Consider the following 57,671-nt stretch of genomic DNA (forward strand, 5'->3'; position numbering starts at 1 on the left):
AGCCCGCAGGTCTACCAGTTCTATTTCCACCGGGATCGCGGCCTCAACCGGGCGATGATGCAGCGGGCGAAAGCGGTTGGCGTCGAAGTGATGATGCTGACCGTCGACAGCATCACCGGAGGCAACCGCGAGCGCGACAAGCGCACCGGCTTTGCCATCCCCTTCAAGCTCAACCTTGCCGGCATGCTGCAGTTCGCGCTGAAGCCGGGCTGGGCGATCAACTATTTCACCCATGAGGGGTTCAAGCTGCCGCAGCTCGACGAGCATGTCGACATGGGCGGCGGCACGATGTCGATCAGCCGCTACTTCACCGAGATGCTCGATCCGTCGATGACTTGGGACGATGTTGCCGAGATGGTCAGACTGTGGGGAGGTCCGTTCTGTCTCAAGGGCGTCATGTCGGTGGAGGATGCCAAGCGCGCCGTCGAGATCGGCTGCAGCGGCATTGTGCTGTCCAACCATGGCGGCCGGCAGCTGGACGGCTCGCGGGCGGCGTTCGACCAACTGGCCGAGATCGTCGATGCCGTCGGCGACAGAATAGACGTCATCATGGATGGCGGCGTGCAGCGCGGCACCCATGTGCTGAAGGCGCTGTCGCTCGGCGCCAAGGCTGTTGGCGTCGGCCGCTATTATCTGTTCCCCCTGGCGGCGGCCGGCCAGCCGGGCGTAGAGCGGGCGCTGGAGCAGATGCGGGTCGAGATCGAGCGCGGCATGAAGCTGATGGGCTGCAGTTCGATCGAACAATTGTCGCGCAACAACCTCCGTTTCAGGTAATCTCGACCCATGAAATCCTCGCTCGAAGACACGCTGCTCGCCGCGATCCGCACCATTCCGGACTACCCCAAGCCCGGCATCCTGTTTCGCGACATCACCACTTTGCTCGGCAATGCGCGCGCCTTCCGCCGCGCCATCGACGAGCTGGTGCATCCCTATGCCGGCCAGAAGATCGACAAGATCGCCGGCATCGAGGCACGCGGCTTCATCCTCGGCGGTGCGGTCGCGCACCAGCTTTCGGCCGGTTTCGTGCCGATCCGGAAGAAGGGCAAGCTGCCTTACGAGACGGTACGCGTCGCCTACAGCCTGGAATACGGGCTGGACGAGATGGAGATGCACAAGGACGGCGTTGCGCCGGGCGAGAAGGTGATCCTGGTTGACGACCTGATCGCGACCGGCGGCACGGCGGAGGCGGCGGTCAAGCTGCTAAGGCAGATCGGTGCCGATATTCTTGCCGCGTGCTTCGTCATCGACCTGCCGGATCTCGGCGGACGGGCGAAGCTCGAAGCGCTGGGCGTGCCGGTGCGGACGTTGATCGGGTTTGAGGGGCATTAGGGAGTAGTTAATAGTTAATAGTGAATAGTGAATAGTGAATAGTGAATAGTGAATAGTGAATAGTGAATGTCAGCGTTCAATGACAGGCGCTAGGCTTACTCACACACTCTGATATTGAATACTCACTACTCACCATTCACTACCCAGCCTTCACCAGCACCGCGCTGTCGAACTCCAGCACCTTGTCGCCCGTAGAATCGAATCCTTCCGAGCGCAGCGCGAGCAGCCGCCAGCCGGGGCGATTGGCGAGCGGGCGGTGGGACAGGGCCGTGCGCATGAAGGTGACGGTTTCTCCGGCATAGACCGGCTTTGGCCATTTCAGGTTCCTGAAGCCGGGGGAGGGGCCGAATTCTGGTACCGGGCCGGGTCCGGTCCATTGAGAAGCGTCCATAGGATTTTTGAGATTGAGCTTCATCCAGGTGGCCGCGGTGTGCCAGCCTGAGGCGCAGAGGCGGCCGAACACGCTTTTCTTCGCCGCCTCCTCGTCGACATGAAAGACCTGTGGATCGTATTTGCAGGCGAACGCCTTGATCGCCTCGGCTTCGAATGTGTGCGAACCGAGGTTGATGGTATCGCCGATGCGGAAGAACGCGTCGAGGCTCATGCGCCGGCCTCGCGGGTCAAGAACATGACAGTGTTCTCAAGTTCGAAGACGCTTTCACCGCGCTGGTTGAACAGTTCGCTGCGCAAGGTGACGAGGCCGAGCTGAGGCCTGGATTTCGACAGGCGCCTGGCAAGCACGCTGGTGCTGCCGGCCAGTGTGTCGCCGGCCAGCACCGGCTTCTTCCATTTGACCTGGTCGATGCCGGGCGCGCCTTGCGCGGTCGAGTCGAGCAGGAAGGCGTCGCACAGCATGCGCATGAAGATCGCGCAGGTGTGCCAGCCGGAGGCGGCCAAGCCGCCAAGGATGCTGGCCTTGCCGGCGGCTTCGTCGAGATGCATCGGCTGCGGGTCGAATTCGGTGGCGAATTCGATGATTTCGGCCGCACTCACCTGCTTGGCGCCGAGGTCGATCGATGCGCCGTCGGTGAAATCCTCGTAGGCCCAGCTTTTTGCGGTCATGATCCCAATCCGGTTGTACGATCACCGGGCATCCGGATGCCGTCCGGGCGGCGTTTGGTCAAGCGAATTCTATTGGGCCTACAACCAGCCGCGGCGGCGGAAATACCAGAACGGCAGGATCGCCGACAGGATCATCAGGCCGATGGCGAAGGGATAGCCGAGCTCCCATTTCAGCTCCGGGATGACGTCGAAATTCATGCCGTAGATCGAAGCTACCAGCGTCGGCGGCAGGAAGATGACGGCGGCGACCGAGAAGATCTTGATGATGGCGTTCTGCTCGATCGAGATCATGCCGAGCGTCGCGTCGAGCAGGAACGAGATCTTCTGCGACAGGAAGGTGGCATGGTCGGCGAGCGACAGCACGTCGCGCGATACTGTCTTGATGCGGGCGCGGACGTCCTTGCTCATCTTGATCTGGGTCGCGACGTGGGCAAGGAAGCCGGTGAGGCGCTGCAGCGAGATCAGGCTGTCGCGGATCGAGGAGGCAATGTCTTCCTTGCGGCCTATGGCCTTGAGCAGTTCCTGGAAATCGCGATTGCGCTTGTTCACCTTGGTCGACCGCGCTTCGAAGATATCGCGCGAGATCGTCTCGATGTCACGGCCGGCGCGTTCGAGAATATCGGCTAGGCGATCGACGATCGCCTCCAGCAGGCCGATCAGGATGGTGTTGCCGGTGGTGCAGCCTGTCGCCACCTTCTCGGCGCGCAGGGGAAAGGTCTTGAACGCCTTCGGCTCATGATAGCGGATGGTGACCAGTCTCGGGCCGGCAAGCACAAAGGTAACCGGTGACATCAAGGGATCATCGATTTCGGTCTGCGCCGGCAAGGTGGCGGTCATGAAGTAGGCGCCGTCCTCGATGTAGAGGCGGCTCGAAATCTCGATCTCCTCCATCTCCTCGCGCGTCGGGATGGCAACACCGAGCCAAGTCTCGATCGTCGTTTCTTCTTCCTTGGTCGGGTTGAGAAGGTCGGCCCAGACGACCTGATCGCCATTGGCCACGAGATCGTCGGCGAGGCGCAGGCGATCATTGTCGACGACGAAGGCCTTGATCATCGCCGGTCTCCGTTGGTTGAGCCCAAGGTTTCGTTTAATAGCGATGGGTCTTGCACGCGCCGCCGTTCCCACGGGGACGGCCAAGTCGCATGCAAACGGCCATAGACCCGGTGCCAAGGGCAGTCAAGCGAAGCGGCATGCCGGCTCCTCCACTTGACGCAGCCGTGATCGGTCGCCGTCAGCGCGCCAGCCGCGGCGCCTCAGGTGTTGAACTTGAACAGCAGGACATCGCCATCCTGGACGACATATTCCTTGCCTTCGTCGCGCGCCTTGCCGGCTTCCTTGGCCGCCACTTCGCCGCCCAGTGTGACGTAGTCGTTGTAGGCGATGGTCTGGGCGCGGATGAAGCCGCGCTCGAAATCGGTGTGGATGACGCCGGCCGCCTGCGGGGCCTTGTCGCCCTTGTGGATCGTCCAGGCGCGCGTCTCCTTCGGCCCGGCGGTGAAATAGGTGATGAGATGCAACAGATCGTAGCCGGCGCGGATGACCTTGTTGAGGCCAGGTTCGTCGAGGCCGAGCGAGGACAGGAACTCCATCTCTTCCTCGTCGGAGAGCTGGGCGACTTCGGCTTCGATCGCGGCCGAGATCACCACGGTGCCGGCGCCCTGCGCGGTCGCCATCCTTTCCACGGCCCTGGTGTGCTCGTTGCCGGTGGCGGCGTCGGCTTCGGCGACGTTGCACACATAGAGCACGGGGTGCGAGGTCAAGAGGTTCAGTCCCTGCAGGATGCGCAGGTCTTCCGCTGAAATGCCGTTGAGCAGGATGCGGGTCGGCTTGCCGGCCTGGAGGAGCTCGAGTGCGGCCTCCATCATCGGCAGCACGGTGGTTGCTTCCTTGTCCTTGCTGCCGGCGCGCTTGCGGATCTGCACGATGCGGCGCTCGAGGCTGTCGAGGTCGGCGAGCATCAGCTCGGTCTCGACCGTATCGGCGTCGGCGACAGGGTCGATCTTGCCCTCGACATGGGTGATGTCGTCATCCTCGAAACAGCGCAGCACATGCACGATGGCGTCGACCTCACGGATGTTGGCGAGGAACTGGTTGCCCAGCCCTTCGCCCTTGGAGGCGCCGCGCACCAGGCCGGCGATGTCGACGAAGGAGATGCGGGTCGGGATGATCTCCTTAGACTTGGCGATTGCGGCGATCTTCTGCAGCCGCGGATCAGGCACCGCCACCTCGCCGGTGTTCGGTTCGATGGTGCAGAACGGATAGTTGGCGGCCTGCGCCGCCGCCGTCCTGGTCAATGCGTTGAAAAGCGTCGACTTGCCGACGTTGGGCAAGCCAACGATGCCGCATTTGAAACCCATGTGTCCGGTCCTATCGGGAAACTAGAAATTTGATGAGGGCTATGGGCGATAGGGGTGAGCAACGTCAAGCCCCGCGGTCCCGATCCTATCGACGCTCAGTCCTTCTTGCCGAACAGTTTCTTCAGCATGGCGGCCATCGGGCCGCTTTCCGGCAGCTTGGCCGGCGCCTGCTGTGGCCGTGCCTGGCGGATGTGGCTTTGAGCTTTCGGGCCCTCAGCCTTCGGCGCCTTTGGCGGCGGACGGTCGTCGTCGCCGGTTGGCGTTAGTTTGTCGCGCAAGGCCAGCGTCACCCGGTTCATGAAAGAACTGTCGTCGCCCTTGGCCAGCAGCCCGGCATCGTCGGCGATGGTGTTGAGCAGCACGTCCAGCCATTCGCGGTCGGCCTTGGCGAAGTCGCCGAGCACATGGCCATGCACCATTTCCCGGACGCCGGGATGGCCGACGCCGATGCGCACGCGGCGAAAGTTCTTGCCGACATGCTGGTCGAGCGAGCGGATGCCGTTGTGGCCGCCGGCGCCACCGCCGACCTTGACCCGCAATTTGCCGGCCGGCAGGTCAATCTCGTCGTAGAAGACGGTCAGCGCCTCGGGGCCGAGCTTGTAGAAGCGCAGGGCTTCGCCGACCGGCTGTCCCGACAGGTTCATGAAGGTCTGCGGCTTGATCAGGAGAATCTTTTCGCCGGCAATCGTGCCTTCGGCGATCAGGCCCTGGAACTTCTTCGACCAGGGCGAAAACGAATGGCGGCGGGCAATTGCGTCCGCCGCCATGAAGCCGACATTGTGCCGGTTATCAGCGTATTTCGCGCCCGGATTGCCGAGGCCTGCAAAGACAAGCATCGTGAACTCCAGGCCCGAAAATTACTTCTCTTCGGCAGCAGGAGCCGCCGCTTCGGGGGCTGCCGCTTCCGCCGTCTCTTCCGTCTCCGGCTTCATCGCCGAGGAGCCGGCAATGGTCGCGATGGTGAAGTCGCGATCGGAGATCACCGGCTTGACGCCGGCCGGCAAGGTAACCGCCGAGATGTGGATCGAATCGCCAATGTCGGCGCCGGTGAGATCGACGGTGATGAATTCCGGGATCGCATTGGCCGGGCAGTGGAACTCGACTTCGTGACGCACGATGTTGAGCACGCCGCCGCGCTTGATGCCGGGCGACTTGTCTTCATTGATGAAGTGGACAGGCACGTCGACGTTGACCTCGGTGTCCTTGCCGATGCGCAGGAAGTCGACATGGACCGGGAAATCCTTGACGGGGTCGAGCTGGAAATCCTTGGGCAGAACCTGGATTTTCTTGCCGTCGACATCGATCGTGGCGATCGTGGTCAAAAACCCGCCGCCATGGATTTTGTAGAAGACGTCCTTATAGTTCAGCGCAATCGCCAGGGGAGGCTGTCTGTCGCCGTAGATAACTGCAGGCACTTTACCGTTGCGGCGAACTGCACGGGCGGACCCCTTACCGACCTGTTCGCGCGCTTCGGCCTTGAGCTCGTAAGTATCGTGGCTCATGGCATTTCCTTTCGCGTTTTATGGAGCGTTTGCGGTGGCAGTGTGCCTGGACCGTAAACGTCGAAAGCCGCCAGGCCTGGATGTCCGAATGCCAGAAACCGCATACGCGGAGCTTTGTTCGGGATCACAAGGGAAGGCAGCCTTCCGCCGCGTTGCCTCCAAGGGTGTCTACGCGGGTGGCGGCTCTATAGCGGAAGGCGGGCAGGCGTGCAAGCCATGGCGGGCAAGGGCGGCCGATGCCTGCGTTGGGCGCGCCGCATTGCGCTCAGGCCGGCAGGTCGGTGGGCGGATTTGATCCGTTTCCCTTGGCGCCACCGAGCGTGGACAGAGCGCTCAGCAGTTTCGTCCGGTCCTTGCCGATCATGAGCACGCCGCTGTCGGGCGCCAGCAGCGCCGAGAACGGAAGCATGGCAGCGCCGATCGAGGAGGCCTCAGGGCCGAATTGCCCCGACACGATCTCCGGCGCGACGATGCCGATTGCGCTGGCCTGGTTGAACTGGGCCTGCACCCTTGCCAGCAGTTCGAGATGGATCGGCCTGGGCAGGATCGAGTCGAGAACGATGGCCTCGATGTCGATGATGGAGGTGATGGCGATGATCGCCTCGACCAGCGCGCTCGCACAATCGTCGATCCATTCGAACAGCGGCACGCGCGCTTCGGCTGGCAACGGATCGAGTTCCCGCACACGATTGATCACCACGCCGCGCGACCTCAGGTGATTGACCAGCACATAGATCGAGGCGCGATGCAGTAGGCTCTGGTAGCGCGCAGGCTTCGCCGCCACCGAATCGAGGCTTGAGGGCGAGACGGGCAAGGGTCCGAGGGCAGCGCTGTTGCCATGCGGCCCGGTGTGGACCCTGCCGCCTTGCACCAGGCCGCCGCCGACAAAAGTGTCGATCGAGATGTGCATGAAATCGCGGAAGCGGGCGCCGGCGCCCTGGACAAGTTCGGCCAGCGCCGCCGACGTGGCGTCGTTTTCCACGAACACCGGCGTCTTCGCCGGCGTGGCAAAGCAAGTCGTCAGGTCGATCGCTTCCCAGCGGCTGCCGAGATCGTCGGGAAAGCCGAGTTCCTCGCTCCAGCCGCCGAGGAAATAGGGTGAGGCAATGCCGACGCCGACGATGCTGGCATCGCCAAGCCCATCCACCAGCTTTTCGAAGGTGGCCAGCGCCATGTTGCCGGCCTTCAGCACCAGATCAGGATCGGGGAAGCGGTATTCGTGCGACTCTCTTGCTCGGATTTCACCGGCGAAGTCGACCAGAACGGCTTCCAGCGCACGCCGGCCGATCTTGATGCCGACGCTGTAGATGCGTTCCGGTGTCAGCCGGTACAGCGTGGAGGGCGATCCGCGTTGTCCGAACCTTTTTCCCACTTGCTTTACGAAACCGGAGGATTCCAGGCCGTCGACGATCGCAGCGACCGCCGCCGGCGTCAGGCTTGCTGCGCGCGCCAGATCGGACTTGGAGGCTTCCTTGAGGCGACGGATGGCGTCGAGCACGAAACGCTCGTTGTAGTGGCGAACTTTGACAGAATTGCTGCCTTTCCCTGACAAAACCCACGTCTCCTCAAATGTCGCCGTCTTACCGCAAGAGGCCGAAACCACCTTCGGCCGAAGCATCCTGCGATGCCTGTGCGAGAGGCGACAGTGCGCGTCGGAACCATGGAAGTCAATTTTGCCGTTGCGCCTTTGCGCTATTTAATATAGCAAATTGAAAAAATAACTAGTCAGGGAGGAGACGTGCTGCACTCGGGCACACAAAGCGAAGCCGACGCTGCGGTGGTGCGGGCTGTTCCTGTTGCCCTGGTTCAGGCGACGAAGGCTTTCGGCGGCACGATTGCGCTCAAGGACGCCTCCTTCGAATTGCGCTCCGGCGAGGTGCTGGCGCTGCTTGGCGAAAACGGCGCCGGCAAGAGCACCTGCGTGAAGCTTCTGGCCGGTGTGCATTCTCCCACCAGCGGTCATGTCGAGGTTGACGGCAAATCAGCCGTCTTCCATTCGCCGCATGACGCGCAGGCGGCCGGCATTGCGGTCATGCACCAGCATCCTGGCCTGTTTCCCGATCTGTCGGTGGCGGAGAACATCTATCTCGGCCACATGCCGCGCGACCGCTTTGGCGGCATCGACAATGCCGCCATGCTGGCCGGCGCCCGCAAGGTGCTGGCCACCGTCGGGCTCGATGTGCCGGCGGCAACGCGGCTGGGAACACTGCGTACCTCTGAACAACAACTGGTCGAGATCGCCCGCGCGCTGTCGCTGGATGCCCGCGTGCTGATCATGGACGAACCCACGGCCGCATTGTCGCAACGCGAGGTCGAGCGGCTGTTTTCCGTCGTTGCCGATCTCAGGCTGCACGGCGTGGCGATGATGTTCGTCGGCCACCGCATGGATGAAATCTTCCGCATCGCCGACCGCATCGCGGTGCTGCGTGACGGGCGCCTGATCGGCGTCAAGCCGAAAGCCGAGCTTGGCCGCGCTGCCGCCATCAGCATGATGGTCGGCCGCGAAGTCACCGACCTCTATCCCGAACGGCGCCATGCCTCAGGCGCGCTGGTGCTGGAGGGGAAGGGACTTTCGCGCGCCGGCGGCTTTACCGGCATCGACCTCAAGCTTCACGCAGGTGAGGTGCTCGGCCTTGGCGGTCTGGTCGGCAGCGGACGCACCGAGATTGCGCGCGTGCTGTTCGGTATCGACCGGCCCGAGGCCGGCGAAATCCTGATCGACCGCAAGCCCGTGCAGTTCGCCTCGGCGCGCGACGCCATGGATGCGCGCATCGCCTATGTGTCGGAAGATCGCATGGGCCAGAGCCTGGTGATGGATTTCTCCATCCTCGACAATGCGGTGCTACCTGTTCTCGACAAGGCCGCACAACGCGGTCTCTACGGCACCGACCGCGCCATCGGTCTGGTGGCGGACTGGCTGAAGCGCATGAAGCTGCGCTTTTCCGGCTACGGGCAGCCGGTGAAAGAGTTATCCGGCGGCAACCAGCAGAAGGTGGTGCTGGCCAAATGGCTGCGCACCGAGCCGCGCGTGCTCATCCTCGACGAGCCGACGCAAGGCATCGATGTCGGCACCAAGGCGGAAGTGCATGCAATGATCGCTGACCTTGCCGCGCAAGGCATGGCGATCGTGCTGATCTCGTCAGAGATGCCCGAGCTGATCGGCATGTGCGACCGCATTATCGTGCTGCGCGAAGGCCGCCAGACTGCTGAGTTTTCGCGCGGACAAGCCACGCAGGAAAAGGTACTGGAAGCGGCGACCAGGACCGATGAACGCGCCGGCCAGGCAGCGCAGATAGAACGCGCCGCCGAGGAGGAAAAGGCAAAAGGACCGTTCGATTTTCTGAAGCGGCGGGAATTCGGCCTGCTTGCGGCGATGCTCGCCGTCGCCATTCCGGTCACCATCATCAACCCGCGCATGGTGAGCGCGGCGAACCTCACCGCTGTGTCGATGGACGCGGCCTTGCTGATTGTCGCCGCACTGGCGCAGATGCTGGTGCTGATCACCCGCAACATCGACCTGTCGATCGCAGCTGTGATCGGCCTCTCCGCCTATATGGCGGCCAGCATGGTTCAGGCCTATCCCGGATTGGACATCGGCATCGGCCTGATCACCGCCTGCGCGGTCGGCGGCTTTGCCGGACTGCTCAACGGCCTTGTCGTTACCAGGGGAAAGATCCCGGCCATCGTCGTTACGCTGGCTTCGATGTCGATCTTCCGCGGTTTCAACTCGATCTGGGCGGCGGGCGACCAGGTCAGCGCCGACGAAGTCACGCAAGCCTGGCTCGACATGACCGGGCTGAAGATCGCAGGCGTGCCGCTGATCGTCATCATCGCTATTGTCATCCTGTGCGCCGGCTATGTGCTGCTCTATCGCACCGCAACCGGGCGCGAGCTGTTTGCCACCGGTTCCAACCCGGACGGCGCAAGGCTGATCGGCATTCCGGTCGACCGGCGCATCCTGCTGGCCTTCGGCATGGCCGGCCTGCTAGGCGGCCTGTGCGGCGCCCTGTGGGCTTCGCGCTACGCCACCATCGATGCCCGCGTCGCGCTCGGCTTCGAACTCACGGTGATCGCCTCTGCGGTGGTCGGCGGCGTCGCCATCCGCGGCGGCTCGGGCACGCTGCTCGGCATCATCCTTGGCGCGCTCACGCTCTTGGTCATCAAGAACGGGCTGACGCTGGTGCGCGTCGATCCGCTCTGGCTGCAGGGCGTCTATGGCCTGGTGATCCTGGTTGCCATCGGCATCGACACCTTCATCGTGCGGCGCGCCGAACAGGCGAGACAGGCGAGGGCGAGATGAGAAAGTTTATCCGCTCGATCGACTTCTGGGATCTGCTGCTGGCGACCGCCTGCCTCGCCGTCTTTATCTATGCGGCGGTCTTCGTGCCGAATTTCGTCTCCGGCTTCAACCTCTCGCAATTGGCCGCAAGCGCCTCGGAAAAGGCGTTGCTGATCCTGCCGATGACGCTGCTCATCATCACCCGCGAGATCGACCTGTCGATCGCCTCGGTGCTGGCGCTGACATCCGTGGTGTTTGGCCTGCTCGTCCAGGGCGGCGTGCCGACGCTGGCGGCCATTCCGCTGACGCTGGTCTTCGGCGGCCTGCTCGGCGCCTTCAATGGCTATCTGGTTTCAGGGCTGGGGCTGCAGTCGCTGGTGGTGACGCTCGGCACCATGGCGCTCTATCGGGGCATTGGCTACATCCTGCTCGGCACCGGTTCGGTCAACATATTGCCGCCGGCGGTCGTCGATTTCGGCATCAGCAATCTGCCGGGCACACAAATCCCGTGGACCATCGTGCCGTTCCTGCTGCTGGCGCCGATCTTCGCGGTGGTGCTGCAGAAGACGCCGACCGGCAAGCGCATCTATGCGCTCGGCGGCAGCCCCGAAGTGGCGCGTTATTCCGGCATCGATACGCGCAAAATGGTGCTGAAGCTGTTCGTCGTTTCGGGCATGGTCGCAGCCATCGCCGGCATCGTCTATACCGCGCGCCTCTCCAACGCCCGCGCCAACAATGCGCTCGGCATGGAGCTCGATGTCATCACCATCGTGCTGCTCGGCGGCGTCAGCGTCTTCGGTGGTAAGGGGCGGCTCACGGGGGTCATGCTGGCGCTGCTGTTGATCGCCATCATCCGAAATGTGCTGGCGCTCAACCAGATCGGCGGCGACGCTCAAGGCATGATCATCGGCCTGCTTCTGATCGGCTCGCTGCTGGTCGGCAATTACTGGCGCTCCCTGGAGGAGCGGCTGTCAAGATCGCGCGTCCTGCGCGAAACCAAGGGGTGATCTCGGGCCCCTTTCTTCAAGCCCGAATTCTGACGGAGGAGACACAATGAAAGCGTTTAGAATAGCCCTGCTCGCATCCGCGGTTCTGCTTGCGCCGGCCTCGCTGGCCTACAGCCAGGAATGCGCCAAGGAACCGGTGACCGTCGGCTTCCTGCCCAAGCTCGACACCGATCCCTACTTCAAGGTGGCTTTCGGCGGCGCCGAGGAGGCTGCGAAGGAAATTGGCGGCACCGCCACCCAGGTTGCCCCGTCGCAAGCGACGGCCGAGGCACAGATCGAATTCATCAACAGCCTTGTGTCGCAGAAGGTCGGGGTCATCGCTATCGCCGGCAACGACGCCAATGCGGTTGCGCCTGCGCTGAAGCGCGCCGTTCAGCAAGGCGTCCGGGTGATCTCGTACGATTCCGACGTCGCGGCCGATGCGCGCGCGGTGTTCGTGAACCAGGTGAAGGGCGACAGTCTGGCCGAAATGATGCTGGAAAGCGCATTCAACCTCAGCGGCGGCGAAGGCGAGTTCGCCATCCTGTCGTCGACGCCGACGGCGACCAACCAGAACGCCTGGATCGACTTCATGAAGGCGAAGATGGCGGCAGAGCCGAAATACGCCAAGATGAAACTGGTGCAGGTCGCCTATGGCGAGGAGAGCGAGCAGGTCAACCAGCAGCAGGCCTTGGCGCTGGTGCAGGCGTTTCCGGATCTCAAGGTGATCATCGTGCCGGCAGGCATTGGCCTTCCGGCGGCCGCGCGCGCACTCGAGGAAGCCGGCATGATCGGCAAGGTCAAGCTGACCGGCCTTGCGCCGGCCACTTTGATTTCGAAATACATCAAGGATGGCTCTGCCCAGGATATCTGGTGGAATGTCACCGATCTCGGCTACCTGACCTATCAGGCGGCCCAGGCGCTGGCGCAGTGCAAGATCACCGGCAAGGAAGGTGAGAAGTTCACGGCGGGCAGGCTCGGCGAATACACGATCGGGGCCAGCGGCGAACTGATCCTTGGCCCGGCCAAGATCGTGACGCCGGAAAACCTGGCCGAGTTTAAGTTCTAAGCCTCCCAAGGCCCGGCGGGCGCCGGTTCAAGCCGGCGCCCGCTCGTTCAATTGTCAGTCGAAAAGCGTGAGGGCGACGATGAAACTCTTGCTGGCAGGCGAGACCTTCGCGGCGACGACCTCGGTTGCCGCCGGCGGCGATGTGCTGACGAGTGCGACGTGGGTAAACGGCGCGACGGCCTTCAATGCCGCACTTGCCGCAGAGGGCATAGCGGTGACGCAGATCGGTGGCGATCGCTGCGCGGCCGAATTTCCGTATGACCTCGACGCGCTGGCCGAATACCAGGCGGTGGTGATCTCCGATGTCGGCGCGCTGACCTTGCTGGTCACGCCGGAGGCCCGCGCCGGGCGCATCGGCGCCAACCGCCTCGACGTCCTCAAGGCCTATGTCGAAGGCGGTGGCGGGCTGATGCTGGCCGGCGGCTATATGGGGTTCCAGGGCATGTTCGGCACGGCGCGTTTCCACGACACCCCGGTCGAGGACATCCTGCCCGTGCGCTGCCTGCCATTCTCGGACGGGCTGGAAGTGCCGCAAGGCCTGCAGCCGTCGATCCTTCAGGCGTCGCATCCAATCCTTGCCGGTGTCGCGGGCCCGTTGCCGCCGATCCTCGGCATGAACAAACTCGATTTCAGGCGCGATGGCTCGTCCCAGCTGCTGGCGACCTGCCATTATCGTGGCACGGACTGGCCGCTGCTTGCTGCTCGCAGCGTTGGCCACGGCCGCACCGTCGCGTGGGCGACCGACATCGGCCCACACTGGCTGTCGCAGGACTTTTTGGGATGGCCGCTCTACGGCAAGCTGATGGGCAACGTCGTGCGCTGGCTGGCCGGCAAGGATTAAGCCTGGCGTGTTTGTAGGGCAGCTAGTCCGGCTTGCTGCTCAACGCTTCGCGCAGCGCCTGGATCCGCCGATTCAAGGCATCGAGATCAGCCATCGTCATGCCCGAGCGTTCGATCAGGGTTTCGTTGAGGCAGTTGCACTGGACGAGCAGCGCGCGGCCGGCAGGCGTCAGGTCGACCTGCACTTGGCGCTCGTCCGTCTGGCTGCGCTGGCGGGTGACGAGACCGGCCTGTTCCATGCGCTTCACCAGCGGCGTGATGGTGCTCGATTCCAAAGCGAGTCTGTGCGCAATCGAGCCGACCGACATCCCGCCGGCTTCGGCAAGTGCGTTCAGCACGAGATATTGCGGATAGGTGATGCCCATCTCGTCCAGCATGGGCTTGTAGGTGCGGTTGATTGCCATGCTGGTGGCGTAAAGCGAAAAACAGATCTGGTTGTCCAACGGGAGAGGCACGAGGCATTCCTTTGCCGACTGAGCACATCAATATGTACCACGAAAAATGATATCGCGATATATATTTTCTGAAAACAAGGATTTGGACCTGCGCTAGTCATATAGTTATCGCGATATTGATTATCGCGGAAGCAATCAATGGAGAGCGAGATGACCAAGGCCGGCAGCAGCACGATCACCACCAAGGACGGCACCGAAATTTTCTACAAGGATTGGGGAACGGGACAACCCATCGTCTTCCATCACGGCTGGCCGCTGAGCAGCGACGACTGGGACGCCCAGATGCTGTTCTTCCTGTCCAAGGGGTACCGCGTCATTGCCCATGACCGGCGCGGCCATGGCCGCTCGACCCAGACCGATACCGGCAACGAGATGGATACTTATGCCGCCGATGTCGCGGAACTTGCGGCGCATCTCGACCTCAAGGACGCTATCCATGTCGGTCATTCTACCGGTGGCGGCGAAGTGGCCCGCTATGTCGCGAAGTACGGCTCCGGCGGCCGTGTCGCCAAGGCCGCATTGCTCGGCGCGGTGCCGCCGATCATGCTGAAGACGGCGGCCAATCCCGGCGGCCTGCCGATCGAGGTTTTCGACGGTTTGCGCTCCGCCCAGGCAGCCAACCGCGCCCAGTTTTTCCACGATGTCGCGGCCGGCCCGTTCTACGGCTTCAACCGCCCCGGCGCCCAGGTGTCGCAGGCTGTCGTCGAGAATTGGTGGCGCCAGGGCATGATGGGCGGCACCAAGGCGCTTTACGATTGCATCAAGGCGTTCTCGGAAACCGACTTCACCGACGATCTGAAGGCCATCGACGTGCCGGTGCTGGTGATGCATGGCGACGACGACCAGATCGTTCCGATCGCCGACTCCGCGCTGCTGGCTGTCAAGCTGCTCAAAAAGGGCGAGCTCAAGGTCTACAAGGGCTTCCCGCACGGCATGGCGACGACCCATGCCGATGTCATCAATGCCGACCTCCTGGCCTTCTTCAAGGCGTAGAACCGTTCAGTTGAATAGACATCGTCCAGTCGGATAAGCAAGGCACCCGCCGCCGGGCGGGTGCCTTTGCTTTCATCGAAATGTCAGCGAGACGGTGCCTATTTATCGAGAAAACCAGTGATCAGTTTGACGGTGTCGTCGGGGTTTTCCTCCATGATCCAGTGTCCGGAAGCGGGCACGATGCCGCCCGTGACATCGGTCGCAACAACCCGCAGGACATCGGCCTGCGTAGTGCCAGCGGATTTTTCACCGCCGACAGCCAGCACCGGCATGGTCAGTTTGCCGCCGGCGGCAAGCATCGCCTGGTTGTCGATCGCGTCCTGGTCAAACGCCTTGAACTGCTCGAAAGCGTCATGCATCGCATGCGGGCGGGCATAGAGTTTGGCGTAGTGCCTGCGCGTCGCCTCGTCGATCTTCTTGGGGTCAGCCGACAGCTCGTTGTAGAAGCGGTCGAGATAGATGCGCTCGCGCCCCGCGACCAGCCGCTCCATATCAGGGCCGCGGAAGTTGAAGTGCCAAAGCAGCGGGCTTTGCTTGATCTTTTCCCAGTCGCCTATGCCGGGCAGCGGCGCGTCGATGATAACCCATTTGGTGATGCGCTTGGGATACTGAGCGGCGAGCGCATAGCCGACCATGTTGCCGATGTCGTGGGTGACGAGATCTGCCTTGTCGATCTTCAGGGCATCCAACACGCCGGCGATGTCGACGGCCTGGTTCTTCTTGGCGTAGCCCGCTTCCGGGTGGGCCGACAGACCCATGCCGCGCAGGTCCGGCACGATGACGGTGTGGTCCTTTGCGAGGGCGATGGCCGCGGCGCCCCACATGTCTCCGGTATCGGCAAAGCCGTGCAGCAGCACGACGGCGGGACCCTTGCCGCCAACGCGCACATAGAGTTTGGTGCCGTTGGTTTCGACGGACTGCGTCTTGAAACCCGGCGGAAAGGGAACGATGCGTGCCGTCGCCGGCAAGGTAACAAGAAGCACACCCAATACGGCTAATACGATCTTGCGCATGTCATCCCCCAGAGACGTCGAAGGCCCCAAGCCTTCGTTGATGACTATCTCTAGCAGGCTTTTCAACCAGCGCATGGTGAAAGAATCACAGAGGGCGCAGCAATGCCGCGCCCTGCGTCAAATCCGCAAAATCGACCGGTTTTATCTGGCCGCCGCTTGCGCCTTCCTGGCTTCCTTCATGTTGGGCAGGAACACCGTCAGCAGGCCGAGCAGCGGCAGATACGAGCAGATCTGGAAGACGAAATCGATGCCCTTCATGTCGGCGACGACGCCGAGCACGGCGGCTGCAATGCCGCCCATGCCGAAGGCGAAGCCGAAGAAGATCCCGGCGATGGTGCCGACACGTCCCGGCACCAACTCCTGCGCAAACACGACGATGTTGGAGAAGGCCGAGGACAGGATCAGGCCGATCAGCACCGTCAGCACCATCGTCCATTCGAAATTGGCGTAGGGCAGCGCCAGCGTGAACGGCAGCACGCCGACGATCGAGAACCAGATCATCGCCTTCTGGCCGTAGCGGTCGCCGAACGGTCCGCCGAGCAGGATGCCCAGCGCCGAGGCGCCGAGGAACAGGAACAGCATGACCTGGCTCATCTGCACCGACACGCCGAACTTATGGATGGAATAAAAGGTGTAGTAGCTGGAGAGAGAGGCGATGTAGGCGTTCTTGGTCAGCACCAGCAGCGTCAGCACCGCCAGCGCTCCCATCACCTTCTTGCGCGGGAAGGGGGAGACGAAGCTTGCCGCCTTGCGATTGCCCTGCGCGGCGCGCATCCGGCTGTACCAGCCGCCGACCCGCGACAAAACGATGATGCCGATCAGAGACCCGACGGCGAACCATGAAATGCTGGTCTGGCCGAAGGGCACAACGATGAAGGCAGCGAGCAGCGGCCCCATCGACTGGCCGAAATTGCCGCCGACCTGGAACAAAGATTGCGCCAGGCCAAAGCGGCCGCCGGAGGCAAAGCGGGCAATGCGCGAGGATTCCGGATGGAAGATCGCCGAGCCGATGCCGATCAGCGAGGCGCCGACCAGAAGCAGCGCATAGTGGCCGGCATAGGCCAGAACGATCAGGCCAAGCAGCGAGGACGCCATGCCGTAGGGCAGTGAATAGGGCATTGGCCGCTTGTCGGTGATCATGCCGATGACCGGCTGCAGCAGCGACGCCGTGACCTGGAAGGTGAAGGTCAAAAGACCGATCTGCCAGAAATCGAGACCGTAATTCTCTTTCAGTAGCGGATAGATCGCCGGCAGCAGCGATTGCATGATGTCGTTGATGCCGTGGCAAAAGCTCACCGCCAGAATGACGGTGAAGGCGGTCGCCTGGGCTGAAGGGAGGCTGGCGCTTGGCTGCGGTGCAATGCTGGTGGCTGTCGTATCGGTCAAGGCAGGCTCCGAGGTCTTTTTGGCGGGTGTTTGCCCGCGGGCAGGCTTGGCGGCCGCTCCCGCGGACCGCCTTAAGGACGCTCGTCTGAAGCGCTTGGGCGACGCCCCTGCGGAGCGCCTTGGGGATGGCTGCCTTATAAGCCGCTTGCGAGGCGACTTCTTTCGTGGTTTGGTCCAATAGTTTCGCAAGTGGGCCATAGCCGATGCCACATGGCAGGGACATCTTCCGCGCCGGCAATGCCGATCTCGGCCGATTGCACGAAAGCCGCTGGCAGTGGCTGGAGGAGGTTTCCGGGCCAGCGGTGGCTTTGCCGACCGAATATCCGGACGGTTACCTCGTGCCGCAACACCGCCACAGCCGCAGCCAGCTGCTGCATGCGCTGGTCGGTGTCGTGCTGGTGACGACCAGGTACGGGCGCTGGATGGTGCCGCCCGACCACGCAATGTGGATACCGGCCGGCACCGAGCATTCTGTCGAAATGCTGGGCGACGTCTCGATGCGCTCGGTCTATGTCATGCCGGGCGCTATCCCCGGCCTGCCGGAAGGCTTGCGTGTCGTCGGCGTCACCGAGCTGATGCACAGCCTGATCGTAGAATCGGAAAAGCTGCCGCAAGGTGGCGAACTGGAAGGCCGCGGCGGGCTGATCATGAACCTGTTGCTGCACGAGATCCCGACCTTGCCGGAACGGCCGCTCGGGCTGCCGTTCCCGTCCGACCCGAAGCTGGCGGCGCTCTGCCGACGCTTTGTCGCGGCACCTTCGCCGCACGCCACGATCGACGAGTGGGCGGATGCCGCAGGCATGAGCCGCCGTTCGTTCACCCGCGCCTTCCAGCGCCAGACCGGATTGTCCTTGTCGACTTGGCGCCAGCAGGCCTGCCTGTTTGCGGCACTTCCCAGGCTCGCCGATGGCGAGCCGATCACCAGGGTGGCGCTCGACCTCGGTTATGACAGCGTGCCGGCATTCATAACCATGTTCAAGCGCATGCTCGGGGCCTCGCCGCGCGGCTATATGCGCGGCGCCCGCGACGAAGGCATGCGGCGGGCTCAGCCTCGACTTGAGGCCCCGGCGCCGTAGCGCCAGGAAAAGCCCGCAGCACTTTGTCGTAGGCCCTAGTCCAGCTGAACGCCGCTGGCCTTGACGATCGGTTCCCATTTGGCGAGTTCGGCCTTCACATGCGCTCCAAGCTCTTCCGGGGTGGAGGCCACGATCGAGGCGCTGAACTGGGCCATGCGGGCGATCACATCAGGGTCTTTCAGGGCTTCAACTGCCGCCTTCTCAAGAACGGCGACGACCTCCGGCGGCGTGCCTGCGGGCGCGAACAGAGCGTTCCAGCTGTAGGTTTCATAGCGGGGAATGGTTTCGGCAATGGCCGGTATGTCGGGGAAGGAGGGAACGCGCTCCTTGGTGGTGACGCCAAGCGCTCTCAGCGTCCCGCTCTTGATATGGCCCGATGAAGAGGGGAGGTTGTCGAACATCATCGGCACCTGATTGCCGATAACGTCGTTCAAGGCCGGTCCGGCGCCCTTGTAGGGAATGTGCTGCATACTGACGCCGGCCATCGTCTTGAAAAGCTCGCCGGAGAGATGCAGCGGGGTGCCATTGCCTGATGAGGCGTAGGCATATTTGTCCGGATCCTTCTTCAGCATCTCGATCAGTTCCTTGACGTTCTTGGCAGGGAATTCAGGGTTCACAACCAGGACGTTTGGCACCAGCACGAGCAACGATATCGGCGCAAAATCCTTCTCCGCATCGTAGGGCTTTGTCTTCAGGATCAGCGGGTTGAGCGCGTGGGTTGCGACCGTGCCCATCAGGATCGTGTAGCCGTCCGGTTCGGCTCGGGCGACCTGGGCAGCGCCGATGCTGCCCCCGGCGCCGCCGACATTTTCGACGACAATCTGCTGGCCCAGCTTTTCGGACATCTTGTTGGCGACCAGGCGCGCGACCAGATCCGTCGAGCCACCGGCAGAAAAGGGGACAACCATGGTGATGGTCCGGTCCGGAAAATCGGCGGCCCAGGCCGCCGGTGCTGAAAGGGTGGCTGCGATGGAAACCGCGAGCCCGAGCAAAGTCCTACGCCGCATCTGCTACTCCTCCGTTGATTGGAGGGGCAGTATGGCCATGGTGAACTCCTCGCACAATGCAACCATGGACTGACTGCCCGCCTCAGGAGATCGGGCTTGACACCGATGCTTCGGTTGGCGTGCGCGAGAACGCCTCACCCCTCAGTTCAATCAGCCTTGGTCCAGCTGAAAACAAGCCATTTGTATCGTGACGTCTCTTCAGGCTCGGCCGTGTAGGTCATCTGCATGTCGCCGCCCTCGGCGTAGATGTCGAGCCTGGGCGCCGTGTCCAGTTCGAGCCACAGGGAATCGTTCTTGAACGACCATGTCCCGCACCAGACGCAAGGCCCCGATGCCGGGTCACCCGGTTGGTGAAAATTGTAGCGGCCGTCCGCCGTGATCTCCAGATAGTCGAAGGCGCCATAAAAGGCGGTCACAGTCTGCTGAAATTCGGTCGCAGCCGCTTCCTGGTCGGGCTTCGCCGGCTCTTTCAGATCACGCGGTGGCCGGATTGCGGACCCTGCGATGCTCCATTTGCCGATGAAATCCTTTTCGGTGGGAAGATATTCCGTTTGCGCCTGCGCGGTCGAAACCGGAGCGATTGTCGGCGCATAGGCCGCGCTGGCGATGCCGATTGCGAGAAGCGTTCCTGCGATGCCTGCAGCCTTGATTCGATTGCGCATCAGCTGGCTCCTTTCACGACGGTTTGGGGCAGATTCCAAAAAGGAGATTACCCCCGAGCCAGGCCCGTGGGCACGCTTTTGGGCAACATGGATTAATCGAACAGGCTCGACACGGACTCTTCGGTCGCTGTGCGCGAAATCGCCTCGCCCATCAGGTCGGCGATGGAGATGACGCGGATATTCGGGGCGTCGAGCACGCCTTGCGTCGGCTGGATGGAATCGGTGATCACCAGTTCCTGCAGCTTCGAGCCGCTGATCCGGGCGACCGCACCGCCCGACAGCACGCCGTGGGTGATATAGGCGGTGACGCTGGTAGCGCCGTTGGCGAGCAGCGCATCGGCGGCGTTGCACAGCGTGCCGCCGGAATCGACGATGTCGTCGATCAGCAGGCAATCCTTGCCGGCGACCGCGCCGATGATGTTCATCACTTCGGATTCACCGGGACGTTCGCGGCGCTTGTCGACGATGGCCAGTTGTGCGTCGAAGCGTTTGGCGAGCGCGCGGGCGCGCACCACGCCGCCAATATCGGGCGAGACGACGACGACATTGGCAAGCTGTTTGTATTTTGCCTTCACGTCGCGGGCCATCACCGGCACCGAGAACAGATTGTCGGTCGGAATGTCGAAAAAACCCTGGATCTGGCCGGCATGGAGGTCGAGCGTCAAAACGCGGTCGACGCCAGCGCGGGTGATCATGTTGGCGACCAGCTTGGCCGAGATCGGTGTGCGGCCCGAGGCCCGGCGATCCTGCCTGGCGTAACCGAAATAGGGGATGACCGCGGTGATGCGCTTGGCCGAGGAGCGCATGAAGGCATCGATCATGATGAGCAGTTCCATCAGATGATCGTTGGTCGGGAACGAGGTCGACTGCAGGATGAAGACATCCTCGCCGCGCACGTTTTCCTGGATTTCGACGAAGATTTCCTGATCGGCGAAGCGTCTGACGCTGGCCTTGCCCAGCGGGACATTGAGATAGCGGGCGACCGCTTCGGCCAGCACCCGGTTGGAATTGCCCGCGAAAAGCTTCATGCACCGTTCCTGGCGAAGGATGGGGAGGTCCTCTTAATCGGGCTTGTAGCGAGCCGTGCCGGTATTGCAAGCCTCGTTGACGGGAATCCGCCGGCTAATCTCAAAAACGTCAACAGTGAACGGAAGCCGGTAACAGGCGGATCAGCCGGCGCTGCCGCCGAGCCAGGCCGCGAACTGGTCGATCGTCTGGTCGGCGATCGCCTGCATGGTAGCGGGTGCAACCGCGGGCCAGCCTTCGGCGGCATTGACCGAGGGCGCCTTCTGCTGGCCATTGATGCGGTGTAGCCGGTTGCCAGCGGGGTCATAGACGTCCCAGACATAGATAACGGTGGTATCCTTGCCTTCCGTCATGGTCGAGAAGTAGCCCTTCAGCACATGGGTGGCGGCCTGGTCGGCGCTGCCGGCAAGGGTGATGCCGCGCTGCTTGGCGCGTGTCTGCAGTTCGGCCGTCAGCGGCGTTGCCGCTTCCACGGAGGCGCCGACGATCGGCGCGATCTGCAGCCGGGTCTTCGACAAAGCGGCGGCGCTCTGCGCGGGGTTGGCGGGTGTCGTGGCGCCGACGGCCGGCGCTGGTGTGGCGGCGGGCGCGATGCCCGGGGCAGCCAAGGGCTGAGCCGGTTGGGCCGAGGCTGCCGGCGGCGTGATGGCGGACGGCTCAAGGACGTCCTTGGCATTGGTGCAAGCGGCCAGCACAAGCGCTGCGAGCAATGACACGGTCGTCACATGCGATCGTCTCATCTGCCCGAAAACTCCTTAGTCGCGAACGCCCCCGCGTGGACCAACCATTATGGATTCACTGTACGATCAAGTCGAGATCATGGCGTGAAAGCGGCTTCGGCTGGGATTCGGTGGTCAGGTAGGTGCGGCCAAGCGTCATCGCCGTCTCGGTTTCGGAGTCCATGATGATCATGTGCGCGAACAATGTCATGTTGGGCGCGATCGGCTCGGGATTGCCCTGGTAGAACATCGGCATATCCATCCAGGACGGGGTGAAGCGGGCGCCGACGGAATAGCCGCAGGCGTTCAACCGATGCTTGGTCAGGCTGTGCGCCTCCAGCGTGCGGGCATGCGCGTCGAAGACGTCGCCGAAGGTGTTGCCGGGCGTCATCGCCTTCTCGACCGCCAGAAGAGCCGCGCGGGCGGCGTCGAACAGCTCCTGATGGCGCTTCGACGCCTTGCCGGTCAGCACGGTGCGCATCATCGGCGCGTGATAGTGATGGAACACGCCGGCCCATTCGAGCGTCAGCTGATCGTTCTTGGTCAGCTTGCGGCGCCCGGCCTTGTAGCGGCAGAGCAGCGCGTCGATGCCCGAGCCGATGATGAATTCATTGGCCGGATAGTCGCCGCCGCCGGCAAACACCGCGCCCTGCATGGCGGCAAGGATCAGCGCTTCGTCGCCGCCCTGCTTGATCAGCGGCAGGGCCGCGTCGAGCGCGTCGTCGGAAAGGTTGGCGGCCTTTTCGGCCTTGGCGATTTCAGCCGGGCTCTTGAACAGGCGCAGACGGCCGACAATACCGGAGGCGTCGGCGATCTGGCCGAAGGTCTGCAGCTGCTCGTCGACGCGGCGGCCATTGAAGGCGGTCAGGCCATGGGTGTCGTATTCGACGCCGATGCGGGCGCCGAGGAGATTGAGGTCGTTGAGCAGGTTGCGCAGGTCGACCGCCGGGTTGGCGCCGTCGCGGTCGGTCCACAGCACGATGTTGTCGATGATCGATGTGTGGCGCGCCTGGCGCAAATCGGCCGAGCGGGTGAGCAGCACCATCGAGCCGTCAGCCTTCACAACCAGGCACTGGAAGAAACAGAAGCCGAACGTGTCGTAGCCGGTTAGCCAGTACATGCTCTCCTGGGCGAAAAGCAGTACAGCATCGAGCTTCTTTTCCGTCATCTCGATCATCAACCGGTCACGCCGGGCGTCAAATTCCGACCGTTCGAAATGCAGCGCCATTATCCGTTCTCCAAAACAATTGCCGAAACCTGCCGACCGTAGTCCGGTTCCTTGCGATGCGTCGCGCGCCGGTAGGAAAAGAAGAGATCCTCCTCGGCATAGGTGCAGCGGCCAAGCCCCTGCGCGGTCACGCCAGCCTTCTTCAGCCGGTCGACCGTATAGAGGTTGAGATCGAACATTGCATGCGCCGGATTGGCCGAAGGCGCGAAATAGCCGATGTTTTCGGCATCGGCTTCGACGAAACGGGCGACGAATTCCGGCCCGACCTCGTAATTGTCGGGGCCGATCGAAGGACCGAGAACCGCAATGATGCGCTCACGGCGGGCGCCGAGGCTTTCCATCGCGGCAATGGTGTTTTCAAGCACACCGGTGAAAGCGCCCTTCCAGCCGGCGTGTGCAGCGCCAATGATGCGCGCTTGCGCATCGGCGAACAGCACGGGGCCGCAATCGGCCGTCGAGGCGCCGATGGCGATGCCCGGCCGGTCGGTGACGATGGCGTCGGCCTTGGGCCGCGGGCCGGGAAAGGGTTCCCTGGCAATAACGACATCGGGCGAGTGGACCTGATGCGCGGTCAGGAGATGGCTGGCCGGCACACCCATCCAGGCAGCGACGCGGCGGCGGTTCTCGGCGACCAGCATCTGATCGTCATCCGAGCCGGTGCCGATGTTAAGTCCCTGATAGATGCCGCCGGAGACGCCGCCGATACGGGTGAAATAGCCATGGCGGATACCTCGCGGCTTGGCCGCTTCCAGCAGCGGCGAGCGAACAGGATCCGGTTTGGTCTGATTCAGCATGGATGGGTTTGTTGTCCGCGCCGGCGTTTTCGTCAAGGCGAAGTTCGGCCGAGTGATTGCGACAGTGCTGCCGCGTCGACTTTGCATTGGCCAAAAGCAGGCATGCGACCACAAGCGACATGGCGAGACGGCTTGTAACGATCTCTGAGGGTCAGACTGGCTGATGCGGCAGGATTTTCAGGATTTTGAACAGCGTGCCCATGCCGTCGGGGCCGGCCAGGCGCTCGACGGCATCGGCAATGGTTTGTCGTGCCTCTTGGCTTGCCTGGCTGCCCAACTGGCCAGCTCGCTCAAGCAATCCCGTGCCAAGCAGAAAGTCGCCCTGCGTCGCCAATTCCACATCGAGGCCATGCGCCCGCACGACGGCGGCCAGTGCAGCGAAGTCGACATGGGCGGTGAGATCGGCTTCGCCGGGATTGGCCAGCACATCTTCGGGGGCGTGCCTGCGCACGGCCTGCAATGTGTCGCCGAAACCGGGCTGGAGATGGCCGTAATCGGGGAACAGCCCGGCGCCGCCGTGGTCGGCTATGCGTTCGGCAATGGTCGCCATCAGTGCCGCGCGGGCCGGTGCTATTTCGAAAATAGAGCCTTGTGGCGCCTCGGCGGCGTCTTCCGGCAGCAGCGTCGCCTCGACCGAGCCGGCGCCGGCGAAGAAGCTCAACTCGTCTGAGACATCGAGGCCGATCACCCGTTCGCGCCAGCCGGCGCCGGCGAGGATGAACTGGCGGATCGGCACAGCGTCGAACAATTCGTTGCCGACAATCAGCAACGGCGCCTGCGGTAGTGTGGCGATGGTTTCGTGCCAGCCGAGCTCAACCGAAGTTTCGGCAAGCGTCTGCTTCTGGATTTCAGTCAGCCGCGGACTGGTCTCGACCAGAGCGAAGGATGCTCCGGCGGCGATAGCCGGATCGAGCCGCGTCAGGGTGCGAAGCATGTCCTTCATCAGCGTGCCGCGGCCAGGCCCGATCTCCGCGATGGTGACCGGCAGGGGTCGGCCGATCGCCAGCCAGGCCTGATAGAGCCAGACGGCGACGAGTTCGCCGAACATTTGGCTGATCTCGGGTGCGGTGACGAAGTCGCCGGCGGCGCCGAACGGCTCGCGCGTGGTGTAGTAGCCGTCGCTGGGATCGAACAGGCAGAGCGCCATGTACTCGTTGACGGGGAGGGGGCCGAGCGCGCCGATCAGGTCGACGATGCGGGTCTTCAGCCGTGTCATGCCGGCTGTGGTTGCGGCGCCGGTTTGGCTGTGGCCATCGCCCAGATGCCGGCCAGCACCATCGGCACCGACAGCACCATGCCCATGGTGAGCCAGCCGCCGAGGAGGTAGCCGAGCTGCTGGTCGGGCTCGCGGAAGAACTCGACGAAGATGCGTGACAGGCCGTAGCCGCAAATGAAGGCGCCGCCGACAAAGCGCGGCGTCTTCAGCTTCAGCCGCGAATGGGTGAGGAAGCGCAGGACCAGGAACAGCACCGCGCCCTCGAGCAGCGCTTCGTAGAGCTGGCTCGGATGGCGAGGCTCCAGGCCCGCGACACAACCCGCCACGGTCTGCTGGAGACGCTCGTTGCAGAAGACGACGCCCCACGACACGTCGGTCACGCGACCCCAGAGTTCGGCATTGACGAAGTTCGCGATGCGGACGAGGCCGAGCCCGACCGGCACGCCGGCTGCCACCACGTCGAACAGCGTCCAGGTGCGGATGCCGCGCTTGAGGGAAAACAGCGTCATGGCGAGGATGACGCCAAGCAGGCCGCCATGGAACGACATGCCGCCCTGCCAGACGGCGAAGATGTCGAGCGGGTGGTCGATATAGCGCTTTAAATCGTAGAAAAGCACATAGCCGGTGCGTCCGCCGAGCACGACGCCGACGGCGGCCCAGACGATGAAATCGTCGAGGTCGATCGGCTTCATCGGCAAGACGCCATCAGGCCACAGCCTTGTGTTGGTGACGAGCCGCTTGGCGTACCACCAGGCGAACAGGATGCCGACGATATAGCCGATGCCGTACCAGTGCACAGCCAGCGGGCCGATCTGAACCAGGATCGGGTCGATGTTGGGGAAGGACAGCGACGCCATCGGCAGCGGGAAATAGTCGTTCAACAGGATCTCCTGGGAGGGCTCGCGTTAGGGCGCGGACCATGCGGCAGGGTTTTGGCGGGGTCAAGGCAAGGTGACGACAGCCTGATCGTCAGAGATAATGGGCTCAACCCTGCGGCTTGCCGGCGACCAATTGCCTGAGCGCATCGTTGATCCTGTCTTGCCAGCCGGGGCCATCTTCCTGGAAATGGTCGAGCACGGCGCGATCGATCCTGATCGAGACAAGCTCGCGAACGTTTGGTGCGGCGGAGGGTTCGCGAATGGGAGGCGCGGGTTTCTTGACCGGCTTGAAGGCCGCTTCAGCGGCTTCCATCGGATTGGTCGGTCGGCGCGGGGGCGTTGCCATTGGTTGATCCTGAATGAGAGTGACTCTTGCCTGGAGCAAGTCGTGAGGAAAACTAGGCCGCTGGTCTGTGAAGACCAGTAACTTCACTTGGTTCTCTCTGCCATTGCCCTGTATTTGGCTTCAAGCCTGTCCAGCACCTCGTCGCCAGGCTAGACCCGGCCCGCACTGGCATCCGAAATGCCCTTTGCGAGTGCTGCATCGAGTGCTGCAAAGCGCTTCTCCAAGTCCGCACTGTCCGTCACGGCAACCGTCGTTCCAAGAATCCATTTGCGATAATAGCAATCTGTCGGCCGGACCGTGAGCCAAATCGCGTCCGACATGAAGCCGCACCAGCTTCAACGTTCTTGCATTCCGCAGGCAGTGCCACTACGTCAATTCCAGCAAGCGAGGATTTGCCATGTCGACCGGACCGAACCGCATTCTCGATGAATTCGCCAAGCTGATGACCGATGCCGCGGGTGCCGCACAAGGCGTGCGCCGCGAGGTGGAGACTGCCTTCAAGGGGCAGGCCGAGCGCATCCTCAACACCATGGATGTGGTGCAGCGCGAGGAGTTCGAGGCTGCCCGCGACATGGCTGCGAAGGCCCGCGAAGAAAACACCAGGCTGGCCGCCCGCATCGATGCGCTCGAGGCCAGGCTTGCCGAATTGACCGGACAGGCCGCACCTGTGGCTGCGGCAAAGCCCAAAGCAAAAAAATAAAATTTGAACTTTTCCACAAAGCACAATCCGAAAAAATGCTTTGCCGTGAATCGTTTACCGGCGATGCATGAATCTTTGTGACAGCGCCTTTCCACATGCTGATGACGCAGTGCGAAAAATTAGGCTGTTCACGCGACTCCCGATCAATAGACTGAATTTGTTGCATGATTCGGAGCAGGGTCATGCGGCCGGGCGGTGGGGTCCGGTCCGGGGTCTTTGTGTCGTGAAGTCCTGGCCGTCCGAGTTCAAGACAAGATTGTTCGTCGTGTGTGCCCCGCGGAGCGTGTGGCGCTCCCCTGAACACAGGAAGCATTCCATGGAACTTCTCGAACTCGAATTCTCCCGCGAAATCCATCCGGTGGATGTCATCGAGCAGGTCGCCCATAACAATGACTGGTCCTTCGAACGGGCCGGCGATGACGAAATCTCGATCTCGGTTGCCGGCAGCTGGACCGACTATCACGTCTCCTTCTCATGGATGGAGGATTTCGAGGCGCTGCATCTGGCCTGTGCTTTCGACATCAAGGTGCCGGAAGCCCGCGCGCTGGAAGTGATGCGGCTTTTGTCGCTGATCAACGAGCAGATGCTGTTTGGCCATTTCGATCTCTGGGAGCAGGAGGGCGCGATCATGTTTCGCCAGTCGCTGCTGCTCGCCGGCGGGGTCGAACCGTCGAGCCAGCAGGTCGAGGTGCTTTTGTCGTCGGCGCTTGAAGCCTGCGAGTGCTATTTCCAGGCCTTCCAGTTCGTTGTCTGGTCGGGAACCTCGGCCAAGGATGCGCTGGCCGGCGTCCTGTTCGAGACCTATGGCAACGCTTGAGCTTCCATGAGTTCGAGCAGCGCGCGCAAGCCCGAGATCAGCTTTGCCGATTTTGATCGTGTCGACATCCGTGCCGGCACGATCGTCGAGGCCGAGCCTTTCCCCGAGGCGCGCAAACCCGCCTTCAAGCTGAAGATCGATTTCGGCCCTGAGATCGGCGTGAAGAAATCCTCGGCACAGATCACGAAATACTATGCGCCGGAAACGCTGGTGGGACGGCAGGTGTTTGCGGTGGTGAATTTCCCGCCGCGCCAGATCGGTCCGTTCATGTCGGAAGTGCTCACGCTCGGCTTCCCTGATGAGGAAGGCGCCGTGGTCCTTGGCGCCATCGAGCGCAAGGTGCCGGACGGCGGCAGGTTGTTTTAGGAAGATTGCGTCAGGCGGCCAGCTTGCGCCTTGTGCTCAGCGCCTCTTCGACCGTGTCCATGAACATTTCGGCGCAGGCTTTCCAGCTGTAGCGCATGGCGCGTTCGCGCGCCTCGGCGCGGTCGACATTGAGCGCGGCGAGCGAGGCCTCGCGCAGATCGGTCGACACCGCGCCGCCGATGCCGTCGCCGACAATGTCGATCGGTCCGGTGACCGGATAGGCGGCCACCGGCGTGCCGCTGGCCAGCGCCTCGATGATGACGTTGCCGAACGTGTCGGTGCGGCTGGGGAAAACGAAAACATCAGCCGAGGCGTAGATCTCGGCCAGCTCATCGTTCGGGCGATGGCCGAGGAAGTGCGCCTGCGGGTACTTCGCCCTGAGCCTAGCCAGTTCCGGTCCTTCGCCGACGATCACCTTGCTGCCGGGCAGGTCGAGATCGAGGAAGGCGCTCAGGTTCTTCTCGATGGCGACGCGGCCGACGCACAGGAATACCGGGCCGGGAAAGCCGAGGTCCTTCTTCTTGTCCGGGCGGAAGTGATCGGTGTCGACGCCCCGCGTCCACGGCCTGAGCTTGGTGAAGCCTCGCGACGCAAGGTCCTCCGCCAGCGACTGGGTGGCGACCAGCGTGCCTTGTCCCGAATTGTGGAAATCACGCAGCCAGCGATAGGCCCAGCTCTCCGGCACCGGCAGGCGGGCGCTGAGATATTCGGGAAAGCGGGTGTGATAGCTGGTGGTAAAGGGACGGCCAGCATTGCGGCAATAGCGCCGCGCCATGATGCCGAGCGGGCCTTCGGTGACGATATGGATATGGTCGGCCTTGCGAGCCTCGATCAGCCGCGCGACATGACCGGGCGTGGTCAGCGCCAGCCTGATGTCGGGGTAGGTCGGCAACGGCAAGGTGCGAAAGATATTCGGGGTCAGGAAGTCGACCGCAACGTCGAAGGTTTTCAGCGTTTCGGTGAGCCGCTCCAGCGTGTGGACGACGCCGTTGACTTGCGGCCGCCAGGCGTCGGTGACCATCAGGATGCGCATGGCGGTCCTTTGCTCGGGTCGACGGTTGCCTTGATGCGATAGCGGTACGGGCCGGCTGCCCTCGCTTCGCTCCACCGCACCCGGGCATGCACGAGGTCGAAGTAAGGCGGCTGAGCCGAATCAACTGAGGTCGCGCGCTTCATGCGCGCTCTTGACCATGGTTTCATGACGGGCGGATGAAGGTGGTTTTTGGCCGAGCCCGCCTTCCAGATCATGCTTTGGTCAGGCGGGCACCTTGATCACCGCCCGCAGGCCGCCGAGCGGGCTGTCTTCCAGCATGATGTCGCCGCCATGGCTGCGGGCAATATCGCGGGCGATAGAGAGACCAAGGCCGGTGCCGCTGGCGTCGAGGTTGCGCGCCTCGTCGAGCCGCACGAACGGTTTGAACACGTCCTCGCGCTTTTCCGGCGGGATGCCCGGACCGTCATCGTCGATGGTGACGACGAGTGAGCCGCGGCCGTGATCGGCGCTGATCTCCACCGTCTTGGCATAGCGCAAGGCATTGCCGGCGACATTGGACAACAGCCGGGCGAAAGCGTGCGGGCGCACATGCACGTCCGGATCACCGGCAAGCACGGTCGATAGCTTGCGCTTGTGCAGCGACGCCTCCTCGCCGAGCTTTTGGAAATAGGCCTCGAGATCGAAATGGCCGGCATCTTCCGACGCTTCGCCGCGGGCAAAGGCGATATAGCCTTCCAGCATCGACTGCATGTCGTCGATGTCCTGGTTGAGCGCGGCCTTGGTCTCGGGCTTGCCGCCAGCCAGCGCCAGCTGCAGCTTGAAGCGGGTGAGGATGGTTCTGAGATCGTGGCTGACGCCGGTCAGCATGGCGGTGCGCTGTTCCAGCTGGCGTTCGATGCGCTCGCGCATCTGGATGAAGGCAAAGCCGGCCCGTCGAACCTCCTCGGCGCCGCGTGGGCGGAAATCGCGCGGCATCGGCCGGCCCTTGCCGAAGCTTTCGGCGGCCTCGGCCAGAGACAGGATCGGCCGGATCTGGTTGCGAAGGAAGGGGATGGCAATCGTCAGCAGCACCAGTGACGTCCCGACCATCCAGATCAGGAAGATGTGGGTGTTGGAGGCATAGGCCTGGCTGCGGCGCACGAAGACGCGCAGCACCTTGCCCTCGAGCTGGATGCGGACCTCGACGATGTTGGAATTGCCGACCGTGTCGATCCAGAACGGGCGGTTGATCTGGCGGGTGATCTCGGTGGAAAGGACGTCGTCAAGGATCGAGAAGAAGGGCTTGGGTCCAGGCGCCGGCAACGGGTCGGGCGGCAAGAGGTCGACCTTCAACTGCATGCGGTCTTGGGCGATGCGGATGATGTTGGCGTAGTCGCCATCATGCGGATAGGTCTCGATCATGTCGATGATCGCGGCGATGTCGCGCACGGTGGCCTGCGACAGGCGCTGCGTCACGGTTGCCCAGTGGCGTTCCATGAAGTCGAAGGCGACGACCGACTGCAGAAGGATCATCGGCGCGATGACGATGATCAGCGAGCGGGCATAAAGCCGCTTGGGCATATAGAACGCAACCAGCCGCCAGAACCGCTTCCAGGCACGCGGCATTGCTTTCAGCGCGCGTGATACGCGCGCGCCAAAGCCGCCTTGTTCCGGCCGTTCCAGTTGCGTGGTCGCCATTTATCCTTCCGCTGGGTCAATGGCCGCTGGTCGATGGCCACACATCTATGGCCAAGGGCGGCCGTCAGCGGCATTCTATTCCACGCTGAGCCGTTCTGGAACAGCCGTTGGCGATCAAGTAGTTAGGCTGTCAAACCTCGGATTTCTTGCCATTGATAACAAAGGGTTTATTCCTGAATTGTCAAACCCGTAAGGTATGTGTTGGCCAAAGTCTGAGGCTTGTTCTGGAGATGTACAACTCATATAGGACGCTCCACCGGTCTCAAAAGGGCTGAGTCACATAGTTGAATGGTGCGGAAGGAGATGCGGACAATCATACAACGATAATCGCACGGCTGTACCCAGCTCAGAGCCAGTTCTGTATATGGCAGCTTTGCGCCTGCATGTGGTCGTTGAGCACGCCATAGCAGAATCCTAAAAGCAGACATCCGAGTGAAGGCCTCTTCGCGGGGCGACCGCTGGCGTGGCCTGGCTCCTCGCACAATCGGGCGGCGTGGTTCGACACGGTGCCTATCACTGCATAATAGGCGCTGATCGAAACCGGTCCGCCGATAGTTGTATAGCCTCCGGCCATGCCGATTCCGAAGCCGAGCAGGTGATATCGCTTGCGCCATTGTTCCCTCAACACGCACATCGCCGTAGCCATGCGAACCGCTCTCCGTATCGTCGGCGCAGGCTAGTGGATCGTTGAAAACCACGACGATGTCGTCGCCCACGAAACGTGGTATTCGCCAAGAACCGTCATCACCTCCTCGGGTTCGCAGTCTCGGCGAAGGCTGCAAAGGCGCGTAGATCGGTGAAAACGACGGTCACCCCGCGACGGTGACTTTAGAAGCGTGGTCGCATCCCTTTAAGGACTGGGTGAGAGAGTTCGCTAACCCCGCCGGACGGCCACCTTCGAAGCCACGAAGCGGGTACCGTCTCGATTTATTGCAGCAGCGCGATTGCTGCGTCTCCGAGACCCTTTGGTGGAGTGCCGGTGTAGCCATCCAGGTTGACGCTCGAATCTCCATTGTAAGAAAATTGCCAAGCAACAATCCACCCCAGGCCGGTAGCCAATTTTTTATCATCGGTCCCTTTCATTTTAAGGCGGTGCATGGGCGAGTATATTGTCCCACTTATCGAATAATTCTTATTTGTTGCAAGCGATATGGTCGGCAACAATGGCAAGACGGTACGCGATCCGAAGATCGCGATGCCAGTATAAACTCCGCTCGTTGGAGCGGAGAGTTCCATGGCGCCGTTCCCACCTGCCTGTATGATGCTGGACTTGGCATCGACGAATATGGTGACTTCCTTGCCTGTGATTTTCGCATTGTTGCCGATGCCGACTACCGCATTATGAAAGTAGTGAACGCCTGGGGAAAGCACAACCTTTCCACCGAAGGCGATGCTCCCGCAGAACACCCGGCCGGCCGGAATGGTGACATCCGAGAGCGTCTGGTTACTGTAATCGCAACCTGTCGGCGGAACCGGTTCTGGTGTGCTGACAAGGGGGTCGGCGAGGAAGGGCTGGTTCGCCTTCGGGGAAATACTGTATCCGCCGCCTTGGTAATTGCCGACTACCGAGATTTTTGCCGCGGTGATTTTGCCGGCCCCAACGTGTCTCATTGCTTTGGGGCTGGAAGAATTTACCTGGATGCCACAGTTTGGCACCGACACCTTTCCCAAACCGGTCACGCTCAGTGATCCGGTTGAGTCTGGATCGAGAGCATAGATGCAGTATTCCGGGGGCGCCTTTCGTGCCTTTGCAGTGACGTGAAGGCTGATCGCCCGAATGCCGGCAAGGTTCATAAAGTCCGTCGGCATTGAGGCGGTGATTTCAACTGCTGCCTCCCGCGACACGGGAGTGGGCGTTGTGATGTCGACTTCAACCACCGCGCCGACCGCAAAAGAGCCGTTGCCAAGCGCAAGGTTCTTGGCGGCCAGAACGGCCTCCTCGTCTCCACCTTCACTCTCCATAGCTGCCAGGGCCGCCGAATCCGCTAGTTCTTGCAGCCTGGATTTCCAGGTGACGGCACTGGTAAGGTCGACGCTCACGCCCAAGACCAAACAAAGCGGTAGCGCCACCAAGGCCGCTGCCACAGCAAAGTTTCCGCCCCTGTCGAGCAGCAGATCCTTCAGCTTTCGCATTGAGATGCACTCCCTCTGGTGGAGAAACTTTAGACTACGCAAGCGGCGGAGAACGCCAGGTCTTCACTTGAGGCCGAAGGCTTCCTCAGCTTGATCCGACTGCAAAAGGTCTTTGGCAGAATGACCAACACCTGGCAAAATCACCAAGCGCCAATTTATTGGCCACCCGTTAGCGATCGCAACAGACTGACCTAGATCAAATGCAAACTGCCCTCGCTCCAAACGCGTCGCTCCTTGTCGTGTGGCAGCTGAACTGTCCGCCAGATTTTCATCCCCAACATCGTCTTCTCCAAGATAGATGGTGAGCGGAAGAGCAAGGTACGCCTTCAGCTGCTGGGAGGCTTGATCAGCACTGTAGATGCAGCCCGAGGAAAGGCACCCAAGCCCATATGGCGCTGCCTCAGCCAAAGATGGCAATACATAGGTAGATGGATTCGCGACAACTAATCTCTTGCCAGCTGGTAGGCCGAATGCCGCGTCGCGTGACATAAATTGTCCCCCAGCCGAATGGCCAAAAAGATAGTACGGCGCAGCAGGCAAGCTCTCTCGCGCTCTTGCCCAACTGACGAGGCCATTCACGTACCAGACCGTCCATTGAGCACGCGGCTGGATTACGCCGTTGTTGACGATGCCGGCTCGCTGATACTTCCAGTTCGGAAACCTATCCAAGTCGAAAAGCGGCGCATAAACGATCAGACAACGCCGATCGGCGAGCGGCTGTGCGTAGTCCCTATAAGAATCGGCCGTTCGACTCAAACCGTGAAATACAAACAGAAATGACGGGTTCGCACAGCTCTTTGGATGATAGCTGTATACCTTTAGCTTTGTTCCATTAATAACCGCCGTTTCTGTGCTCTTGCCGCTCTTCCAGGCAAACACCGGCCCTGAATAAATCAGGCCAAAGCTCAGAACCACGGCGGCTAGGAGTCGAACAAAAAAACGCACACGCCACTCCACAACAATTAGCAATCGCTGATATACCCGGTTCGGTCCTCAAAGCCAACCGCGAACTGTCGATGGGGTAAAGATTTGGTTCTTGAGGGCTCTGCTAATACTTGCACGCCCGTCAGGGGAAATCGAACGCGGCTGACGAACTCACGACGGAGAACTTGGCGGGACGTCACGGCCTAGTTTGACTGAGTGGAAAATCAAGATGAAATCCAATCTCGTCAGACCCGACGTCCCCCAGCCGACCTTCCAGGCCTAGGGCGACCACCGCGTTTTCAACGGATGCCTTTTCGATAAGGCAAGTCTGGAACCCGGTCTGCAAATTGTCAGTCAGCATCGGATACAAGCGAAGCGAGTCGCTCCCATCGCTCGCGAGCCTGAGTACGGCGGATAAGCCACATGGGAAGGCGCCATAGCGTGAAAAGCCGCCCGGCGAATTGAAGACGAAATTTCCCAAGCCATACACGACAACGCGTCCTAAAACATATTCGACCTTTTGAGCAATATGGGCGCCGTGCCCTATGATAAGGTCCACGCCTGCCTCAATGAGTTGTTCCGCCAGTCGTGTCTGTCTTTTCGTCGGTCCTAAATAGTCGCTGCCCCAATGAGCAAAAAAAACAAACATTGGGTCCTGGTAACTGCCCCGCAGATCAGAAATCTGATCTCTAATACGGATAGGGTCAATCGGATTGACGCCAGGTGCACTTCCAGTAGCATACCATCTGTATATCTCAGAGTACTTGTGTCTTATCTCGAAACCGCCAAAGACGATAATATCTGTTTTTCTACTGCCGATTTCAAGTGTGATTATCAGGGGGCGCTCAGCATCCCGGAGATTAATGCCTCCTCCAAAACCTTGGATACCAGCTAAATCAAGTGCGCGAATCGTATCCTTTAATCCCTGCCGACCGCAGTCCATCATATGATTGTTCGAGAGTGACACCCCAGTGAACCGAGCGTCGATTAGAGCTTGCGAGGTCTGCTTAGGGTCACACCACGCAAGAAAGTTCTTTTGCCCCCTTAGTTTGTGTGTTCTGTCGTGCGAGAGAGGTACTTCCAAGTTGCCAATCACTTTGCTCGCCTTTTCTATGAGCCCAGCCAAGTTCTTCAAACAGTAGCCGTAACCATATTTGGCCAGTAGATCACGCAATCCAACCACACGTGGGTGATCAAAATAGCTTTCACCGAAACATATATCGCCAACAAATAGAATATCCGCCGTAACCTTTTCCTGAGGTTTATCAGGTTCACCTTCAATACGAATCTCGCATTGGGAAAAGCCAAAGCCCATTCTTCGCGCACAGCTTTCGGCGATATATCTGCACACGTTGATAGGCGTTCCATAAACCGGAAAAAGATGCGATCCTATCCCCGGTCGAGTATTAGCCTCAATAATCGCGTATCCACTTTGGTCTGCGGGCGCCGAATGGTCTATCGCGATGATGTCCACGCCCACGACGTCCAGACCTGGAATCACTACTGCTACCCGTTCAGCCACCGCTTTCATGGTGAGATGTACTTGTTCGGTAATGTCCTGAGAATCGGCTCCAGTGGAAATGCCCGCCTTTAGATCCATAATAACTCTTTGCCCGTCAGGCGGAACGGAATCGAGGTTGAAACCCTGAGCTCGTATTATGTTCTCTCGATGCGCATCGACAAGGATCGGCCGATGGCCAAGATTTGGATTGCGGCGCCGAAGTGCATTCTGGTTGTCGACGAGCTGTCTGACGGTTTTTTTCCCGTCACCGTACACGACAGGCGGAACGCGTCTACAGACGGCAACGCACCGGCCGTCCACTACCAGATAGCGGGCCTCCGTTCCGGGGATTCTTTTTTCTATCAGCACGCCGCGTCTTGTCTGTGCAGTTGCTGCAACCCACGCAGTCTCGAACTGTTCGGGTTTTACTCCGACCGAAACGCCCTTTCCTTTCTGACCATCCACGGGCTTGATTACGGCTTCGCCGAGCTTCTTTAGGCGTTGGAACGCTCGATCCTTGTCCCTATTGCGAAATCTATATCCCTCAGCCACGGTTAGTCCTGCTTGAATGAAGATCTCGCGGGCATAATCCTTTCGGGTCAACAATCGACTGGCGACGCGCGAGGTGAAACTTGTTTCTGTCTCGATCGCGAAACATGTCTTGCCCAGTCGAGAGGCGAACATGTATGGCGGCTTCACGCGAGCATCGAAACCTAGTTGGACGAACTCGCGCCGAAGATACTCGACCGTCGAGAATTTACCTATATTAGGATACTCGTTTCGGTCTCCTCTGGGAAAGTCGACCGCATCCAGCTGAAGTGACGGTATGTCCATATCAGTTCTTTCCCCAGCGATTATTTATAATTCCGCTTCTGATTCAGAGAGCGCCTCGATAAACATCAAGCCGAATGTCATGGAAGAGATGCCGATCGCCATCCGAGTACCAGAGCGTTTTTTGGGGATCTCGATAAAATCTGAACACGAACGATTGCCGACCGTATTGGTCTTGATCCGAATCTTTGGATTGAGCTGTAGCCAGGCTCTCGACGTTCCCTTCGAACGTAACCGCATTCAAGCAGTTCAACACAGTGCCTGGAGCAAAGATGTCGCCGCAGTGCTTGATTGTCTTCGAAATTTCCTTGTCAGGCCCAGATAGAGTCTTTCCCGGAGCAGGCGAGATCGTCTTGCGGTTCATTAAGTAGGTATCGCCCTCGGAAATAAACGAAAGTGACGCGCCCCTGTAGCAGAAGCCGGGTCCACTCTGGTCTTGAAATCCAGTTGATAGGTTCAATATGACGGCACCTGTCTCGCCGCTCACTGTCATCTCGTCCTTGTGCACAACGACCGCAGTATTCTCGTCAACCCCCACCCCGCTTTGACAATCCAACTCGGCCATAGTCGCTATCAGCCGTGCGAGGCGGCCTCGTTGAAGAAAGTGTTGATCGACTATCCAGCTGGGATCCAGGAATCCGAGGCCGGCGTCCACATCAGTTCCGAGACGAACTCCGCCTAGGAGAATCTCGATGGGTGGTGCCGGAAGCTTAAACATGTAATGACCCATGATTGCCGCACCGGCGCTTGACCCCGCTATAACCCCGCCGGTTGACCAGCAGTCGTATATCGCCTGAAGCGTAGGGGAGGGGCGGCCTTCGGTAGTGAGCAACTCGCCTGTTATCCGAGCTTGCCTGCCGCCAGTGAAGTAGACGCATCCCGCATTTCGGATCCGGTCAGCGATGTAGATGCCTTGGGACTGCTCCGTTCCTCCGCCAATCGTTGATGACAACGGCACAACAAATGCGGAGAGGCCGAATTTCGCTAAATGCGACGCTATCTTCTCGCCCGATTTAAGAGGATTGGCTGAAGCAATTGGGATTACCGCTACCTCGGGTCTACTGCGCTCGACCAATGAGACCAATTTGCGCCAGAGCGCCCTGTTCCTAAGCCGAAAGTTTCCGCCGGCGATAAACAATGGGCCGCGACGATCCAAGTGTAGGCCATTGGCATAACGAACATGTTTGCTGGTCATAAGCATTTTGCCTAGTAGGATCATTATCTCGCGGCGGGAGGGCGGCATGTCGAGGGGCTCGGGTAATCGCTTCGGATCATTCAGATGCGCATTCGGAAATTCGATTGGCCGATTTCTACGTGCGGCTAGCTTCACGCTATGCAGGCAACATCTCAACCACCGGGCGCTCCAATCTTTACGCTTCCCACCGACCGCTAACGCACACCGTTGGTAGAATTGCTGCCTTTCAAGTAAGCTTTTATGGGTCAGGGCGCTATCAATTGACTAGCCAGTCATCAGCCGCTTTTAGTCGCCTTTCCGTTTGCACCGCTAGCAGTTCCCGCCTTCAGTTCACTTGCGTCGACCGATGCGGGGTCAACGTCACCAGGCCCGCTGAGTTCCTGCCTAGCGCGTTCCAACACTTCCGATAGTAATCCTTCACCGATCAGCTTGAGTTCTTCCGCTACCACGGCCGACTTTGTCAGAGCCCACTTGTCGAGGGAGTCAGCGCGGATGAAGCCGTAACCGGTCGACGTACGGACCATCAGCCACCCTAGCTTCATCAATTCCTTGGTGAATCCTCTCACAAATGCCGCGCCGCCGACACGGCGTCCGGTTAGGCGCCTAAATGTGTTGTGTGACATTCCTACACGGGTTCGCAGCTGTCCCGATTTGTTCGTGGTGCGTTTCAAGGTCAAGGCAACGAGTGTCGCTGCATCACTTAGCGAAACATTCGGTGCGGCAGTCGGCGAAACAGTATCCATATCCATATCCATATCCTTACTCCCCTTTACTTCGGTAACCGAAAAACTCCTCACTACTGTCGAATTTCGATCGTCTCAGGCTGATTCGAAGGAATTGAGGCCACGTCATCGAACCAACCATTCTTTTTTGCCAGATACGAAATTGCCATTGCATGCATGGCAGCCTTGACCTGCGGCGGTCGCGACGCAAACGTGGCAGGTTCCGCAACCAGCTCGCCAGATCCGGATGCAAGCGTCATCTTGGCTCCGGACCCATCGGTGCTCCACCGCATCGATAGAGCCAATCCACCGCGTTGTAGATGTCGCCGCAAATCAGCGCCAAGCTCAGTCTCCGCACTTGTCAGAATCAATCTTTCAACAGGCAACGCCGACAACGCCTGGCGGGATACTAAATCCTCATTGTCGACGATAAAATAGCCACGGTTACCGGCATTCAAAACTGCTTTGGCCAGGTTTATGAGAATCTCGCAATTCTCGGCGTCGGTCGCCGTCACCGACACAGCGTGGCAAGCGCCCAGGCCAAGACCGTTCTCCGAGATTCTTGCTGGAGAAGCGGCATAAACCAGCGCTTCCAATAAAGGATCCCTTGCCAGCATTTGCGGTGTTGCCCGCTGGCTGAATTCTTGCGGCGCGGTGTTGATATAGGCGCCTTTCTTCGACAGGAGGCCGATGCACCGCCCCTCTGCCATGAACCGGTGCTCGATTGCTTTCGCCACCATGCTGGTATGCCGGTCACCAAGGACGAGCACCGTGGCAACTTCCGATGAAGCCGGATCGTCGTACATATTGGCCAGGATTATCTCGCTCACATCCCTTGCCGTGCCGGCCCGCGGCCAAAGATGAAACTCGATGCCTGGTCGAGCGTTCACCTCGATGACAGTGCACCCGACGTCTTTGTGAGATTGCGCGATGTCGGGCATGATCAGATCCAATCCGGCAATACTGAGCCCGATGACCCTCGCGATGCGTTCGCATAGCTTATGATTGTCCGGATGGACGGAGTTTGTAACGTCGATCGGCACGCCTCCGCGTGCGAGGTGACCGTTTGGTCGCAGAACCACCTGCTGCCCGGCAATGGGGACAGTCTCCATCGTAAGATGGTGCAATGACAGGTGTCTAAGCAGGTCGTCGTCGATTTCCAGACGCGACAGACGCCTGCCGTCCCTGTCTGGTTCCCGATTCAAATCATCGATCAAGTGGCGCAGCGTTTTTTCGCCGTCGCCAGTAACCTGGGGCGGGCAACAAAGGACTGCCGCCACGACACGAAAATCAACAATCGTCGCTCGATACTCCGGGCCGGCGATGAACTCTTCCACCAGCACGCCATACCGGTCAGACTGAGCCACCTGGCACGCTATGTCGAACGCGGCTTCAACAGCGCGGCGTCCCCGCAGCTTGACTGAAACTCCGCGCCCCTGATTGCCTTGGGCAGGTTTCACCACCACTGATTTGCCCAGCTGCTTGGCGGCAGCGACCGCCTCGGATTTGCTGCGAACCGTAAGCTGGCGCGGTACGGGCAAGCCGGCCTGCGACAAAAGCCTGTTGCCCAGCCTCTTGTCCAGGGCCACTTTCGCCGACGCAAACGATGTCGAGCCGGATATCGTGGAGAAGAGCTGCTTCTGGTGTTTGCCCTGGCCGAGACGAAGGTGGTTGCGCGCGACAAACTCGAACGGGATGCGGTTCCTCTTGGCGGCGGCGACCAGCACTGCGGTCGAATTTGAAAGACGCCGTTTCTTTGCTCTTTCCAGGTTCAATTCCCGGGCAAGGGAGTACTTCGCTGCCGCGTCCCCGTCTCGCGCCGCCTCGCTGACCGCCTCCACGACAGCCGCAGCCGCAGCGCGCGACATCTGCGGGTCATCCGACTCCCAGACGATCACTGAATTGCTCTCGGTCGGATCGCTCAACAACGTTGCCACGGTTGGAAACGAATAGAAATTCATCGCGCGGCGAAGCTCGAGGTCCGCGGCCAGGATCGCATCGGCTAGATACGACGGTACCAAAGCATCCTGCTCGCACTCCGGAAACAGACCGGAAAGTACCGAGCGGGCCTCGTCAGAAAAACCGGACACACGGGCAGTAGCCAATAGCCCTAAATTCAGCGTTAATCTAACAACTGTATTCGTATTATACACGTTGAGGCCGGATAGCGTCTTGAACCCGGTGATCTCAAGCGACTCCAATTCCCCAACTGGGCATACCATAGCCATACATTTTGCCCCCCGAATTAACCTTCCGTCTGCTTTACGAAAGGTTCCTGCCTCTACGGCTTGCGCGCCACCCTGCGTTATATTATGGTTAGCTAATGGTTAAGGCAACAAAAAAATAAATAAAGGTGGGAGTGAGAGGAAAATAAAACTTAAATAAAATCTTAGATAAAAAGACTCGGACTACGTGTTTCAAAGTAGAGTTGGGGTGGGTATCATGTCGATTTGTAGAATTCAGCGCGGGCGCATGAAGAAAGCCAAGCGTTCGTTCGCGACTCGCCGGGTCGCGGCCTCGCATATGCGCACGTTGATCACAGGATCCTTGCAACCGGTCGCAGGCGATCTTGTTTTGGCTCGTGTCGACAAACTCGGTAATCACAGCAGGTTGGAGCTGATCAACGGGAGAAAGGCGATCATGTTTCCCGGCGATGAGATAATCATTTGCTATGGAAACAGATACGCACCGGACCAGTTCGAAGCCGTTATAGGCCCTGATCTCGGACCATGTGACCTGGTGGCGGGGGGGGGCATCGCTGCGTGTGAGCTTTCCAGACATGATCGCATGATCGCGCCAACGAAGATCACCCCTCTCGGACTGATCGGGGACAAGTTCGGTCGCCGATTGAATGTTTGGGATTACAAGGTCAGGTCCGACGACCTTCGCCCCTCTCTGCCGATTGTCCTGTCGCTCGGAACATCGATGAACGCGGGAAAGACATTGACGGCGACGTCGTTGGTAAGAGGTTTCAAAAGAGCAGGGCTGAAGGTTGCCGCCCTGAAGATTACCGGGACCGGGTCCGGCGGCGACACCTGGATTGTGCGCGATGCGGGCGCTGACATCGTTCTTGATTTCACCGACGCCGGGTTTGCAACCACCTATCTTGCCTCAGTGGAAATGATCGAAAAAGGCGCTTTCCGCCTGCTGAACCATGCAGCCGAGAACGGATGCGACGTTGCCGTCATAGAGATTGCCGACGGGCTGCAGCAGAAGGAAACGTCCGAGTTAATTCTGGCGGAATCGTTTCGCAGCATGGCTCTCGGCACGATATTCGCTTCCTACGACGCGATGGGAGCAAAGTATGGAGTGGATACTTTGCGCGCCGCCGGCCACAAGGTGCTGGCCATCAGCGGCAGACTTGGCCGATCGCCGCTTGGCGTGAGGGAGGCTGAGGAAGCTACCGGGCTGCATTGCTATTCCCCGTGGGACCTCCAGGATGGCGCGCTCGGTCCTGTGTTTAGGGCTCGCGCTGCGGAAAAACTGGCCAATGGACAGAGCAACAACCCGTACCTGCGGCGCATTGCGGCATCGTCGGAGGCAGCCATGCCGGTCGGCGTGGATCGAACCCATTCTCATCAACTCCGGATTGATTTCTTGGCAAAGGTCGCGCGCGAGTTGATTTTGGCCGAGTTTGGAGAAGTAAATGCCAATGGCAGCCTGGCGATGTGGCCCAGTCCATTCGGAAGCATTTTGGTCACTCTGCCTGAGCGATCTCCCCAGGGTACTGTCCCCACACTCATGTCGGTGCAGGCGCCCGTGGAACTGATAGAGGCAGCAGTCTTGGCGAAAAGCCGCGGTGTCCTCAAGTCGTCGCTCGGCGGCATCGTACAGGCCCTCGGGTACCCTCCGCTGCCGACGGCCCGGATGTCCAACCTGCTGAACGAAACTTGGTCGATGTTGGAGGCGGCCGATCACCATGATCGGCCTCTGCAAAACGCACTTGAGGCGCCGCCGTTGGATGCTCATGACGACATTGATGCAGTGATCATGAATTTCTCTGGACTCTTCAACGAGCATGCCGATCGGCACGCGCCCCTTGGGCGAGCGTGAAAGACGGTGTCCCCATGAGAACACAAGGCAAGCGTCGCTATAGCGCCCCCCTTCGCGAAATGTGGCGCAGGTCGATACCCGGCCTTGCGGCTCTGGTGGTATTCAGCGTGTTTATCAATGCCTTGCGCTTTGCCGGGCCGCTTTTTCTTATACAAATATTCGACCGGGTCATTTCCAGCCGCAGCGTGGAAACCCTCATTATTCTGACCTTGGCTGCCTTGCTCGCTCTGGTAACTGGCGCGGCGCTGGAAACCGTCCGGCGCCGCATGCTTTCCCGATGGAGCGTCTGGATCGAGCACGAGCTAACGAGCCAATCGGTGAGAGCCGGGTTGACGGCAGGCGTTGCCAATCCGCCGCTTCTGGCCAGCATCGAGAAAGTCTCTAGCTTTGTAGAGAGAGGGCTAGCTTCTTGGCTTGATGTGGTTTGGGCTCCCGTTTTCCTTTTATGTACATACCTTATTCATCCGGTTCTCGGGCTGGTCGCTTTTACAGGAGTAGTTTTGCTGGTTTGTATGAGCCTGCTCAAGGAAAAGCTCACCCAAGAACCCCGCCAAGCGCACAGTGAAGCTGCCAGGCAGGCGAAAGAAGTGTTGGTTTCAGCGGAAAGGCACAAGGACATTGTCGGTGCTTTTGCAATGGCGGACGCGATTGCAGGCCGTTGGACTAGGAATAGGCTGGACGGCTTTTTGCAAAGGGAACGGCTAAGCGCCAGGGGAACGTTACTTGGCTTGGCGATCCGTGCGCTGCGGCGAGGCCTCAATATCATTCTGCTGGCGACTGGCATATGGCTGTTCTTGAACGACCTGGCTTCCTTAGGCGGCGTGTTTGCAGCTCGGCTTATTGCTGGCTTCGGTTATAGGATGGTGGCAGGTGCGGTTCGTGAGATCCGAGGCCTTCATGAAGCGCGCGCAGGTTACTTTAAGATCAAAGCGGAACTTACCAAGCCGTTGGACTTGGAGCCTTCGCTGCTTCCTGGAACACCGCAAGGTACTTTAAATTTGGATCAAGTCACTTTCAAGCATGCCGGATCTGGAACATACGTATTCAGAAGACTGACTTTTGCGCTGGCTCCTGGCGAATTGCTGGTGATCATGGGGCGTGCAGCCTCCGGGAAAACAACACTCAGTCGTCTTCTCATTGGCCTTCTCAAGCCACGCACTGGTCAGATCCGTTTGGGAGACATGAACATAACCCGTCTTCCGGATCACATTCGAGCGGAAGTCATCGGCTATCTACCCCAGCAGGTTGAACTGTTTGAAGGAACCGTGGGCGAGAACATTGCACGCTTTCAAGAAACCTCTGTTGATGACGTAGTCTCAGCTGCGAAAATTGCTGGAATTCACGAAGTTATCGTTCGTTTGGCCCAAGGGTATGACACTCTGCTGAATGACTCGGTCGGGCTGTCCGGAAGCGAGCGGAAGCGAGTAGCACTTGCCAGAGCACTGTTCCGGTCGCCGAGGCTCATTGTGCTGGACGAGCCGTTCGCTAATTTAGATAGCTCTTCTAGAAAAGCGCTTGAGTCCGCCGTGGGGTACATGAAGAGTTCAGGGTGCTCGGTAGTTGTGACAATGTCCAGCCGGTCGACCCGGCTTGCTGGATTGGTTGACAGGTCACTGATCCTCGGTGGCCGAACACCTGAGCTCGCCGATCATACCGAACGTTCAGTTCGTCCCATACGCCCCGGGAGAACTGAATTGCGGAGTGTCAAGTGATGGTCTCGCTTGCCCTTGGTACCAAACAGCCCGCCACTCACCAAGCCGAAGACCCGCCGCCGTTTGGTAAGCGTTTTGTCATCATCGGTTTCGCGATAATCGCCGCCTTCTCGACCCTGACCGGCATGTGGCTTGTCGGAGCTCCCATCCAGGGCGCTGTTGTGGCCACAGGGGTGGTGAATGTAGCGTCAAACGTAAAGACAGTTCAGCACCTCGAAGGCGGCATCATATCGGAGATTTTCATTCAAGAGGGAGATCGCGTAGCGCCGGGCCAGGTCCTGATACGGTTGCAGAGCACTGCTTCGACCGCCGCTGCAAATGAGATCAAGGCACAGTGGTATGATGCCAAGGCTACAGAGGCGCGCTTGGTCGCAGAAAGAGACGGAAAGGATTCGATAGATATTCCGCCAGAATTGAAGGGGTCGGGCAAATTGGCAGCAGATGCTGTTTCCGGGCAGGAAAGCGTCTTTCGGACACGTCAAAACCTCTTCAGAGAACAACTCTCTCTGCTGCAGCAAGCGACCGGAAGCATGGCGAAGGAAATAGAGGGGTTTGAAGGGCAAGTAGTAGCAGCCACTCGGAAACTCGAGCTTATCGAGGAGCAATTAGGTGATGTCCGCGCCCTGTATGAAAAGAAGTTGGTGGTCAGGACACGCCTTATAGACTTAGAGAGGGAAAAGGCAGACGTGGGAGGCGCCCTAAGCGGGTATATAGCGTCGATCGGCGCGACGAAACAAAAGATGGAGGAGACGAAATTCAAGATTGCCGAACTACGTGCCTCTACGACGGCTGACATTGTCGAGGGACTAGGAGAAACTCGTGCCAAAATATACGAATACAAGCAAAAAATGGCTGCCGCTGATGACGTGGCAACGCGTACCGCGATACGCGCCCCTATCGGAGGTACCATAGTGGGAGTTAAGGTCCACACAATTGGGGGGGTCATTGCGGCGGGAGAGCCGCTAATGGACATCGTCCCCCAGGAGGATAACTTCGTGGTTGTGGCAAACGTTGACCCTCTTGACGTAGATCAGGTGAAAGTGGGGCTGCACGCGACGGTTTGGCTTAGCTCTGTGAGCAAACGTTACCAGCAACCAATGAGCGGTGACGTTCGCACCCTTTCAGCGGATCGGCTGATAGACCCTCGGACCGGTCAGGCTTTTTATTCGGTTCGAATTGTTCTGAGACCGGAGTCTTTGAAGGCATCGCCTGTAGCATTGCAAGCTGGAATGAGCACACAGGTCATGATCGAAACTGGAGCGAGGTCGGCATGGGAGTATCTCAGCGCTCCGGTATACACTGCCATGGGTCGGGCTCTTCGCGAACAATAGGGATTGGCCATCGGGCAGACACCTTTGGGATGGGATTGTGAGCGGTGCGCAAGGTCAGCGCTTCCACATCTCAAAAGATAGCGTGCACCTGCTGGGGTGAGAGAAGAGCCCCGTCTTGCCACGCTCATAGACGAACGGCGTGGGGCGGTACCGGTACGGCGCTGCGATCCCGAAGCAGCTGATCGTTGAGCTTTCGATAGGCCGGTGATCGACGATCAACATCTGTGCGGGTTCCGACATAGGCGTGATCAAAGTGATAAGGGGAGCCTTCACGGGTTCTAGCTCCCGTGCAGTCCGAACTAGGGAAGCGCCCAGTTAATTAAGGCATCCAACTGACGGTGCGCCCGCCTAAAGCTTTTCCCCTCGCTGCCGCTGGGTTCGCCGGAGCTGAGAAATAGAAAGCGGCAGAGGCCGCACCAAGAAGGTCTGCTTCTTCAGTGTGGCCACATTGAAACAGAATTAGCAGGATCGTGGCGAGATCCCGTGCTTCCTCGCTGTCGCGTTCGAAATGTCGCTCGACACAAAACCGGTCGAAAACGCGCTGGCATATCTGCTGATCAGACTGCCAGAAGGCAGCGAGTTCACCTTTCAACATCGCCCCGCTTTCGAGCCACAGCCGTAAGACATTGCTTCCAATCGCAATTAAACTATTACATTCGTCGGAAGTCAACCCAGCCTTCGTCAGCGTTTTCAGACCTTTATGCCTCAGTCCCTCAAACTGCTGCGCGTGGCCTAGGGGAAAGTCAACTCAATATCCATTTGCCCGCGAGGATTTGGTTTTTTCCGCAGACTGATCGGGCGGATCGCCGGCCTGGAAATGCGTTTGCTCACCGCAAGCGGACGGTCTGCTTTCGGCCCCAACGCAGACGGCTGGACGCGCAATCGGCTGTGCGCCTCGCCCAGTAACTACGGGCGGCGGCTCATCCTGAAGCGACGCCTTATTAATGCAGGTTGCCCGCGAATATGTCCTGAGGGAGTAGATCGTTTCCGCACAGGCAAGCATGCGGAGAAGCACGTACGAGGCTTTCATGGTCGGGTACGTGTTCGGCGGCACGCCGCGAGCCGTGGCCGACGGGCGCTTACGGCGGCTTGCGGACCGGCATGTAGTTCGGCAGGCCGGCATCCAGGCCAGGTTAGCCCACCACGCTATGCTGTTGGTCTAACCGCCGATCCAGATCAGCAAGCAGCGCACCGCACTTCACAACCGAAATGGCTCTGGTTCCAACGTCTGCTCGTGGGACACCGCGGCCGAGAGACGTCCGACATCAAGCGGCTCATTTGGTCTTTCAACCTATCGCAGCTGTGATCCGTCTGCACCCAAGCGGGCATGAAGATGGTCAAAATCCGCGAGGATCCAGAATCGCTCTAGTCAGCATAGAAACAGTTCGTGTTTCGATTCACAATAACGACCTTCGGCGGCTGAAGCCAGTCTATCCGGACGACAGTATGGGTGGAGCGCCTCGATAGGTATATGGCGTATAAATATGGCTATATCTCCGTTATGCGTTTACACTTCTATGCATAAACCCTTTCTATTCTCGATATAGATAAGATGTGAATGCACACGAGTCTAATAGCGAGATAAAAATAATGAAAGCTTCCGGTCAACCAAACGCAGATACAGGAATTGCGAAGTTCATAGATCGTCGCATCGACCAGCTAAAGGGTCGAAAAAGCCAAAGAGACATCGCCGTCGAAGCAGGGTTTACCAACGTCAACTTTGTATCGATGTTAAAGTCGGGCGCAGCAAAAGTACCGTTTGACCGCGTTCCGGGACTCGCGAAAGCGCTGGAGTGCGACCCTGCGAGACTTTTCCTCCTGGCGCTCGAGCAATACTTTGAGAGCAGCGCGTTGGTGGCGATCAAGCAAATCTTCGGAACTGTGGTGAGCGAGAACGAGGTGTCTTGGATCGAGGTGCTTCGCAAAGCGTCAGACAACACAGATCCACCCGTGACCGCGAAGCGGGCAAAGATCTTGCGCGCGATTTTCGGGAAGATCGGACCGTATCCAGGTCTGTGAAGGCGGTAGTGCAATCCATCGAGGTAAATGTCACAGCCTTGCCTGCGGACGGTCGCTCCCAGCTTGTAGCAGGGGCACTTCCGTGCACTTCGCATGTGAAACTAACGAGAGCCGTGGTGCCAATATCCACTGGTGCCACGGGTCTTATCGTGCGACCAGTGCGGGGTCAGGAACCGATCGACTTTGGTCACCAGACTGAATGAACCCCATAGAAAAAATCATGGGTCGAAGTCTTAGAATGGGCGTGCTCAGCGCATGGGAATGGCTCCACTTGCGCCACAGAATAATCGCTCAATGCTCCGTTTTGCGTGGGAGGGCAGGGGATCGTTGCCCCTCAGGACCCGGCCCAGGTTGACAAACGTCAACTTAGCAAGCCCAAACACTCCAAAAGACCCTCGAAACCAAGCCGCCTGTCAACCAAAACGTTAAGCGCCTTCTTAAACGGCAAGAAGGCGCTTACCGCTAAGTTTACCTTAAGTTGACACCCAAGGCCCCAAAACGACTTTTTGCCAGATAAGTTGACAAACGCAACCTAAGACCGGGATGAAGGCCAGCACCAAAACAGCCATGGAAGCTCACCAAACGCCGACAGCAGCTAGCTGTCGGATATAGCGCACGAAAGCTATTTCTTAGCTTAGCCGATCCAATCACATTTAGGATCACAAACGCTTGAGAGCGCACACTAAATAGCAGAAATTCCTCAGCTGGAATTCGGTGTACGCACAACCATGGCAGCCCTACCGGGCGAATAATTCAAGCTGCGATCCTTGCGGCAAGCTGCCCTGGCAGTCGACCTCATAGTCCGGTGGAGATTCTGTTTAATGCCGATAGGAAGGCCGATTTTGCTCGGCCCTTGTTCACCTGAGACGGGGCAAAACTTTTCGGGACCGTCCGATAGCCGGCGTGCATGACGAGCCAAGAGTTCACCAGGCGGTGGGGCCTGGGGCATAGCGAGCCAAGACACTAGATGCCCAACGACGCCATTTTCATCCTATTTGCGCAATTATATTGCGTCCTTCGGTAAATCGCCGGTCCTCGGTCTCATAAGCGCTATAGGAACAATCAAGAGCACAATTCCTGTGCTCGAATAGGAGACCACAAAATGACCAATCCGACCAACCCGCCTGCTCAGCGGATCGAACCTGATCAACGCAAGAATGCAAGCAAGACCATTTCGGGCGCCGACGTCCAGGCTGTCTTGTTGGAAATAGATAAGCTTGTATCAGATCACGACGTGAGGCACTTCGAGGATGCTGGCGACGAGGAAAAAGGCGTTCAATACGAACGTGTTTTGAGCTTCCGTTTTCCCGAAGATATTCAAAATGAGTTTAACATCAGATACATAGAAGTGCCTGTTCGAAAGCTCTTACAGTGGGCTGCCGCGGAACTTCCTGATGACGCGGAAACCATTAATGCCATACGCGACGAATACTACGGCGGGGACGAGCCCGAAGACCACCAGTTCGGGGTATCCGAATTTACCTTTAGAAACACGCCGCCGACGATTGAGGAAATGGCTATCAAGCGAGTCGCGCGAGCAGCCGGCCGCAAAGAGCGTGACGCTCGTCGGTTGGGCTTTGAGATTGGACAGGCGGAGCAAGCCATTCGTGATTCTGAGTGGCAAATCGATCAATTGGAAGGTCGATCAACGCCGTTGGAAATACATATGGAGCAGTGCAACAAGGACAGAGCTGAGATCGGTGCGATGTACGGCGAGCTTCACGACGCATGGGACAAATTTGTCGCCGAACGGCAAGACAAAAACGATCCTGAGTTCGATGCGTCGACGCGCGCGAAGCTGATGACATGTGAGCAAACGATCGGCGACACTTCTACCGCGCGACGTATTGTGAGGGACGCCGAATTCAAAGCCCTGATGGCTGAAAAAGCCTCTGCAGCAGAGAAAAGGAATGCAGCGTGATCGCTACTGTCCGGAGCCTTAAACCCAAACGGCCGAAGCCTTGGTCCTGGACGACGGCAAGGCGGTTCAAATGCGCCTCCCACGACACCCGTTCCGGCAACGAGTTCCGCAGGAGAAAGGCGATCTCGGACTGCTACGGCACTATGGGCATGCCTGGCATATTTCCCGGCAAGAATTACCTGCCGGGACCGGTTATCAATGCGCTGATATGCGAGCTGGGGGAAATTTCCCTCCCGGCAGATCGGTATGACACTTGGACTTGGCACGGGCGTTATGATCCTGAGCATTCGGCTATTTTGGTGACGCTCAGGCGATTTCGCATTGTCAGTACAAGAGCGGAACTCATCCGCGACGCACTGCGGGCCATCGAACCCTACCCATCAAAAAAATGGGTCGAATATTCCAAGATCGATACGGTGGTGGAAGAGGTTGGTAAGCTTGTAGCCCTGCCGATGGCCAACGACCCCACTACGGGGCTCTGGCAGTAGCCAGAACTTACGGGCGCCGGGTGACCGGCGCCCCCGATGCGCGCGGCTAGCCGGGTATAATCCGAACGCAAGGGTAAGGACCCGAGCGCACATCTAACCTGCCAATCGCCACCCGGTCAGGGAAGCTCTCCACGGCCGGCGCGTTTTGAATGCACACATTCAGCTGAACCGGCAACGGAACGTTCAGGTGAGCTTCCCTGACAGTGTGGCTGCCAATTTTAGATCTACCGGACGCCCAGAGAGCACGGTCAGCTTAAGACAGCGGCCGAGGTGGAACAAACCCGATAACCGGCCATGAACGAAAGCAAGTGGATGACCCTAGGCGCGAACATCACCATAGCCAACAAGGACGGCTCTCCAGCCGCAGAGATCCGCTATGAATGCAGCCGGCTGCTAAACACTCAGGCTCGTCTGCGGGGTCGCTTGACGCTTGAGCCGCAGATCGATTTCGGCGCGTATATCACTACAGCCGTCATAGACTGGGTGGATCTGGTCTTCAAGACCGATCGTCATACCCAGTGGCGATGGATCTTCGCTGAGCTGGAGACGGCAATCGGCGCCAGGTCGCATGTTTGGCAAAGCAGAGACGACGACGAGGCTCCATACCGGGAATTTCGAGTTCGCTTTCAGGAACCGGAACCTTCGGTCTTGCAAGTCGCAGAAAGGGCCATCGCCAACATTTGGGGATTATCCGAGCCCACCGTGGTCGAGAACCTCGAGATCAGCGTGGACTTCCGTCCCAAGGTGCCTTCGGACGTCAGCATGGCGAAAATGTTTGGCGTTCTCGTCCGAAGCCATCTTCCGGGCCGGGATGTCATTTCAGAACCATCTGATCGGCCGCGGTTCACATGGGGGAAGGGTACAAGGAAAACTGCTCACGTACTGGCGGCTCAGAAAGGCAGCCCCGACCGAAACGACGAACTGCTTCTGGCTACCGATAAGGACCGGCCGGCTGTAGCTGATTCATCTTACTACGTGGGCGCAAAGAAAGCTTCACCGTCCTGGCGCACCATGACCAAGATCATGGACCAACAGAACAAAGGCACCGGGACACGCTTGATCCTCCCCAAGAATGAGAGGCGAGTGAGGATTGAAGTGACGCTTTCGAAAACCGAACTGCGAAGCATCGGCATCGACACAATGACGAGCCTGATGGCATTCCGCTTCCAGACATTTCAGGGTCTGTATTTCCAGTTCAGGCTGCCGACGTTTACAGATGCGGGTGCGCTGCCAAAGGGTAACCACGCTACTCTAAGCCATCTCAGAGAGAATGAACGTCGAACCAAGTTCCTGAATAGCGGCGTTGTAGGGCTGCAGGCCATGGACGATGCAAGAGCTAGGCGAACCGGAGCGCTTCAGATGACCATGCGCACGGAGGCAAGAAAGATAGGAAACGCTAAGGCTGAAAGGTCGACAACTCAAGAGATGCCTATGATCGCCTACAAGGAGCTGACCGGTCGCGTGCTGATGGCACTGCGTCATCTGGGTGATCGTGTCGCCGCGGCTACGATTTCGTAGAGACAGGTGAGATGCAAAGGTTCTGCGATGGCTTCATGTTAGGCGCCAATGTGTCATTGCGTCTAAGACAAGTTATTAGATGCCCGAGCCTGCCTTTTTCGCAAGAGCAACGCCGTCAACGAGTCGAGACTGCTCAGAACGCTCGCGACGCGCTTCGATGCGTGGAGAAAAGTTCGGTTCGAGCACGGCTGCCGACCATGAAGGCTCAGAAAGCGGTAGATGAGTTCAACAACAACCCTCTCCCGGTTACGGAACTGCCCGCCTTGTCAGCTTATCCGCCTGGGACTGGGCCGATATCGCATCTGGGATCGCGACATGTTCGATATGGCGTACGAGCACATCAGGTTCGCTCAGGGGACGCTCAGGGCGCGCTCCGAGCGTCGTCTAGCATCTTTGTGCATGAACTCGCGATGTGTGCTCTGGTGACGCTGCCTGATAAGTCGCGCCAACCTCTGCCGTGCGCGAGATAAGAGGCAGCAGATCAAATTGAAAACACTGAACATAGTGCAGTCATTGCAATGACAGATCAGAAGCAGTTTGTGGCATTCTATTTTAGCCATGTGGGGAGACAACCTCGCACGCTTTCAGAGCTACGCAAGCTCTCGTGGCTGAACGTACAGCGCAGGATGATCCAACATTGGGCTGCGGCTAATAATTATCGTCTCGCCCCCACACCTTTCAAAACCACAACCAACACCGAAACAGCTTTTACGGAGAGCTTAGAATTCCGAACGGCGCTCCGCCACGCAGGAGAGCTCAAATGTTCGCTAGTCATGGCTGATATTTCGGAGTCGCTGTCTCGAACTCCGGCGGAGAAAATCGTTGGTTGTGTGAAAGCCCTCGATACCATCCTCGTTGATATTTGGGATGTGCGTAGCGACGACCATTGGCGATCACTGTCGTCGGAGACGCGAAGCAAGTTGATGAACCGAGCCGTGATAGTTAGGGTAAACCGTGAAAGGTCTATAAAGAGCGGACTAAGGTCAACAGGCACTCGAAAGAAGCCTTCGGCCGATAACTGGAAGAGAGGCAACTCGGCAAACCAGGCCAAGGCTGACGCATTTGCACGCGGACTCGCGGACTTCGTGCGATCGCAAAAGGAGAAACTACTGCCCGGTGCGAAAGTTTCACCATCAGCCTTGGCACACGCACTTAACGAGGCTGGTGTCCTCTCGCCGCGTTCAGGCGTCTGGAATCACAATTCAGCCAGGAACCTCCTCCGTCGTGTCGAAACTCTCAGTCGGAGTTGAGTTCGCGAGCCGATCATCGAAGGCCAGCCGATCGCCGACGGTCAGGGATCCGCGCTGAGGCTCGCAACTAGCCGCCACAAGAAACAACATTGTCTTGTCTGCCCTCCGAAGGCAGAGGTCACAGGTTCGAATCCTGTCGGGTGCGCCCAATGAATTCAAGTGGTTGACAGGATTTTTGCGAACGATATTCGCTTATCCCACACAAATTTCCCACACAACCGTCGTATCTTCCAGATTTTGCCGATCCCGCTATAAGGTCAGCAAACAGGAGGCAGTGCATGGCCACGCGCATCTACACGTTCGGATACGAGGGGCTGACGATTGAACGTTTCATCGAGAGACTACAATCGGCACACGTCAGTCAGGTCATTGACGTGCGCGCAACCCCTCTATCCCGCAAACGTGGCTTTTCGAAAGTGGCTTTTGAGCAGGCGCTAGCCGCCGCCGGAATTTCCTATGTTCATGCCAAGGCAATGGGGTGCCCAAAGCCAGTCCGAGACCGTTACAAGCGAGATGGGAACTGGTCGATTTATACAAAAAGCTTTCTGCAATACCTGGGCGGTCAGGAATCGGCTGTTGACGAAGTGGCGAGCCTCGCTCGGTCGAAGAGTTCATGCCTGGTCTGCTTCGAAGCAGACCATAACCTTTGCCATCGGACTTATGTGGCGAGAGCGGCGGCCCGCAAAACAGGTTCTTCAATCGCTCATCTCAAAGATCAAACAGAGATCGTTGAGCCATTTGAGGCGATTGCCGCCTAGGGGGATAAATCAGGCTGACGATCAGCCACTGATCTGGAAACCTGTGGATCGTTCCCATCAAGAAAATGAGGTCGGCCGCAGGTAGATCGTGTTCTAGCTTGGCGCGAAAGGGGGCTTCCCAATCTTTGCCGTGCCCCCGCCGGCAATTCCAATACAGAGCGCCAATTTCCCAATCGACGATTTTGTGCCGATACTCTGCGTCAATACCCCCCACGGTGCACCGATAGCGGTAATGGAAGTCGTGTGGCAGCTTCCGAAGGGTTCTAATTGCTGGAGCGTCTGCATCATCGAAAAGCCCAGCCTGTTGCTGATGCTGCAATAGTTTCTTTCGCTCCTGGGATGTCCAGTCCGGGTTCGCTGCCGCTGTGATGTCGAGCCCAATGATTTTGGACTGTCGCAAAAATGCAAGTGTGCTGCCTGCGGTTTTTCGAGATGCCTCGACCGCGGCGTAATCGTCGAAGATAGGCGCCTTGCTTAGATACGCCCGCCGATCGGCCCATCCATTTTTGGTCGAGAGGGGAGCGTCAACCTTGTTAATCGTGTCGACCTTTATGTGATGGCTTTCGGGGCGGTTGTCGTCTCTTGCCCTTTCGATCGTGGCTTCAATCATCTGCCATTTCTTGAATTGCTGGTCATCCTTGATCAGCCGAAACGGCACTGGAAACAGTCTGATCAGGGAACCTGTTTCCTCCATTCCGGCTACGCATGAGGTCTCGGAATACTTGCTGCTCGGCGAAGGGTAGGTTTTGCAAAGCACCAGTATTTTTGCGGTTCTCGTCACCATCGCGCCACGCTCCTAGCAAAGGCTTTCGCACGCGATGCCATCCTTGTCGCGGTCGAGCTTTCCGCCCCACGAGCAATTTTGCAGATACCACTGGGCCTCATCGCACGAGCCGATCTGCGAACAGGTCCGCCGTGGCTGGCACGAATAGCCGCTCTGCGCGACCAGCTTGCGGCTGACGAGGCCAAACGGCTGGCTCGACGGCGTCGTGCCTTCAGCGTGCGCCGCGCGCCATTCCCAGGGCACCTGAAACGTGCCGGCCCACAGACCGACCTTCGCGGCCTTCGCGGTCGCCTGCTGCCTTGCATAGGCGCCTTGGCTGTAGCGGGGCCAATCCAGCGCCTGACCCTGCTCGACCATCCAGATAGCCACGCCGGTGCCGTCGGCGCGCCGGCAGTCGCCTACAAATCGGTGATAGCGGTCCCACGTCACGAATGTGCAGTCGGTTGGTCTCGATGCCGCCAGGAAGGCATCCAGCGCTTGGGCCGATCTCCGGCCGCAGGGATAGTCGGCGCCGTTCGCGTTTTTACATATCTGTCGGCTTTCGGGCGCGTCTATGCCGTTGAAGCGGATGCGCTGGCCGTGGATCTCGATCGTATCGCCGTCGATGACCGAGGCGACACCGGCGATCAGCCCTGGGCTATGGCTGATCTGGCTCGAAAGATGGATCTCGGGTGCACGGCTGCTGTGCCGCAGGACGAACTGCGTCACGAAGGCGGACATTGCAGCCACCGTGACGAAAATCAGGCGCTTCGGAATGCCAGCCAATTGGCGTGCACCCCGCAGCTTAGTGACGGTCCGATTGCCCCTTTGGCCCGACCGATTGTCGTATCGGTATTTGTCCAAACCCCTCTCCCCGATGAGAGGATGCTACTGTTATGGTTTGGAGTCCAGCCGGCCGGCTCCGCAGGTTCGGGGATGCGCTAACTAGCCCGCAACCTGGCTTTCGGTCCTGGCAAGCTTTCGGACGGGTTTGCGGTCAATCTGGTGGTTCGCCGATCTCTTAGCCACAGCGACCTCTTTTTTGCCGCCAACTCTTCTTCGCGGTCGTCATCATCGGCGGTCTTTCCGCCATGTGCGGCGATCGCGTAGTCGGCTCTGTTCGTTCGATAGTCTTCTGTTTTCACGGACATCGTTTTTCCTCCCTTTGGCCTTTTCCCTCCCTTGGGCCCTAACGGGCGGGATTAACCGCCTTTGCTTCACGCGAGTCTACCAATTAGAGATTGTGCTAAAATGATACACTCAGTGCTGAGCAAAGCCGGCAATGCGCAGCTGAATTCCGGCGCAGCTTAGCGGCTGCGCTTGGTGATGTGGTTGTTCCACTCGAGGCAACACCTAACGAAACAAGAATTACCCTGTGCAGATCCCCCCGATGTTGAGATGGCAACGGTCGGGTTTCCCCCTTGGGGGCCGCTTATGGCCATCGCGATCGAGCTTTCCGCCCCACGAGCAATTTTGGAGATACCATTGGGCTTCGTCGCACGAGCGCCTGGAACGTGCTCGGGCAACCAACCCCTCCGCCGCTCGTTGACCAATGCTGGCTCGTGCCAGCTACTCCAGGCCGATTGCCCGCCGGCTCATCGGTCACACCCGGCTCGTTCTTCAGCGGTCCGTTCCGGTGACCAAGATGTCCTCTCCACTTATCATGGTCGGCCCGCGCAGCCTGCGAAGCAGGCGCGGGCCATTCCATACAAGCCCGCTCGCCTCCGTCCCCGGGCTTTTGTTTTTCTCCCGAGAACGTGCCGAGACCCAAGGTCGCCACGTGTCGAGGCTTTGGTGGCAGCCAAACTTCGGCCTAAGGCCTTGGTCTGAGGGCTGTAAGACCTTTGAGTTTCGAGGGCCGGCCGGTCCCAAGGAGGGTGATTTACCTCAGCAATTTCAAAGAGTTATGCTGGTTGGCGTTTCGCCGGCCGGCCGCTTCGTCTCGCAATGAAAGCACAGCTATATCTAAGTTTACCCTTTGTGTTAGCGATTGCTCATGTTGCCCGCTATACGTTTACCGGCGGTGGCAATGTCGGAGGAAATATGACATCCCGCAAGACCCTTTTTGCTGCATTCGCGGTGTTCGCGCTTCTGGTGTCGCCGGCCCTGGCTGGTGCTGGTGGCAACGGCCATGGCAATGGTAACGGCCATGGCAATGGCAACGGTAATGGTAGCGGCAATGGCAATGATAGCGGAGGAAAGGGTAATACTAGCGGCAATGGCGGAGGCGGCGGTTCGCTCGGAAAGTCGGCATCAGCCAAGGGCCAGGCCGCCAAGGACCATGTCGCGAAGGCCGCTACCGCTTCTGTGTCCAAGGAAAAGAATATCCATGCCAAGCTGGGTCGGTTGAACTCACTGCAGCGCAACGCCAACGCCCTTATGCACTCCAAGAGCAAGAACTTCGCTGGCGTGCAGGCTTTTGTGACACAGTCGGCAATAGCCAAGAACGCTCAATCGGCGCTCGATGCCGCTAATCAGGCGGTTGCCGACGCCAAAGCGGCGCTCGACGCGCTGAATGCGAAAGCGGCTGACCCGAATACCCCGCCCGAAGATGTCCCGACGCAGGCCGACCTCGATGCAGCACAGACAGCATTCGATGACGCCACCCAGGCCGCCGCCGATGCTCAGGCCGCCGCCGCTGACGCCGCTGCCAACGTTCCATCGCTCGATGCAGCTCTTGCCCAAATGGCCAACAAGCCCGTTGACCCTGAGGTGACAGATTGGGCCAATGGCGTGCTTGCCGACAAGATCGACCAAGTAGCCGCCAAGCTGGCGCCGGCCACGCCTTAAGGGGCCTCATGCGGCGGCAGCAACCCAGTCGACGCCGTCCGGTCCGCCCGGCGGCTGCATCTGGTCGGGTCCGCGCATTCCTTCTTGGGTGGCGCGGGCCGCTTTGAATTCGAAATTGTGTCAACCGCCCGACGAGCCTGCTGCCCTCCCTGGCGCGAGCCGGAATGCGTAACGGTTCCGGATGTAAACGTTGAAATAGACGCCCTTGGCAAAGGCAGCTTTGAACGCGGCAAAGGCCTCAGCAGGTACGTCCAAAAACTCGTAATGCTTCCCGCTCGCTACAAACCAAACCGAGAGAACCCTGGTGCTGGGGTCATAGTCGAACTTGCGTATCGAGGTCGACGGCATGGTATGCCATTCAAAAACTCAGCTAGCCGAGTTGGATCGTCAGCTACAGGCTGAAACTATATTCGAATATATGGCCGCGCTTCTCGTCGGCAACCCTGATCCAAATGGGTTCGCTGGTGGGCAGGGTGAGGTCGCGCTCTGTCGCTTCCCGCGCCGTCCTGATCGGCGTTGTGGCGTGGACGATGTGCGTAGCCGTCACGGTTTCGCCGTCCATTTCCTCGACGTGGTATTTCGGCACTTTTGTTCCTAAGCGTCCAGTCCGATAGGCTGATCGTGATCCGGATCGGCATGATAAGCGACCTGGCGAAAGTCGCGCATGTCGATCTGTTGGCCGCAAACAGGGCAAGGCATGAAGTGATCGAGCTCGCTCGCGGGCGGGCCTTCATGTCGATGCCCGATTATTGGTCTGCCGAGATCCGATAGCCTGGTCATTATTTCCGCAGCGCCTTCGCTTCCCGCTCCAGTGTCTCGCGTTGGTTGCCGTGCTTCGCGATCAGTTCCCTGACCTGCTGCGGGGTAATGCCGGCCTTCGTGGCGAAATACTCGACCTCATAATCCTCATCGGCTGAAACACGGTCCCGATCGCGAAAATCCCGTTTGCTCTTGTCGTCGACCATATCTCGATTCCTCCTGCGAA

54 protein-coding genes (1 of these 54 only partly in view) are annotated in these 57,671 nt (G+C 59.5%); 20 read left to right on the forward strand and 34 right to left on the reverse strand.

The features are described from left to right. Both NKJ75_RS13565 and NKJ75_RS13570 read left to right on the forward strand, forming a co-directional pair. A protein-coding gene (locus tag NKJ75_RS13565) for an alpha-hydroxy acid oxidase (RefSeq protein ID WP_023744289.1) crosses the window boundary here: on the forward strand, nt 1-774 show its 3' portion. 372 nt of this gene lie to the left of the window's left edge; only the last 774 of its 1,146 coding nucleotides appear in the window; its start codon lies beyond the left edge, outside the window; its stop codon occupies nt 772-774. 9 nt (nt 775-783) lie between these two features. After that, complete coding sequence (locus tag NKJ75_RS13570; RefSeq protein ID WP_013529989.1) at nt 784-1,329, forward strand: adenine phosphoribosyltransferase; 546 nt, start codon at nt 784-786, stop codon at nt 1,327-1,329. Between the two features lie 139 nt (nt 1,330-1,468). Here NKJ75_RS13570 and NKJ75_RS13575 read toward each other — a convergent pair whose 3' ends face one another. From NKJ75_RS13575 to NKJ75_RS13605, 7 genes are all read right to left on the reverse strand, one after another. Then, a complete protein-coding gene (locus NKJ75_RS13575; protein ID WP_023744290.1) occupies nt 1,469-1,933 on the reverse strand; it encodes a MaoC family dehydratase in 465 nt (154 codons plus the stop codon). Beyond that, nucleotides 1,930-2,391, reverse strand: coding sequence for a MaoC family dehydratase (locus NKJ75_RS13580; RefSeq protein ID WP_023744291.1), 462 nt, complete (start codon nt 2,389-2,391; stop codon nt 1,930-1,932). Before NKJ75_RS13580 ends, NKJ75_RS13575 begins: the two co-directional genes overlap by 4 nt. 78 nt (nt 2,392-2,469) lie before the next feature. Next, a complete protein-coding gene (corA, locus tag NKJ75_RS13585) occupies nt 2,470-3,444 on the reverse strand; it encodes a magnesium/cobalt transporter CorA (protein ID WP_023701569.1) in 975 nt (324 codons plus the stop codon). A 200-nt stretch (nt 3,445-3,644) separates the two neighbouring features. Further along, nucleotides 3,645-4,748, reverse strand: coding sequence for a redox-regulated ATPase YchF (gene ychF / locus NKJ75_RS13590; RefSeq protein ID WP_352499789.1), 1,104 nt, complete (start codon nt 4,746-4,748; stop codon nt 3,645-3,647). A 95-nt stretch (nt 4,749-4,843) separates the two neighbouring features. Then, nucleotides 4,844-5,584: an aminoacyl-tRNA hydrolase gene (gene pth, locus NKJ75_RS13595; protein ID WP_023744293.1), complete on the reverse strand. Its 741-nt coding sequence runs from the start codon at nt 5,582-5,584 to the stop codon at nt 4,844-4,846. 21 nt (nt 5,585-5,605) lie between these two features. Next, a complete protein-coding gene (locus NKJ75_RS13600) occupies nt 5,606-6,250 on the reverse strand; it encodes a 50S ribosomal protein L25/general stress protein Ctc (protein ID WP_023686131.1) in 645 nt (214 codons plus the stop codon). A 265-nt stretch (nt 6,251-6,515) separates the two neighbouring features. Further along, nucleotides 6,516-7,802 (reverse strand): ROK family transcriptional regulator, encoded by a 1,287-nt coding sequence (locus tag NKJ75_RS13605; protein WP_023744294.1) that lies wholly within the window; start codon nt 7,800-7,802, stop codon nt 6,516-6,518. A gap of 186 nt (nt 7,803-7,988) precedes the next feature. Here NKJ75_RS13605 and NKJ75_RS13610 point away from each other — a divergent pair, with 186 nt between their 5' ends. From NKJ75_RS13610 to NKJ75_RS13625, 4 genes are all read left to right on the forward strand, one after another. Continuing rightward, nucleotides 7,989-10,550: an ATP-binding cassette domain-containing protein gene (locus NKJ75_RS13610; protein ID WP_352499790.1), complete on the forward strand. Its 2,562-nt coding sequence runs from the start codon at nt 7,989-7,991 to the stop codon at nt 10,548-10,550. Then, a complete protein-coding gene (locus NKJ75_RS13615; protein WP_023670040.1) occupies nt 10,547-11,536 on the forward strand; it encodes an ABC transporter permease in 990 nt (329 codons plus the stop codon). The genes NKJ75_RS13610 and NKJ75_RS13615 overlap by 4 nt, the downstream gene beginning before the upstream one ends. 46 nt (nt 11,537-11,582) lie before the next feature. Beyond that, entirely contained in the window at nt 11,583-12,584 is a 1,002-nt protein-coding gene (locus NKJ75_RS13620; protein WP_031203833.1) for a rhamnose ABC transporter substrate-binding protein, read from the forward strand. A 79-nt stretch (nt 12,585-12,663) separates the two neighbouring features. Continuing rightward, on the forward strand, nt 12,664-13,425 hold the full coding sequence (locus tag NKJ75_RS13625) for a glutamine amidotransferase (RefSeq protein ID WP_023744297.1): 762 nt from the start codon (nt 12,664-12,666) through the stop codon (nt 13,423-13,425). A gap of 22 nt (nt 13,426-13,447) precedes the next feature. On the opposite strand, the gene NKJ75_RS13630 is transcribed toward NKJ75_RS13625, so the two are convergent. After that, on the reverse strand, nt 13,448-13,879 hold the full coding sequence (locus NKJ75_RS13630) for a MarR family winged helix-turn-helix transcriptional regulator (RefSeq protein ID WP_023744298.1): 432 nt from the start codon (nt 13,877-13,879) through the stop codon (nt 13,448-13,450). 150 nt (nt 13,880-14,029) lie between these two features. Here NKJ75_RS13630 and NKJ75_RS13635 point away from each other — a divergent pair, with 150 nt between their 5' ends. Continuing rightward, nucleotides 14,030-14,872 (forward strand): alpha/beta fold hydrolase, encoded by an 843-nt coding sequence (locus NKJ75_RS13635; RefSeq protein ID WP_502903867.1) that lies wholly within the window; start codon nt 14,030-14,032, stop codon nt 14,870-14,872. A gap of 98 nt (nt 14,873-14,970) precedes the next feature. On the opposite strand, the gene NKJ75_RS13640 is transcribed toward NKJ75_RS13635, so the two are convergent. Next, nucleotides 14,971-15,885, reverse strand: a complete 915-nt coding sequence (locus NKJ75_RS13640) for an alpha/beta fold hydrolase (RefSeq protein ID WP_023744300.1) — start codon at nt 15,883-15,885, stop codon at nt 14,971-14,973. 141 nt (nt 15,886-16,026) lie between these two features. Then, the gene (locus NKJ75_RS13645; protein ID WP_023833517.1) at nt 16,027-17,271 is read right to left on the reverse strand and encodes an MFS transporter; all 1,245 of its coding nucleotides are present in this window, start codon (nt 17,269-17,271) and stop codon (nt 16,027-16,029) included. 203 nt (nt 17,272-17,474) lie between these two features. Between NKJ75_RS13645 and NKJ75_RS13650 the strand changes: the two genes are divergently transcribed. Beyond that, on the forward strand, nt 17,475-18,347 hold the full coding sequence (locus NKJ75_RS13650) for an AraC family transcriptional regulator (RefSeq protein ID WP_023686122.1): 873 nt from the start codon (nt 17,475-17,477) through the stop codon (nt 18,345-18,347). Between the two features lie 35 nt (nt 18,348-18,382). Here NKJ75_RS13650 and NKJ75_RS13655 read toward each other — a convergent pair whose 3' ends face one another. The 9 genes from NKJ75_RS13655 to NKJ75_RS13695 all read right to left on the reverse strand — a co-directional run bounded on the left by NKJ75_RS13655 (nt 18,383) and on the right by NKJ75_RS13695 (nt 26,223). Further along, nucleotides 18,383-19,354 carry a Bug family tripartite tricarboxylate transporter substrate binding protein gene (locus NKJ75_RS13655; protein WP_023833516.1) on the reverse strand — a complete coding sequence of 324 codons (972 nt, stop codon included), beginning with the start codon at nt 19,352-19,354 and terminating at the stop codon, nt 18,383-18,385. Nucleotides 19,355-19,500: 146 nt separating this feature from the next. Further along, nucleotides 19,501-20,016, reverse strand: a complete 516-nt coding sequence (locus tag NKJ75_RS13660; protein ID WP_352499792.1) for a hypothetical protein — start codon at nt 20,014-20,016, stop codon at nt 19,501-19,503. A 92-nt stretch (nt 20,017-20,108) separates the two neighbouring features. Continuing rightward, a complete protein-coding gene (locus NKJ75_RS13665; RefSeq protein WP_023686119.1) occupies nt 20,109-21,044 on the reverse strand; it encodes a ribose-phosphate pyrophosphokinase in 936 nt (311 codons plus the stop codon). A gap of 141 nt (nt 21,045-21,185) precedes the next feature. Next, the gene (locus NKJ75_RS13670) at nt 21,186-21,782 is read right to left on the reverse strand and encodes a hypothetical protein (protein ID WP_023686118.1); all 597 of its coding nucleotides are present in this window, start codon (nt 21,780-21,782) and stop codon (nt 21,186-21,188) included. 55 nt (nt 21,783-21,837) lie between these two features. Then, a complete protein-coding gene (locus NKJ75_RS13675) occupies nt 21,838-22,989 on the reverse strand; it encodes a M24 family metallopeptidase (protein WP_023683716.1) in 1,152 nt (383 codons plus the stop codon). Continuing rightward, on the reverse strand, nt 22,989-23,783 hold the full coding sequence (gene pgeF / locus NKJ75_RS13680) for a peptidoglycan editing factor PgeF (protein WP_023695793.1): 795 nt from the start codon (nt 23,781-23,783) through the stop codon (nt 22,989-22,991). Before pgeF ends, NKJ75_RS13675 begins: the two co-directional genes overlap by 1 nt. 151 nt (nt 23,784-23,934) lie before the next feature. Then, nucleotides 23,935-24,999: a class I SAM-dependent methyltransferase gene (locus NKJ75_RS13685; RefSeq protein ID WP_352499793.1), complete on the reverse strand. Its 1,065-nt coding sequence runs from the start codon at nt 24,997-24,999 to the stop codon at nt 23,935-23,937. Further along, a complete protein-coding gene (gene lgt, locus NKJ75_RS13690) occupies nt 24,996-25,880 on the reverse strand; it encodes a prolipoprotein diacylglyceryl transferase (protein WP_352499794.1) in 885 nt (294 codons plus the stop codon). Before lgt ends, NKJ75_RS13685 begins: the two co-directional genes overlap by 4 nt. 103 nt (nt 25,881-25,983) lie before the next feature. Further along, nucleotides 25,984-26,223, reverse strand: a complete 240-nt coding sequence (locus tag NKJ75_RS13695; RefSeq protein ID WP_023683720.1) for a BrnA antitoxin family protein — start codon at nt 26,221-26,223, stop codon at nt 25,984-25,986. A 397-nt stretch (nt 26,224-26,620) separates the two neighbouring features. Here NKJ75_RS13695 and NKJ75_RS13700 point away from each other — a divergent pair, with 397 nt between their 5' ends. From NKJ75_RS13700 to NKJ75_RS13710, 3 genes are all read left to right on the forward strand, one after another. Next, nucleotides 26,621-26,923, forward strand: a complete 303-nt coding sequence (locus NKJ75_RS13700) for an accessory factor UbiK family protein (protein WP_023672029.1) — start codon at nt 26,621-26,623, stop codon at nt 26,921-26,923. Between the two features lie 316 nt (nt 26,924-27,239). Further along, nucleotides 27,240-27,740 (forward strand): type III secretion system chaperone family protein, encoded by a 501-nt coding sequence (locus tag NKJ75_RS13705; RefSeq protein WP_006202532.1) that lies wholly within the window; start codon nt 27,240-27,242, stop codon nt 27,738-27,740. Nucleotides 27,741-27,746: 6 nt separating this feature from the next. Next, on the forward strand, nt 27,747-28,106 hold the full coding sequence (locus NKJ75_RS13710) for a tRNA-binding protein (RefSeq protein WP_023672028.1): 360 nt from the start codon (nt 27,747-27,749) through the stop codon (nt 28,104-28,106). Nucleotides 28,107-28,116: 10 nt separating this feature from the next. Here NKJ75_RS13710 and NKJ75_RS13715 read toward each other — a convergent pair whose 3' ends face one another. The 9 genes from NKJ75_RS13715 to NKJ75_RS13755 form a co-directional block, all read right to left on the reverse strand. Next, a complete protein-coding gene (locus NKJ75_RS13715; RefSeq protein WP_023683722.1) occupies nt 28,117-29,139 on the reverse strand; it encodes a glycosyltransferase family 4 protein in 1,023 nt (340 codons plus the stop codon). 222 nt (nt 29,140-29,361) lie between these two features. Next, nucleotides 29,362-30,777, reverse strand: a complete 1,416-nt coding sequence (locus tag NKJ75_RS13720; protein WP_023672026.1) for an ATP-binding protein — start codon at nt 30,775-30,777, stop codon at nt 29,362-29,364. 346 nt (nt 30,778-31,123) lie between these two features. Beyond that, the gene (locus NKJ75_RS13725) at nt 31,124-31,423 is read right to left on the reverse strand and encodes a hypothetical protein (RefSeq protein ID WP_352499795.1); all 300 of its coding nucleotides are present in this window, start codon (nt 31,421-31,423) and stop codon (nt 31,124-31,126) included. A gap of 281 nt (nt 31,424-31,704) precedes the next feature. Then, a complete protein-coding gene (locus NKJ75_RS13730) occupies nt 31,705-32,910 on the reverse strand; it encodes a Tad domain-containing protein (RefSeq protein ID WP_023817465.1) in 1,206 nt (401 codons plus the stop codon). Nucleotides 32,911-32,973: 63 nt separating this feature from the next. Then, nucleotides 32,974-33,855, reverse strand: a complete 882-nt coding sequence (locus tag NKJ75_RS13735; RefSeq protein WP_156939319.1) for an alpha/beta fold hydrolase — start codon at nt 33,853-33,855, stop codon at nt 32,974-32,976. 175 nt (nt 33,856-34,030) lie between these two features. After that, complete coding sequence (locus NKJ75_RS13740; protein ID WP_352499796.1) at nt 34,031-36,169, reverse strand: CapA family protein; 2,139 nt, start codon at nt 36,167-36,169, stop codon at nt 34,031-34,033. A gap of 43 nt (nt 36,170-36,212) precedes the next feature. Further along, complete coding sequence (locus tag NKJ75_RS13745; RefSeq protein WP_352499797.1) at nt 36,213-37,361, reverse strand: cyanophycinase; 1,149 nt, start codon at nt 37,359-37,361, stop codon at nt 36,213-36,215. A gap of 275 nt (nt 37,362-37,636) precedes the next feature. Beyond that, the gene (locus NKJ75_RS13750; protein WP_155924135.1) at nt 37,637-38,116 is read right to left on the reverse strand and encodes a hypothetical protein; all 480 of its coding nucleotides are present in this window, start codon (nt 38,114-38,116) and stop codon (nt 37,637-37,639) included. Nucleotides 38,117-38,157: 41 nt separating this feature from the next. Beyond that, entirely contained in the window at nt 38,158-40,284 is a 2,127-nt protein-coding gene (locus tag NKJ75_RS13755) for an ATP-grasp domain-containing protein (RefSeq protein ID WP_196813684.1), read from the reverse strand. A 271-nt stretch (nt 40,285-40,555) separates the two neighbouring features. Between NKJ75_RS13755 and NKJ75_RS13760 the strand changes: the two genes are divergently transcribed. The 3 genes from NKJ75_RS13760 to NKJ75_RS13770 all read left to right on the forward strand — a co-directional run bounded on the left by NKJ75_RS13760 (nt 40,556) and on the right by NKJ75_RS13770 (nt 45,179). Next, the gene (locus NKJ75_RS13760; protein WP_023817474.1) at nt 40,556-42,136 is read left to right on the forward strand and encodes a hypothetical protein; all 1,581 of its coding nucleotides are present in this window, start codon (nt 40,556-40,558) and stop codon (nt 42,134-42,136) included. 107 nt (nt 42,137-42,243) lie between these two features. Continuing rightward, nucleotides 42,244-43,848 (forward strand): ATP-binding cassette domain-containing protein, encoded by a 1,605-nt coding sequence (locus NKJ75_RS13765; protein WP_352499798.1) that lies wholly within the window; start codon nt 42,244-42,246, stop codon nt 43,846-43,848. After that, nucleotides 43,848-45,179, forward strand: a complete 1,332-nt coding sequence (locus NKJ75_RS13770; protein WP_023817478.1) for an HlyD family type I secretion periplasmic adaptor subunit — start codon at nt 43,848-43,850, stop codon at nt 45,177-45,179. Before NKJ75_RS13765 ends, NKJ75_RS13770 begins: the two co-directional genes overlap by 1 nt. Nucleotides 45,180-45,498: 319 nt before the next feature. Here the strand turns inward: NKJ75_RS13770 and NKJ75_RS13775 are convergent, their stop codons facing one another. Then, nucleotides 45,499-45,849, reverse strand: a complete 351-nt coding sequence (locus NKJ75_RS13775; RefSeq protein ID WP_155924136.1) for a hypothetical protein — start codon at nt 45,847-45,849, stop codon at nt 45,499-45,501. 920 nt (nt 45,850-46,769) lie between these two features. Here NKJ75_RS13775 and NKJ75_RS13780 point away from each other — a divergent pair. From NKJ75_RS13780 to NKJ75_RS13800, 5 genes are all read left to right on the forward strand, one after another. Then, a complete protein-coding gene (locus tag NKJ75_RS13780; RefSeq protein ID WP_352499799.1) occupies nt 46,770-47,198 on the forward strand; it encodes an XRE family transcriptional regulator in 429 nt (142 codons plus the stop codon). Nucleotides 47,199-48,300: 1,102 nt separating this feature from the next. Beyond that, complete coding sequence (locus NKJ75_RS13785; RefSeq protein ID WP_352499800.1) at nt 48,301-49,119, forward strand: hypothetical protein; 819 nt, start codon at nt 48,301-48,303, stop codon at nt 49,117-49,119. After that, nucleotides 49,116-49,607: a hypothetical protein gene (locus tag NKJ75_RS13790; RefSeq protein WP_352499801.1), complete on the forward strand. Its 492-nt coding sequence runs from the start codon at nt 49,116-49,118 to the stop codon at nt 49,605-49,607. Before NKJ75_RS13785 ends, NKJ75_RS13790 begins: the two co-directional genes overlap by 4 nt. Before the next feature lie 294 nt (nt 49,608-49,901). Further along, nucleotides 49,902-51,125, forward strand: coding sequence for a hypothetical protein (locus NKJ75_RS13795; RefSeq protein WP_352499802.1), 1,224 nt, complete (start codon nt 49,902-49,904; stop codon nt 51,123-51,125). A gap of 1,528 nt (nt 51,126-52,653) precedes the next feature. Next, nucleotides 52,654-53,133, forward strand: coding sequence for a DUF488 domain-containing protein (locus tag NKJ75_RS13800; protein WP_081740573.1), 480 nt, complete (start codon nt 52,654-52,656; stop codon nt 53,131-53,133). On the opposite strand, the gene NKJ75_RS13805 is transcribed toward NKJ75_RS13800, so the two are convergent. Together NKJ75_RS13805 and NKJ75_RS13810 are read right to left on the reverse strand one after the other, a co-directional pair. Further along, nucleotides 53,084-53,917 (reverse strand): DUF8758 domain-containing protein, encoded by an 834-nt coding sequence (locus NKJ75_RS13805; RefSeq protein WP_023817490.1) that lies wholly within the window; start codon nt 53,915-53,917, stop codon nt 53,084-53,086. The genes NKJ75_RS13800 and NKJ75_RS13805 overlap by 50 nt on opposite strands. Nucleotides 53,918-53,929: 12 nt before the next feature. Then, complete coding sequence (locus tag NKJ75_RS13810) at nt 53,930-54,760, reverse strand: thermonuclease family protein (RefSeq protein ID WP_352499803.1); 831 nt, start codon at nt 54,758-54,760, stop codon at nt 53,930-53,932. A gap of 1,179 nt (nt 54,761-55,939) precedes the next feature. Here NKJ75_RS13810 and NKJ75_RS13815 point away from each other — a divergent pair. Then, nucleotides 55,940-56,686, forward strand: a complete 747-nt coding sequence (locus NKJ75_RS13815; protein ID WP_352499804.1) for a hypothetical protein — start codon at nt 55,940-55,942, stop codon at nt 56,684-56,686. Nucleotides 56,687-56,806: 120 nt separating this feature from the next. Here NKJ75_RS13815 and NKJ75_RS13820 read toward each other — a convergent pair whose 3' ends face one another. The 3 genes from NKJ75_RS13820 to NKJ75_RS13830 form a co-directional block, all read right to left on the reverse strand. Next, nucleotides 56,807-57,034, reverse strand: a complete 228-nt coding sequence (locus NKJ75_RS13820) for a KTSC domain-containing protein (protein WP_352499805.1) — start codon at nt 57,032-57,034, stop codon at nt 56,807-56,809. 43 nt (nt 57,035-57,077) lie between these two features. After that, entirely contained in the window at nt 57,078-57,272 is a 195-nt protein-coding gene (locus NKJ75_RS13825) for a hypothetical protein (RefSeq protein ID WP_023817496.1), read from the reverse strand. Nucleotides 57,273-57,465: 193 nt separating this feature from the next. Beyond that, nucleotides 57,466-57,651, reverse strand: coding sequence for a DUF3606 domain-containing protein (locus NKJ75_RS13830; protein WP_352499806.1), 186 nt, complete (start codon nt 57,649-57,651; stop codon nt 57,466-57,468). Nucleotides 57,652-57,671 lie beyond the last annotated feature (20 nt).

The sequence above is a fragment of the Mesorhizobium sp. M0058 genome (assembly GCF_040323095.1).
GTDB lineage: Bacteria > Pseudomonadota > Alphaproteobacteria > Rhizobiales > Rhizobiaceae > Mesorhizobium.

Coding starts and splice junctions, on each gene's coding strand:
- NKJ75_RS13570 (WP_013529989.1), top strand. CDS start 784: ATGAAATCCTCGCTCGAAGACACGCTGCTCGCCGCGATCCGCACCATT.
- NKJ75_RS13575 (WP_023744290.1), bottom strand. CDS start 1,933: ATGAGCCTCGACGCGTTCTTCCGCATCGGCGATACCATCAACCTCGGT.
- NKJ75_RS13580 (WP_023744291.1), bottom strand. CDS start 2,391: ATGACCGCAAAAAGCTGGGCCTACGAGGATTTCACCGACGGCGCATCG.
- corA (WP_023701569.1), bottom strand. CDS start 3,444: ATGATCAAGGCCTTCGTCGTCGACAATGATCGCCTGCGCCTCGCCGAC.
- ychF (WP_352499789.1), bottom strand. CDS start 4,748: ATGGGTTTCAAATGCGGCATCGTTGGCTTGCCCAACGTCGGCAAGTCG.
- pth (WP_023744293.1), bottom strand. CDS start 5,584: ATGCTTGTCTTTGCAGGCCTCGGCAATCCGGGCGCGAAATACGCTGAT.
- NKJ75_RS13600 (WP_023686131.1), bottom strand. CDS start 6,250: ATGAGCCACGATACTTACGAGCTCAAGGCCGAAGCGCGCGAACAGGTC.
- NKJ75_RS13615 (WP_023670040.1), top strand. CDS start 10,547: ATGAGAAAGTTTATCCGCTCGATCGACTTCTGGGATCTGCTGCTGGCG.
- NKJ75_RS13620 (WP_031203833.1), top strand. CDS start 11,583: ATGAAAGCGTTTAGAATAGCCCTGCTCGCATCCGCGGTTCTGCTTGCG.
- NKJ75_RS13625 (WP_023744297.1), top strand. CDS start 12,664: ATGAAACTCTTGCTGGCAGGCGAGACCTTCGCGGCGACGACCTCGGTT.
- NKJ75_RS13635 (WP_502903867.1), top strand. CDS start 14,030: ATGACCAAGGCCGGCAGCAGCACGATCACCACCAAGGACGGCACCGAA.
- NKJ75_RS13640 (WP_023744300.1), bottom strand. CDS start 15,885: ATGCGCAAGATCGTATTAGCCGTATTGGGTGTGCTTCTTGTTACCTTG.
- NKJ75_RS13650 (WP_023686122.1), top strand. CDS start 17,475: ATGCCACATGGCAGGGACATCTTCCGCGCCGGCAATGCCGATCTCGGC.
- NKJ75_RS13655 (WP_023833516.1), bottom strand. CDS start 19,354: ATGCGGCGTAGGACTTTGCTCGGGCTCGCGGTTTCCATCGCAGCCACC.
- NKJ75_RS13660 (WP_352499792.1), bottom strand. CDS start 20,016: ATGCGCAATCGAATCAAGGCTGCAGGCATCGCAGGAACGCTTCTCGCA.
- NKJ75_RS13665 (WP_023686119.1), bottom strand. CDS start 21,044: ATGAAGCTTTTCGCGGGCAATTCCAACCGGGTGCTGGCCGAAGCGGTC.
- NKJ75_RS13670 (WP_023686118.1), bottom strand. CDS start 21,782: ATGAGACGATCGCATGTGACGACCGTGTCATTGCTCGCAGCGCTTGTG.
- NKJ75_RS13675 (WP_023683716.1), bottom strand. CDS start 22,989: ATGGCGCTGCATTTCGAACGGTCGGAATTTGACGCCCGGCGTGACCGG.
- pgeF (WP_023695793.1), bottom strand. CDS start 23,783: ATGCTGAATCAGACCAAACCGGATCCTGTTCGCTCGCCGCTGCTGGAA.
- NKJ75_RS13685 (WP_352499793.1), bottom strand. CDS start 24,999: ATGACACGGCTGAAGACCCGCATCGTCGACCTGATCGGCGCGCTCGGC.
- NKJ75_RS13695 (WP_023683720.1), bottom strand. CDS start 26,223: ATGGCAACGCCCCCGCGCCGACCGACCAATCCGATGGAAGCCGCTGAA.
- NKJ75_RS13700 (WP_023672029.1), top strand. CDS start 26,621: ATGTCGACCGGACCGAACCGCATTCTCGATGAATTCGCCAAGCTGATG.
- NKJ75_RS13705 (WP_006202532.1), top strand. CDS start 27,240: ATGGAACTTCTCGAACTCGAATTCTCCCGCGAAATCCATCCGGTGGAT.
- NKJ75_RS13710 (WP_023672028.1), top strand. CDS start 27,747: ATGAGTTCGAGCAGCGCGCGCAAGCCCGAGATCAGCTTTGCCGATTTT.
- NKJ75_RS13715 (WP_023683722.1), bottom strand. CDS start 29,139: ATGCGCATCCTGATGGTCACCGACGCCTGGCGGCCGCAAGTCAACGGC.
- NKJ75_RS13720 (WP_023672026.1), bottom strand. CDS start 30,777: ATGGCGACCACGCAACTGGAACGGCCGGAACAAGGCGGCTTTGGCGCG.
- NKJ75_RS13725 (WP_352499795.1), bottom strand. CDS start 31,423: ATGGCTACGGCGATGTGCGTGTTGAGGGAACAATGGCGCAAGCGATAT.
- NKJ75_RS13730 (WP_023817465.1), bottom strand. CDS start 32,910: ATGCGAAAGCTGAAGGATCTGCTGCTCGACAGGGGCGGAAACTTTGCT.
- NKJ75_RS13740 (WP_352499796.1), bottom strand. CDS start 36,169: ATGGACATACCGTCACTTCAGCTGGATGCGGTCGACTTTCCCAGAGGA.
- NKJ75_RS13745 (WP_352499797.1), bottom strand. CDS start 37,361: ATGACCAGCAAACATGTTCGTTATGCCAATGGCCTACACTTGGATCGT.
- NKJ75_RS13750 (WP_155924135.1), bottom strand. CDS start 38,116: ATGGATATGGATATGGATACTGTTTCGCCGACTGCCGCACCGAATGTT.
- NKJ75_RS13760 (WP_023817474.1), top strand. CDS start 40,556: ATGAAGAAAGCCAAGCGTTCGTTCGCGACTCGCCGGGTCGCGGCCTCG.
- NKJ75_RS13770 (WP_023817478.1), top strand. CDS start 43,848: ATGGTCTCGCTTGCCCTTGGTACCAAACAGCCCGCCACTCACCAAGCC.
- NKJ75_RS13780 (WP_352499799.1), top strand. CDS start 46,770: ATGAAAGCTTCCGGTCAACCAAACGCAGATACAGGAATTGCGAAGTTC.
- NKJ75_RS13785 (WP_352499800.1), top strand. CDS start 48,301: ATGACCAATCCGACCAACCCGCCTGCTCAGCGGATCGAACCTGATCAA.
- NKJ75_RS13795 (WP_352499802.1), top strand. CDS start 49,902: ATGAACGAAAGCAAGTGGATGACCCTAGGCGCGAACATCACCATAGCC.
- NKJ75_RS13800 (WP_081740573.1), top strand. CDS start 52,654: ATGGCCACGCGCATCTACACGTTCGGATACGAGGGGCTGACGATTGAA.
- NKJ75_RS13805 (WP_023817490.1), bottom strand. CDS start 53,917: ATGGTGACGAGAACCGCAAAAATACTGGTGCTTTGCAAAACCTACCCT.
- NKJ75_RS13815 (WP_352499804.1), top strand. CDS start 55,940: ATGACATCCCGCAAGACCCTTTTTGCTGCATTCGCGGTGTTCGCGCTT.
- NKJ75_RS13820 (WP_352499805.1), bottom strand. CDS start 57,034: ATGCCGTCGACCTCGATACGCAAGTTCGACTATGACCCCAGCACCAGG.
- NKJ75_RS13830 (WP_352499806.1), bottom strand. CDS start 57,651: ATGGTCGACGACAAGAGCAAACGGGATTTTCGCGATCGGGACCGTGTT.